This window comes from Flavobacterium frigidimaris (assembly GCF_002217275.1).
Taxonomy (GTDB): domain Bacteria; phylum Bacteroidota; class Bacteroidia; order Flavobacteriales; family Flavobacteriaceae; genus Flavobacterium; species Flavobacterium aquidurense.
The window spans coordinates 1-57671 of sequence record NZ_MUGV01000039.1 but is presented as its reverse complement, the minus strand read 5'-3'; the positions used below and the strand labels follow the sequence as shown (position 1 = coordinate 57671).

Below are 57671 nucleotides of genomic sequence, written 5' to 3'. Positions count from 1 at the left end.
AAACAATTTTATCTGCAAGAGCATTAAATTTCACTCTGTCAGAAAAATAGTCTGTGTTTGTTACTACTTCAATTCCGTTTAGCAATCCTTCAATTAATTTATTGTATCCTCCAATTGGTATTCCCTGATAGGTATCATTAAAATAATTATTATCAAAAGTGAATCGCACGGGAAGTCTTTTTATAATAAAAGCAGGTAATTCAGTTGCTTTTCGTCCCCATTGCTTTTCCGTATATTCTTTAATAAAATTGTCGTAAATGTCCTTTCCGACAAGATTCAAAGCTTGTTCTTCAAGATTTTTCGGGTTTTCAACTCCATAAATAGCCACTTGTTCTTCAATTTTGGCCTTAGCTTCCTGAGGTGTTATTGTGCCCCAAAGCTGATAAAAGGTATTCATATTAAAGGGTAAATTGTATAATTTTCCTTTTGACAATGACAACGGTGAATTGATATAATGATTAAATTCTACAAATTGATTGACATAATCCCATAAACCTTTATCGTTAGTATGGAAAATGTGCGCGCCATATTTATGAACGTTGATTCCTTCTACATTTTCACAATAGACATTTCCTCCAGTATGTTCTCTTTTGTCAATAACAAGGCACTTTTTTCCCGCCTTTGTTGCTTCATGAGCGAACACACTTCCGAAGAGCCCGGAGCCGATAATTAAATAGTCATATTGCTTTTTCATGGGGTAAAAATAGATATTAATTACTAAATTGCAACAAAATTTATATAAGCTTCAATGAAAGGAAAAATACAAGTTGGTTATCTTGTTTCATATGATTATGAATTGTTAAAAAATGCATTACCAACAACTTATAAAGATGCTGATACCATTTTCCTGGCTATTGATATCAATAGGAATACCTGGAACGGCGGCTCATTTACTATTGACGACTCTTTTTTTGAGTGGTTAAATGCTTTTGATGTCGATAAAAAAGTGGTCATTTATGAAGATGATTTTTACGTTCCGTCATTGACTACAATGGAATGTGAAATCAGAGAGCGTAAAATGCTTTCTGAAAAAATGGGAATCGGAAACTGGCTCATTCAAATTGATTGTGATGAATATTTCGTCGACTTTAAAAAATTTGTTTCAGATTTAAGAAAATATGATTCTTATTTAGAAAGCCCACTTAAAAAGACCATTCAGGTTGCAGCATATTGGATTATTTTATATAAATATACTCCAAATGGAATTTTATATGTCGACAAACCTGCGAAAGCGATTTTTGCTACAAATAACCCTGAATATATTGTAGGGCGAAGAGTTAAAGGACAAGTGATTTATACCAATAATATAGTTCTGCATGAATCACTTTCACGATCAGAAGAAGAACTACGTTTTAAGTTTGAAAATTGGGGACATAATAAAGAAACCAATAAAGAGTTCTTAAACAAATGGATTGCAATAAATGAAAACAACTATAAAGAATATAAAGATTTATATTATATAGAACCAGAACGTTGGAAGAAACTGGGTTATTTTCCAACTAAGGATATGACGGCGATTAAAAATATCGTAGAAAAATCCAGAAGGTTAAATATGTCAGAAGCTAAATTGGCTTATAAAAACTCTGAACAATGGTTTAAGTTTTTGCTAAAGTAAAATAGTTGCATTTTATACAAAAGATTCATTAAAATTAAAAAATTGAAAAAAAACATCATTTTTAATACGTCATTTATCGCTGATCACAAGGAGTTACTTACAGCAATTGAAAACTTTGATTCAAGCGGAACTCTTTTTGGGAATGGCGATCGCAATCAAATTAAACTTTTTGAAATCGACGGAAAAACGGTCAATATTAAGTCTTTTAAAGTGCCGCATTTTATCAATAAAATTGCCTACAAATACTTTAGAAAATCAAAAGCGAGACGTTCTTATGAATATGCAAATGCATTGTTGAAAGCCGGAATTGGTACACCAGCTCCGATTGCTTTTTCTGAATCTTTTTCTTTTGTTGGATTAGGAAAAAGTTATTATGCCAGCGAGCACCTTACTTGTGATTTAACTTATAGAGAATTGGTTGAAGTTCCGGATTATCCGGATCACGAGAGGATTTTAAGACAGTTTAGTAAATTTACTTTTGACTTACACGAAAAAGGAATTGAGTTTCTGGATCATTCTCCTGGAAATACGTTGATTAGAAAAATATCTGAAAATCAATATGAATTCTTTTTGGTTGATTTGAACAGAATGAATTTTCATGAAAGCATGGATTTTGAGCAACGCATGAATAATTTTAGCCGTCTGACGCCTTACAAAGCAATGACTGATGTAATGAGCAACGAATATTCAAAATTTTACAAGGAAAAAACAGAAGCTGAAATTGCCACAAAAATGTGGCAGGTAACCTCTCAATTTCAAGAAGAATTTTTCAGAAAGAAAAGATTAAAAAAGAAACTTAAGTTCTGGAAATCTTAATTTTTTGATCTGATTTTTTTGAGTTCCTGAAAACGCACCGCAACACTTAAGGCGTTTAAATAGCAAATAACAAATCCTTTTTTGCCATCTAAAATGCCAAGTCTAAGCAAATATTGATTTAAGAACTGGTAGCCAGGGCGAATGTAAAAATGAAAAAAGTTTGGGCGCGTATTTTTTAATAATTCTTCCTGCGCTTTTAATTTTCCATACAAAATCATTTTTTGCTTGTAATCTTCATAAGTCGAGTACGAATGATGTATAAGCCTGTTTTTCAATTTTCCGATTTTTCCGGAAACAACTAATTTTTCATGAACAATTTTCCTAATGTTATAATGAGCATTTTCTTTCTTAAAAAGACGGATAATTTTGTCTGTCTGCCATCCGCTAAAACGTAATTTTTGGTTTTCAAACATAAAACTACGACGCATATAATATGCCGAAGCAGCATTTCTTTGATGGATAATGATGCTAATTTCTTGTTGCAATTCTGGTGTTAATCTTTCATCGGCATCGATAAAAAGAATCCATGAGTTTGAAGCTAAACTCAAGGCATAATTACGTTGGGAAGCAAAATTGTCAAAAGAGCGTTGTGCTACTTTTACATTTTGGTATGAAGAAGCTATTTTGAAAGTTTTGTCCAGACTAAAAGAATCAATCACAATAATTTCATCGGCGAAAGCCAAATCAGCGAGAACTTTTTTTATATTTTGTTCTTCATTATAAGTAATAACCAACGCGGTTAAAAGTTGTTTCTCCTGTAAAATCATTTGGCAATCGTGGTGAGATTTTGTGCTAAAAATAAACTGATTTTATCTTTAAAATATTCAGGCTTAAATTCTTCGTACAAAGCTAAAGACTCTTTTTTTAGTTTCTTTTCTGTTTTATTTTCGATTAAATCAGGGCGATAATCTTTTAAATGTACCGAAAGATGATGAATTCCGTCTTCGAAAGTGGCCCAAATTTTCTTTTCGATCCAGGGCGAAAATATAATAAACGAAGGTTTATTTAATGCTTTTGCCATATTGATTGCACCGCCATCGTTTCCAATAATCAAATCACATTGATTGACTAAACCAATAAAAGAACGTAAATCACCTCCCAGTAAATCAAAGTAAATCTTTTTTTGAGTAGACGGTTTGCAGGCGTTAAAAACGGTTTTGGCTTCCGCAATTTGTTTTGGAAAATAATTAAAAAGGATATTTACATCTCCATTATCGGCAACATAATCTACTACTTTAGCCATAAATCCTAAGGGATATGTTTTTAATTTCTCACTTCCTAAAAGACTAATCATAACGGTTTTTCGATCCTTTTGAACGTTATGTTTTTCAAAAAGAGCGATAGCGTCCTGATTTTCTTTTTCAGAAACATATAATTTAGGAATCGGGTCTATTGGTGTTTTTAAAGCAAGAGGTTCTAATAAAGAAAGACGTCTTTCGATAGCCAAACCTAAATTGGTCTTCGGGAAAGGTTCAAACGGAACATTATCTGTATATAAAAAGTTTCTTCCGGGTTTTTTATAGGATATTTTTCGTTTAGCATTACTCATAAAAACCAGGATCCAACTTTCGAGTTTAGAATAAGCATCAATTAAGAGATCATATTTTTCGTTTCTTAACTGGACGCCTAGATTCAGCAATTCGATTTTGTTTTTGCGATGTTTTTCTTCAAACAATATGATATTATCAATACTGGAATTACCTTCCAAAACCGAAGTTGTCGAATTACTAACTAAATAATCGATTTGAGCCGCCGGATAAGCAGCGCGCAAATTTTCGCAGATTATGCTACTTACTAAAACGTCGCCAATCATCTTTTTTTGAATAACAAGTATCTTCATACCTGATTAGATAATGAAAATTGGATAAGGTTTAATGACTAATCTAAAAATTTATCAAATGTATTGTCGATTAGTGTAGAAAGAACAATTGATTTTTTTTCCGCAGTAAAAGCGTACAAAATTAGCCGTCAGTTTTAGTGTCTTTATTTAGTTGAAAAGAATACAATTTTGTTATAGATGTTGGTCTACAAAAAATAGAATTTGATCTCTAAATAAATCAGGAGTGAACTCGTTGTATAAAGTAGCTGAATTTGATTTTATTTCTTTGCTCGGTAAGTTGTCGATTAATTCAGGTTTGTAATCATTTAAATGTACAGAAATATTTTTTACACCATCCTCAAAAGTTGCCCAATCATTTTTTTCGACATGCGCAGAAAAAATGGTAAACGAAGGTTTATTGAGAGCCTTTGCCATATTTATAGCACCTCCGTCATTTCCGATAATAACATCACAAAGCTCCATAATAGCAATAAAAGAGCGTAAGTCGTTAGCTAATAAGTCAAAATGTATTTTTTCCTGCGTTTTTTCAGAGCATAAATTATATACTATTTTGGCATCTTCAATTTGACTTGGAAAGTAGTTAAATAGTATTGTAACATCTTTATGATTACTTATATATTCTACAACTTCAGCCATATATTTTAGCGGATATGTTTTTGATTTCTCGCTTCCTAAAAGGCTAAACATGACAATTTTCTTATCCTTATTTATCTTATTTTGGGCAAATAAAGCTAAAGCATCCTGATTGTCTTTTGGGGCAACATATAATTTAGGATAAGGATTAATTTTATCGAGCTTTAGGGGCTCTAATAATAATAGTCTGTTATCTATAGCCTGACCATATACTGATATCTTATCTTTTGATAATCTTGTAATATTATGATTGTAAAACAAGGAAGAATACCATTTATAATACGATATTTTTGTATTTGCTCCTGAAAATAACGTTATCAAATTAGTTTCTAATTTACCATACGCGTCTATTAAAACATCATATTTTTTAGCCTTAATTTCAAAAATAAATTTGAACAATGATAAATATGATTTTCTTATTTCAGTTGGCAGTACTATTACAGAGTCGATATTTGGATTACCTAATAAAACATCGGTGCAATTAGGATAACACATAAAGTCTATAGTGGCGTTTGGGTTTGTCATTTTTATGCTGTTGCAAAGGATAGAACTTAGCAAGACATCTCCAATTCTTTTTTGCTGTATAATTAATATTTTCATTTTAAAATTGAATTTGTGGACTTAAAAATTTCGTTCCTATTTTGAATTTTCAACAAAACAGGATGAATTACTCCATATTACGGTATAATAGCCATAAAATAAAATAACGTTTTAAAACTGAAAAAGCGCATATGTAAGCTAGAATAAATCCTTCTCGTCCATTTAAAAAGCCTAATTTTAGAAAAAATTGATCTATAAAAATAAAAAATGGTTTGAAGAAAAAATGATAGATATTTGGTTTTTTATTTTTTTGAAATAAAACTAAGGCTTCTTCTTTTCTAATTATATTTAGCCTGCTGTTAAAGTCTTCGAAGTTTTTATAAGAAAAAGAAGTTATCTTATTTTTAAAGACTTTTGGCCTGTTAAATCGTTCGCCATTAAATCCCTCAGAATAAGAATGTCTTGTTTTGTCAAGAAGTAAAAGTTTTTTTTTATTTAAAAACACGCCATATTTTATTGTTTTTCCGAAGAAAAATAAAGTTTGTCCGGCAAAATAACATTCGGCAGACTTTGGCTTGGAAATTTCTGCAGTTATTTCATTTATAAGGTCTTCAGAAAAATGATCTGTAGACTTCACTACTAATATCCAGTTATTTTTTGCAGTTTCAATGGTTGATTTTAAGATATCGGCCTTATTGCTATCTTTTTGATGAATGATGGTTACACCTAATTCTTCGGCAATTTCAACAGTCTTATCTGTGCTGTTATTATCTATCAAAATGACTTCATCAACAAATGATAAATTGTCAATGTGTTTTTTTATATAGATATCATCGTTATAGGAAAGTGAGATAACACTTATATTTTTAGCGGACACGATTTCTTATTTTTTGGGCAAAAATAATGTTAAAAAGTATAACTTTGACGAAAATAAATTAAAATGTCAAAACTACCAATTTTAATGTACCACAATATTTGTCAATCTGATTCTGATAGAAGTAAGTTGACCGTTTCGGTACAAAATTTAGAAAGACAATTTCAATATTTAATTGATAAAGGCTACAAAACATTTCATTTTGGAGAATTAGCTACAATGGATAAAATTCCTAAAAAAAGCATTGTTCTTACTTTTGATGACGTAACCGAAAATCAATTAATTTACGCTGTGCCTTTATTGGAAAAATTTAAATTAAAAGCCAGTTTTTTTATTCCATTTCAATACATTGGAAAAACAGATTTATGGAACAATGGTACGGGAGAAGCGGCACAAAAAATAATGACAATTGAGCAATTAAAACAATTGCCTTCTGAAATAGTTGAACTGGGTTATCATTCTTATAAACACGACAGATACCAATCGTTAAATCTTTCTGAGATACAAGATGATTTTTTGAAATGTGAAGAAGAAATAAAAAACCACAGCCTGAATGTTTATCCGGCACTTGCTTATCCGTACGGAAATTATCCAAAAGAAAGTAAAGAAAAAGCAGGTTTCAAGGGCTTACTTAGGGAAAACAAGATAAAATTCGGACTAAAAATAGGTAATCGACCTAATAGATTTCCGTTTAAGGATGTTTATGAAATTAAACGAATAGATATTAAAGGTTTGGATAGTTTTATGGTCTTCCGATTAAAAATAAAATTTGGTAAATTAAAATTATTCTAGATTTTTTTCCAGCAATATCATTTTAGCATATCGTGAAAAAACACCATAAGCATCGATTGATGCCGCTGCTAGTCCTGGTACACCGTCGAGACAAACTCTTTTTATAAAATAAGTATGAAAAAAGCGATATAAAGGTTTGAAAAATAGTAAAAATAGCGTTGCATTTTTTCCTTTTTTAACTGATATTTTTGCCTGAAACCATGCATATTTGTCTTTTTTACTTATAAAATGAGATAAGTCTTTATAAGTGTAATGGATCATGTAGTTTTTTAATACAGGAGGTTTAGATTTTAGAACTAATTTTTCATGTACTTCATTTTCAAAACGAATATTATCATTTTTTATTAAACGTGTTACTTTGTCAGTATAATGAAATAAAAAACGATCCATAAAAAAGTGAGGAAACCAGATTCTGTATGCATCAGATTTATTTAAATTGATAGTTTCCAGAATCTCATTTTTTAGTTTATCAGAAACTCTTTCGTCGGCATCCAGAAAAAGAACCCAATCTCCGGTTGCAGATCCAATGGCATGATTTCTTTGATTACAATAGTTGTCAAATTTTCTAAAAATAATTTTAGCTCCCAGATCTAAAACAATTTTAGCAGTCAAATCAGTACTGTGTGAATCTAAAACAATTATTTCATCAGCAAATGCAACAGATTGAATTGCATCACCAATATAGGATTCTTCATTAAATGTTAATATAATTACAGATAATTTTCTACTTCTTATAAGCATGGCCAGTAATTTAGATTCTTAGTTTTCCCTTTTTTAGGAGGGTTAGGTTTCTGCTTACAAAAAGCGCTGCAATAATATCATTTTTTTTTATGATTTTACAAAAAAAAATCATTCTTCCTCTAAATATTAGGAAAGAATGATTTTCTATTTTTTTTATGTAAGATTATATCACATTACACCGCAACATCGTATTCACGAAGTGCATTATTTAATGACGTTTTTAAATCTGTAGATGGTTTACGAGTACCAATAATCAAGGCACATGGAACCTGAAATTCACCAGCAGCGAATTTTTTAGTGTAACTTCCAGGAATTACAACAGAACGGGCAGGAACAAAACCTTTCATTTCAACAGGCTCATCTCCAGTAACGTCAATAATTTTTGTTGAAGCAGTCAAACAAACGTTAGCACCAAGAACAGCTTCTTTACCAACGTGAACTCCTTCTACAACAATACAACGAGAACCAATAAAAGCACCATCTTCAATGATAACCGGAGCAGCTTGTAATGGCTCTAATACACCACCAATTCCAACACCACCACTTAAGTGAACATTTTTACCAATTTGAGCACAGCTTCCAACAGTTGCCCAGGTATCAACCATAGTTCCTTCGTCAACATAAGCACCAATATTTACATAACTTGGCATCAAGATAACACCGCTCGAAATGTAAGCTCCGTAACGGGCAACAGCGTTTGGTACCACACGAATTCCTTTTTCAGCATAACCTCTTTTTAGCAACATTTTGTCGTGATATTCGAAGATACCAGATTCCCATGTTTCCATTTTTTGAATTGGGAAATACATTACAACCGCTTTCTTAACCCATTCGTTTACTTGCCATTTGTCGCCAACTGGTTCAGCACAACGTAATTTTCCTGCATCAACTAGTTCGATAACTTCTCTAATAGCATCAGTTGTAGTAGTTTCTTGTAATAAAGCTCTGTTTTCCCAAGCTTGTTCAATTATAGTCTGTAAAGAATTCATAAGTTTTAATTTTTGGCAAAGATAACGTATTTGTACAAAAGCAGAAAAGTAAAGCCTTTTGAAAATGTTATATATCTAACATTTTGTTTTGAATTTGATAAATATTTTTTCTTGTCATTATGGTTTAATATTTAAAAAATGTCTGTTAAAAGTTTTTTTACTATCAGAATATGACAAAAGTCAGATTTTGAGTTTTTTCTTCGTTTTACTTTCGCGGTATAATTTCAAAAGCAAATCGGAATTATACTATACCATTCCAAAACTAAACTATATAAGCAGTAAAACATGAATCAGGAAAATCAGCTTCAGAATCGAATGACAGTAATTGACAAAGAAGTTACTTGGGACAAAACACAAGTAATTATGAGTAAAACAAATGCTTTTGGTATCATTGAATATGCCAATGAAGTATTTGTTGATGTTTCCGGTTATGAAGATTACGAATTAATGGGGCAGCCGCATAATATTATTCGTCATCCGGATATGCCGAAAGTCATTTTTAAAGTGCTTTGGGAAAATTTAAAACAAGGCAAAAACTTTCATGCTATAGTAAAGAATTTAGCAAAATCAGGTAGATATTATTGGGTAATAACTGATTTTGAAATTGCAAAAGATGGAAATGGTGTTATTGTGAATTATTTTGGAAGAAGACAAGCTGTTCCTCAGGAAGTGATTTCGTTATATATAGAACCATTGTATAAAAAGCTTTTACAGATTGAAGCAGCAAGCGGAGTTGAATTTAGTGAAAAATATTTGATCGGATTTCTGGAAGAAAAAAAGAGATCTTATGTTGAATATATTAAGGAGTTAATTTATGAGCATGAAAAGGCACAATCTAAGTTTGCGCAGTATGAAGAGCGAGAGGAAGAAGAAGAGGAAGGAGGCTTTTTTAGACGTTTATTTAAGAGATAATATTTGATTTTTTTAGGTTTTAAATATTTGGAGTTGAAATCCGTTTTGAATTTTCGAAGCGGATTTTTTATTGCTAAGAATTGGAAAATTAAAATAGTTATCTTTGTCGAAAATTAAAAAATGCCAAGAATTCTCTCTATAGACTACGGACAAAAGCGTACCGGAATTGCGGTTACTGATGAAATGCAAATTATTGCTTCAGGTTTAACGACGATCCCGACAAACACTTTAATTGATTTTCTGAAAGATTATTTCGCAAAAGAAAAAGTAGAAACGGTTTTAATTGGCGAACCAAAGCAAATGAATGGGCAGCCTTCAGAAAGTGCGTCAATTATTAAAGGTTTTGTAACACATTTTTCAAATATTTTCCCAGATATGAAAGTCGTTCGAGTAGACGAGCGTTTTACTTCAAAAATGGCATTTCAAACTATGATTGATAGTGGTTTGAGTAAAAAGCAACGTCAAAATAAGGGATTAATAGATGAAATCTCGGCTACAATTATGCTTCAGGATTATCTTTCTTCCAAAAGATTTTAAAAGTATTGTATTATTGATTGCATTTCATTTTCTTTTTTAGAAAAACATAACTTTTATCATAGAAAATTAGTTTTTTTTTGCAATTATAAAAAGTACCTTTGCGTTTTAAATAAAATACTGTTATGCCTGACGAAACAATACGTTCAAATAGTGAAGTAGTACTCATTGGAGCTGGAATTATGAGTGCCACTCTTGGAGTAATTTTGAAAGAATTACAACCTGATATTAAAATTGAAATTTACGAAAGACTGGATGTTGCTGCAGCTGAAAGCTCAGATGCCTGGAATAACGCCGGCACAGGGCACTCCGCTTTTTGTGAATTAAATTACACTCCCGAGAAGGCAGACGGTAGTATTGATCCTAAAAAAGCGATAAGTATTGCAGAATCATTCGAGGTTTCTCGTCAGTTTTGGTCGTACTTAGTACAACAAAACAAAGTTCCGTCTCCGGATAATTTTATTAAAAGTGTTCCTCATATGAGTTTTGTTTGGGGAGATAAAAACGTTAAATATCTTAAAAAACGTTTTGAAGCTTTGCAAAGCAATCCAATTTTTTCTCAAATGGAATTTAGTACTGATTTTGAGCAATTAAAAAAATGGATGCCGCTTGTAATGGAAGGCAGAGAAGTCAGCGATAAACTGGCAGCAACTCATATGGAAATTGGTACCGATGTAAATTTCGGAGCTTTGACCAGAAGCATGTTTAATTATTTAGAAAAACTAGATGGGGTTTCTTTATATTTTAATCATGAAGTGACAAAGTTAAAACAGCGTGATGATAAAACCTGGAGAATTAAAATCACTGATTTGGCTACAGGTCAAAAAAGAAAAGCATATACTAAATTTGTTTTTATTGGTGCCGGAGGTGGTTCATTACCTTTATTGGAAAAAGCAAATGTACCTGAAGGAAATGGTTACGGCGGTTTCCCGGTTAGTGGTCAATGGTTAAAATGTACAAATCCGGAAGTTATTGCAAAACATGCAGCAAAAGTATACGGAAAGGCCAGTGTTGGAGCGCCTCCAATGTCTGTTCCTCATATTGATACCCGTGTAATTGATGGTGAAAAAGCATTGCTTTTTGGACCATTCGCAGGATTTTCAACTCGTTTCCTGAAAAATGGTTCTTATTTAGATTTACCATTATCGATAAAAGCTAATAATTTAATTCCGATGTTATCAGCAGGATTTCACAATATTCCATTAACAAAATATTTAATAGAGCAAGTTCGTCAAAAACCAAAAGACAGAATGGCTGCTTTACGAGAATATTTACCATCTGCACGTTCTAAGGATTGGAAATTAGAAAAAGCCGGACAACGTGTTCAGGTGATTAAAAAAGATGAAAAAGAAGGTGGGGTTTTAGAATTTGGAACAGAAGTAATTAATACGCATGACGGAACTTTGGCGGTTTTATTAGGAGCTTCTCCCGGAGCATCAACTGCTGTTTCAATTATGGTTGACTTAATTAGCAGATGTTTTACAAGTCAGATTAAAACACCGGAATGGGAAGCAAAAATGAAAAATATGATTCCTTCTTACGGTCAGACTTTAAATGATAAACCGGAGCTTTTGGCAGAACTCAGAAAGCATACTTCTGAAGTTTTAAAGTTAAATAATTAAAGATTTCTATCTCAGATATATAAGGACTAAGTTTTACTACTTGGTCCTTTTTTAATTAAAATGAATAATATGACAATTTCTAAAAAAGATAAACCAGCATTAATTTTAATTGATATTCAAAAAGGATTTGATGATATTGCCTACTGGGGCGGGCAAAGAAATAATAGTAAAGCAGAGGAAAATGCAAGTGAAATCTTAAAATTTTGGAGAGAAAACAATTTGCCAGTTTTTCATATCAAACATTGTTCTTCTAATCCAAATTCATTGCTAAATGAAAACAATCCTGGTAATGAATTCAAGGATTTAGTCAAGCCAATAGATGGAGAAGTTATAATTAAGAAGCATGTGAATAGCGCCTTTATAGGTACAGATCTAAAAGAGCAATTAGATCATGCGGGAATTACAAAACTTGTAATTGTGGGCTTAACAACAGATCATTGTGTTTCTACAACAACCAGAATGGCTGGAAATTTTCATTACGAAACGTTTTTAATATCTGATGCTACAGCAACCTTTAATAAAAAAGGCTTAGAAGGACAAAATTACGCTGCCGAACTTATTCATGAAACAGCACTTGCAAGCTTAAACGGAGAGTTCGCAACAGTTATTTCTACAGATTTTCTTTTACAAAATATTTCATAATAGTATTAAAATTCAGAAAATGAAATGATTATTCTGGATTTGTTGCTTTTAGTTCTTTTGTAATTTTCAAAATCTTTTCAGCGAGATTACTCATCCATATCAATTGTTCAATAACCATTTGAGCTTCCTGCATTTTTGCCTGACGGGTCTCTTTGTCCAGATCTTCATCTGTAGCTAAACGAGTAAAGTTTTTTCGTTTAAGCTCTTCAAATTGTAGTGTCACGTCTTCCTTGTCAAAAAAAGTATCTTTTATAATTGTTTCGTTTTTTAAAATAGAAATTGACTGATCTAAATTAGATAAAATGGTTTTTATGATGTAATTAAATGATTCTGAGGCTGATGTTGTTTGGTGTGATTGAATATAAGTAGACAATGAAGCTAAAGCAGAAAGTATCGAATGATTTAAAACGACCAATTTATTGACTAATGGTAATGTTTTTTGCTTCGATTTTGGTTCTTGCATCATTCGCTGAAAAGAAGTCATCAAATTGCCAATTTCAACAAAAGCATTTTTTCGTGCAAGTCTGTACGATGTCGGAATTTCTCCTTTTTTATTATAAAAATCTGCAATTTCTTTCAGATAATTTCTGTTGGCCCGAACGGCGTTTTCAATGTGTATTGGGGTATTGATAAATTCCCAGGCCGGCCATAAAAACTGATTCGCTAAAAACGCTAAAATAGCGCCTGCAAGCGAATCTAAAATTCTAAACTGAATTACTTCTACAACATCTGGTGTGAGAATTCCGTAAATAAAAACCACATACATCGTTACAAAAGTCGCACTGATTTTGTAATTGATTTGCGTGAACGAGATTCCAAGCAGCATACAAATAATGGAGAAAATGCTCAATGCAACATGATTTTGGACAACCGATACGATTCCAAAAGCAAATAATCCTCCTAAAATAGTTCCAAAAATTCTGTTATAAGAACGTTCTTTTGTAAGTCCGTAACCTGGTCGCATGATTACGACAATTGTCAATAAAATCCAGTAGACGTTTTGAAAGGGAAGAATTTTTCCAATAAGAAAACCAATCAAAATGGTAATGGTTAATCGTAAAGAATGTCTGAAAATAGAAGAAGAAAAACTCAAATTTTCAATTAAAGTACGTAAGGGATAATATTGTGGTGTAAGGAATTTTTCCAGCTCTTTATCTTTGTCTTTCAATTTAAAGGATTGCATTGCCAATGAAAAAGCACGTTGTATAATTTTAATTTTTCCAACTTGATTTTTGGCATATTTTAGCATATTGGTCAGCATCAAAACGCCTTCTGAAGCTTCTTCTTTTCCTAATTTTTTTTCATAGTCAAATATGGCAAATTCCAGCGCATCCAATTCATTTTTCAAATCATTCTTATCTACATAGACGGCAATATGATGGACGTTTTTAGAAAGTTTCTTTAAAGTTGAAGCCAGTTTATAAGCTACATTCTGATACGTTCGAAGCACTTCAGGATGTTTGGCAAATTTTTCATGAAGTTTGCTGTGATCAAATGACGTATACAAAGCAAGTTCCTGAATTTCAACTAATGTAATAAAAACCAGCAGCATTTTTCGGTTTTGAGCAGTAGTTCCGGAAGTGTTTTGGTTGCCTATCAGCATTTTTCTTAGATCTTCATGAATCAAATTCAATTCAACCTGAACGGCTAATTGTTTTTCTATAATTGTTTCTCTATTAGCTTCAGGGTTCCATAAATCACCTCTTAATTTTAGGTATTTCGCGGTTAGTTTTATGCCTTCCGCAATCTGTAACTCTACATATTTATAAGGTTGAATAAAATGGAAAACAAGGGAAACAATCAAATATAAAATTCCTCCAATAAAAATAAAACCGGAATATTCAAAAGCTTCCACGCCTGTATGTAAATGGCCAAATGATAAGGAAATAGATAATAAGGCAGAAAATGATACTAATGTGGCACGTTGTCCATACACCGAAATCATAGAACATAAAAACAGTAAAAAACCTAAAAAAGGATAAAATAAAAAAGGATAAGGGTAGGCTAGATTTACTAGTAAATTGACTCCGGAAACTATTATTGATGCTACAATCAGCCCTTTTATTTTGTGACTTAATGAACTTGGAATATCACTAGGGTAAGTATAAAAAGCCCCAAGAGCGATAGTGAAACCGATTTCAAAATGGCCTAAAAAGTTTAAAATCAAGACAGGAACTACAGAAGCGATGGTTACTTTTGAGGCGTTTAAAAAGGAAGTGCTGTTCGTGAATTTCGAGATGCGATCAAACATATAGTGAGGTTTACTAACAAAGGTAAGAATTGTACGAATTAATTTGGCATAATTATAGCTGAGATTTTAACAGACAGGTAAAAAATACGATTTAATATGTTGTTTAGAATTATTCCTTGACTATTTTTTACTATTTTTGCCAGCTGAATTAGGGGAACTAAATTCAGGGTTTTCAGTAGATAATACATAAATTAATACAAATGATTTTACCAATTGTAGGATATGGTGATCCTGTTTTAAGAAAAGTTGGTGAGGCGATTACGCCTGATTATCCAAACTTAAAAGAAACAATAGCAAACATGTATGAAACGATGTACAATGCTTATGGTGTTGGGCTTGCTGCACCACAGGTAGGTATGGCAATTCGTTTGTTTGTAATTGATACGACTCCTTTTAGCGATGATGACGATTTACCGTCTGAAGAGCAGAAAGATTTAAAAGGTTTCAAAAAGACTTTTATCAATGCTAAAATTGTGAAAGAAGAAGGAGAAGAGTGGAGTTTTAACGAAGGATGCTTAAGTATTCCTGATGTTCGTGAAGATGTATACAGAAAACCTACGGTGACAATTGAATATTGTGAAGAAGATTTTGTAATGAAAACAGAGGTTTTCGATGGTTTAATAGCAAGAGTTATTCAACATGAATACGATCATATTGAAGGTGTTTTGTTTACAGATAAAATATCTTCATTGAAAAAACGTTTGATTCAAAAGAAATTGAAAAACATTACAGAAGGTAAAACTTTTCAAGAGTACCGAATGAAATTTGCTGCCGCAAAAAAAGGAAGATAATTGTTCTTAAGAATATTAGAACATAATAAAATATAAAAAGAAATTCTTAATACTAATTTTAATAAACATGAATTTAGATAAAATTTTAGCCATTTCTGGTAAACCAGGTTTATATGTATTGAAAGTGCAAACTCGTACAGGTTTTGTGGCAGAATCATTAACAGACGGAAAAAAAATCACAGTAAACTTAAAAAGCAATGTAAGTTTATTATCAGAGATTTCAATTTATACATATGAAGGTGAAAAACCTTTAACAGAAGTAATGCAACGTATTGCTGTTAAAGAAAACAAAGGTCAGGCTATTTCTCATAAAGAAGATAATGCAACATTGACAGCTTACTTCAAAGAGATTTTACCGGAATATGATGAAGAAAGAGTTTATCCTTCAGATATTAAAAAAGTATTAAACTGGTATAATACCCTTGAAGCTAAAGGTTTGGTTACGGATTTGGCTCCGGCTCCGACTGAAACTGCTGAAGAGGCTCCAGTAACGGAAGAAAAACCTAAAAAAGCTCCTGCTGCTAAAAAAGCAAAAGCGAAAAAAGAAGAATAGTAGTTTTTCTACCCTTAAATATATTGATCCTGTTAAGATGTTTTCTTAGCAGGATTTTTTACTTTTACATCATTCGGTTTCAATCAAAAAAACTTCAAAAATGAGCAAAGAACTTCAACTAAAAGCCTTCGAAAGATTATTAATTATCATGGATGAACTTCGTGAGCAATGTCCATGGGATAAAAAACAAACTTTGCAAACACTCAGACATCTGACAATTGAAGAAACTTACGAGTTAGGAGATGCTATTTTGGATAATGATCTAAATGAAGTGAAGAAAGAATTGGGAGATTTGCTCCTGCACATTGTTTTTTATGCTAAAATAGGCTCTGAAACTAATGATTTTGATATGGCTGATGTTTGTAATGAAATCTGTGATAAGTTGATTCATCGCCATCCGCATATCTACAGTGACACAGTTGTTAAAGATGAAGAAGAAGTCAAACAAAATTGGGAGAAGTTAAAACTGAAGGAAGGTAAAAAATCGGTTTTGGAAGGCGTTCCAAGAAGTTTACCCGCTCTGGTTAAAGCAAGCCGAATTCAGGATAAGGTAAAAGGTGTTGGTTTTGATTGGGAAGAACCACATCAGGTTTGGGATAAAGTTCAGGAAGAACTGGAAGAATTGCAAGACGAAGTTAAAGCTGGTGATCAGGATAAAATTGAAGCAGAATTTGGAGATGTTTTGTTCTCCATGATTAATTATGCCCGATTTCTAAATGTAAATCCAGAAGATGCTTTAGAGCGTACGAATAAAAAATTCATTAAGCGTTTTCAGTATTTAGAAAGTAAAGCCGGCGAGTTAGGAAAGCCATTAATGGATATGACTTTAGCAGAAATGGATGTATTTTGGAATGAAGCTAAAAAACTATAATTAATCAGCTATTTTTTTCAATGTTTTTACATCCTTAAGTACAATCTTTTTACCAATCAATTCAATAACTCCTAATTTATTAAAGTCGGATAGTAGGCGTATACAACTTTCTGTCGCAGTTCCAATTATTCCTGCCAATTCTTCTCGGGTTAGTTGTACCTTTAATGTCTTATCTTCGTTTTCTCCAAAAAAGTCATGTAAGTAAAGTAAAGTTTCGGCTAATCGTTGTTTTACTGTTTTTTGAACTAATGCAATTTTGTCATTTTCAGATTCTTTTAAATCTTCGCAAACAGTTTGCATTAATTTCATTGAAAACTGATTGTTGGTGTTAAAAAAACCAATGATTTCAGATTTCGGAATAAAGCAAACTTCCATATCAGCTACTGCTTTTGCCGTTAAATTGGCTGGCTCGTTACTAATCATAGAACGCTGTCCTAAAAGTTCTCCGGACTTAACCAGTTTTACAATCTGATCTTTTCCATTGGCACTTAGTTTAGAAAGTTTTCCAACCCCGTCTTTTACGCAAAAAACGCCATTAGTTACTTCGCCTTCTTCAAAAATAGCTTCGCCTTTTTTTATTTTATAAGTGGTTTTACTATTAGCTAGTTTTATTACTTCTTCTTTATTTAGGGCTTGCAAAGAAGTTAGTTGGCGTACGATACACTGGTCACATTTATTCATGACAAAAAATTTTAAGCAAAATTAACCAATATTCATGTCTTAAGCTGCAATAAATACATAAAAAAAGATAAGAAATGATGTACGTCTGTAATTTGCCTTTTTTTATTTCTTAAATTAGAATCGTAATTAATTAAAACGTGATAAATGTCATATTTATAGTCTTTTTCAATTTATAAACTTTGCATAAGTTAAAAAAAACAAATTATGAGTGAGCAAGGTTGTTTTCATTGTGGGTTAACCATTGCCAAAAATGAAGAAATCAATTTTGATGGAAAAAAGTTTTGCTGTAACGGATGTAAAACGGTTTACGAAATTTTCAGTCTTCATGATTTGACTTGTTATTATGATTTTGAAAAATCTCCTGGTGCCACTCCTCAAGACATTCAGGGTAAATATGATTTTTTAGATAACGAAGCTATTCTCTCAAAATTATTAGAATTTCAGGAAGGAAATACTGCTATAGTTTCTTTAAATATCCCACACATACACTGTAGTTCTTGTATCTGGATACTTGAAAATCTAAACAGAATCCAAAAAGGGATCAGTATCTCACAAGTTAATTTTCCAGAAAAAAGAGTTCGTGTAACCTTTAATTCTGATGTAGTTTCACTTAAATCTATTGCTTATTTGTTAAGTTCCATTGGATACGAACCTTATATAAGTTTAGAGAACTATGAAGCAGGGAAAAATAATGTAGACAGAAGTTTAACATATAAACTTGGTGTTGCCTTTTTTTGTTTTGGAAATATAATGTTATTGTCGTTTCCGGAATATTTCGAAATCAAGGAATTTTGGTTGGACAACTACAAGCCTTTTTTTAGAATTTTAATTTTTCTATTAGCGCTACCAAGTTTTTTGTATTCTGCTAGCGGTTATTATGTTTCGGCTTATAAAAGTATTAAATCACGAATGCTGAATATCGATATTCCAATTGCACTGGGAATCATCGTAATGTTTGTCAGAAGTACTTTTGATATTGTAATGAATTACGGATCAGGTTTTTTTGACAGCTTAACAGGCTTGGTTTTTTTCATGCTGCTGGGAAAAATGTTTCAAATTAAAACCTATAGTTTCTTAAGTTTCGAAAGAGATTTTAAATCTTACTTTCCTATTGCAGTTACTAAAATTAATATGGATACTTCAGAAGAGAGTGTTGCAATTTATGATGTCGTAAAAGGGGATAGATTATTGATTCGAAATCAGGAATTAATTCCGGTTGATGGTATTTTAATTAGTGAAAAGGCTGAAATTGATTATAGTTTTGTTACTGGGGAAGCAGTTCCGATAACTAAAAAATCGGGAGACAAAGTATTCGCCGGAGGAAAACAGATTGGAAAAGTGGTCGAAATGGAAGTTTTGCATTCTGTTTCACAAAGTTATCTGACACAGTTGTGGAGTAATGAAATTTTTCAAAAAAATGTGGAGCAAAAACACAAAACAATTACCGATAAAATTAGCCGCTATTTTACTCCAATATTACTATTAATTGCTTTTGCTGGATTTGGTTACTGGATTTTTATTGATACCAATACAGCTTTTAATGTTTTTACAGCAGTATTAATTGTTGCCTGTCCATGTGCTCTTGCACTGACAGCGCCGTTTACCTTCGGTAATATTTTGAGAATTATGGGCAGGCAGAAAATGTATCTTAAAAATGCACTGGTGATTGAACAACTTGCAAAAGTTGATACTATAGTTTTTGATAAAACCGGAACCATAACAACAAATAAAAAATCGAATATTGTTTATGAAGGAAGCCCAATTTCTGATGAGAATTATTTACTTATAAAAAATGTACTCCGTGCTTCCAATCACCCATTAAGCCGAATGTTATATGATTTTTTACCAGATTCAAAGCGACTAAAAGTTGATAATTTTGAAGAGATAACAGGAAAAGGAATTTTAGCTTCAATTGAAAATAAAACGATTCAAATTGGTTCAGCAGCATTTATTGGTATTTCAGATTTAGAAGCTGGTGAAATAGAAAAAACGGCGCTCCATATCAAAATTGATACTGAATATTATGGGCAGTTTAATTTTCAAAACCAATATAGAGATGGCCTTGCAGCGTTATTTTTAACTCTTAGTAAAAAGTATCAACTGAAAGTACTTTCCGGAGATAATGATGGAGAACGAAGTAATCTCGAAACAATATTGCCAAAGGGTACTGAACTCATCTTTAATCAGAAACCGGAACAGAAACTGGAATATATTAAAAAATTACAGGAAAAAGGTTGTAGTGTAATGATGGTTGGCGATGGGTTAAATGATGCAGGTGCCTTGGCGCAAAGCAATGCTGGGATATCTATTTCTGAAAATGTCAATGTTTTTTCTCCGGCGTGTGATGCAATACTAGATGCCCATGAATTTTCCCGATTAGATTATTTTTTAAAATTATCTCAAAAATCTATCTTGATCATCAAAATGAGTTTTGTTTTATCACTTTTGTATAATGTGATTGGCTTATCCTTCGCAGTAACTGGTAATTTGCTCCCTTTGGTAGCGGCTATTATTATGCCACTAAGTACAATTACCATCGTAAGTTTTGTGACTTTAATGTCTAACTATTTCAGCAGCAGTAATTTAAAATCATTATAAATAATTTGTAGATAAATTTTTATTAAATTTAACTTAAGTCTTTGACTATGATAATTATCATATTTTAAATGCCTGCAACCTACTAATTTTGTTAACATAAATTTAAGGTATGAGTGTAATTTATCTATTAATTTCAGTTAGTATTTTCGTAGCAATTGGCTTCTTCATAGCCTTTATCATCGCTGTCAAATCTGGACAATACGATGATGATTATACGCCTTCAGTCAGAATGCTTTTTGACGATGAAACCAAAATTACTCCTCAGAATAATAATTCAACAATCGAAGAAAAACAAGTATAATTATGGAAATGGAACAGTTTTATTACGACAACAAAATTGTAAAAAAATTCATTTATGCCACTATCCTTTTTGGAGTAGTAGGTATGCTAGTGGGGCTAACCCTTGCGGTTATGTACCTTTTTCCCAACATGACTGATGGGATTTCATGGCTAAGTTACGGACGATTAAGACCGTTACACACAAATGCCGTTATTTTTGCCTTTGTAGGTAATGCTTTTTTTGCCGGTTTGTATTACTCACTTCAGCGATTGCTGAAGGCCAGGATGTTTAGTGACTTTCTAAGTAACTTACATTTTTGGGGTTGGCAGCTTATTATAGTTGCTGCTGCAATCACACTGCCTTTAGGATATACTTCTTCAAAAGAATATGCTGAATTAGAGTGGCCAATTGATATTGCTATTGCCATAATCTGGGTAGTTATGGGTATCAATATGATTGGTACAATGTTGAAAAGAAGAGAAAGACACTTATATGTTGCAATATGGTTTTATCTTGCCACTTTCGTTACGGTTGCTGTGTTGCATATTTTTAATAACATTGAATTACCAGTGTCAGCTTTAAAAAGTTATTCGGTTTATGCTGGTGTTCAGGATGCCTTGGTACAATGGTGGTACGGACATAATGCAGTTGCATTTTTCTTAACTACTCCGTTTTTGGGTTTGATGTATTATTTTATTCCTAAGGTAGCAAATCGCCCTATCTATTCTTATAGATTATCTATTATTCACTTTTGGTCACTAATATTTATTTATATCTGGGCAGGTCCACACCACTTATTATATTCAGCTCTGCCAAACTGGGCTCAGAATTTGGGGGTTGTATTCTCAATAATGCTTATTGCTCCATCTTGGGGAGGTATGATTAATGGACTTTTAACGTTAAGAGGTGCGTGGGATAAAGTTCGTGAAGAACCCGTTTTGAAATTCTTTGTTGTGGCGATTACGGGTTACGGAATGGCAACTTTTGAAGGACCAATGCTTTCTTTAAAAAATGTAAATGCTATAGCGCATTATACAGATTGGATTATCGCACACGTACACGTTGGAGCACTAGCGTGGAACGGATTTATGTCTTTTGGTATTATTTACTGGTTGATTCCAAGAATGACAAAAAGTAATTTGTTCTCTAAAAAATTAGCCAATTTCCATTTTTGGATTGGCACTTTAGGAATCATTTTATATGCGCTACCAATGTACGTTGCAGGTTTTCAACAAGCTTCTATGTGGAAACAATTTAATCCGGACGGCACCTTAACTTATGGAAACTTCCTTGAAACGGTTACAGCAATCATGCCTTTGTATTGGATGAGAGCAATAGGAGGTACTTTATATTTGGTTGGAATGCTGACATTGGTGTACAATATTATAATGACTGTAAAAGCAGGTGAAACTATTGAAGATGAGTTAGCTCAGGCTCCAGCTTTACAAAGAATAAGCAGCAATAGACTGAATGGTGAAAAATTTCATACCTGGTTAGAAAGAAAACCAATTCAATTGACCATTTTGGCAACTATCGCGATCTTAATTGGAGGTATTATTCAAATTGTACCAACAATTATGGTGAAATCAAATATTCCAACTATTTCAAGTGTAAAACCTTATTCGCCCCTTGAACTTGAAGGACGTGATTTATATATAAGAGAAGGCTGTGTAGGTTGTCACTCACAATCTGTTCGTCCATTTAGAAGCGAGGTAGAACGTTATGGACCACAATCTAAGGCTGGCGAGTTTGTGTATGATCATCCATTTTTATGGGGATCAAAGCGTACTGGTCCAGATTTACTAAGAGTTGGAGGAAAATATAATGATAACTGGCATTTTAACCACTTTTGGAATCCACAAAGTACTTCTGCAGGTTCTATAATGCCAGGTTATAAGTGGTTGTTTGATAATAAAGCAATGGATTTATCATTGACGCAAAAGAAAATGCAGGCCATGGTTTCGCTTGGTGTTCCTTATACTGCAGATGAAATTGCAAATGCTCAAAAAACATTGAGAACACAGGCTTTATCAATAGAGAAAAGTTTAGAAAATGATCCTGATTTTGTAAAAAGTTACCAAGACAGTAAAAACAAAGCAGCTGCAAAAGGGGAAAAATTTGTCCCAATGAATGAAAGAGAAATCGTCGCTCTAATTGCTTATATACAAAGACTTGGGACTGATATTAAAGTAAAAGAAACTGCTAAAAAATAAAGTCATGTTCGAACAGATAAAACACAATATGGAGAATATATCGGGTATAGAAATTTACCCGATTTTATCTCTCTTAATTTTCTTTATCTTCTTTGTAGGATTAGGTTTTTGGGTATTCTCCTATCAAAAAGATAAAATTAAAGAAATGAGTGAAATTCCTTTAAATGAAGGACTTGGTGTAACTTCAAAAGATAAATAAGATGAAAAAGTTTTTCCCGGCATATATAAGAGTACCACTGTTTTTTTTCATTGGTTTTGCTTTGATGGAATATTGTATAGATTCTGGAGATAAGCCAGCTTTTATAAAATATCCAATGGTTTCTGTTTTTTTGTTTGTATTTCTATTTATTCTGATTGCTATCGAAATTACATTGAATGCTGTTAATCGTGTCATGTATCAGCTGATGACACCTGAAGAAAAAGCAAAATTAGATTATGAAAATAGTTTGAGTTTACAAGAAAGTACCTGGTATAAAGACTTAATGCATAAACTTACTAAAACAGAGCCAATTGAAAAGGAAGGGGATTTGTTACTGCATCATGATTATGATGGAATTAAAGAATTAGATAACAATTTGCCGCCATGGTGGGTCTATCTATTTTATATCACTATAATATTTGGTGTTGTATATCTTGCGCGCTTCGAAATTTTTGGAGCTGATAACCAAGAGATGGAGCTTAAAAAAGAAATGGCGCAGGCAAAAATTGATGTAGAAGAGTATTTAAAAACCGCTCCGGATTTAATGGATGAAAAAACGGTTGTTTTGTTAACGGATAAAGAAAGTTTAGAAGCTGGTAAAGAAATTTTCACCACTAATTGTGCTGCTTGTCACAGAGCAGATGCAGGAGGACAAATTGGTCCAAATTTAACAGATGACCATTGGATTCTAGGTGGCGGAATTAAAAATGTTTTTCATACTATTACCAACGGAGGACGTGATGGCAAAGGAATGGTTTCCTGGAAAACTAATGGTATGAAACCAAAAGAAATTCAAAAAGTGGCCAGTTATATCTTGTCTTTGCAAGGAAGTAAACCTAAAGACCCAAAAGATCCGGAAGGAGAAATTTGGGTAGATGAAAGTGCTTCTCAAAAAGATGCCGCAATTAAAACAAAAGATAGTACAGAAGTTAAAAAATAAGAATCATGTCAAATTTACCAGACGAAGCTTTTAGAGATACCATTGGAACTATTGATGAAGTTGGTAATCGAAAATTTATTTTCCCTAAAAAACCGTCTGGTAAATTCTATGATTATAGAAAAATTGTAAGTTATATTTTATTGGCAATTTTAGTTGCTAATCCGTTCATAAAAATAAATGGTAACCAATTTATGATGTTCAATGTTTTAGAACGTCGCTTTAATATTTTTGGATTCCCTTTTTGGCCTCAGGATTTTTATCTTTTTGTAATATCGATGCTTGTTGGTGTTGTTTTTGTGATTTTGTTTACTGTTGTCTTTGGGAGAATATTTTGCGGTTGGATTTGCCCGCAAACTATTTTTTTAGAAATGGTTTTCCGCAGAATTGAATATTGGATTGATGGTGACCGTGGTGCACAATCGCGTTTAGCACGCCAGGAATGGAATGCTGAGAAAATCCGAAAAAGACTTATTAAATGGACGATCTTTTTCTTAATTTCTTTTGGAATTGCTAATGTCTTTTTAGCTTATTTAGTTGGTAGTGATGCGTTATTTTTAATGATTGAAGAAGGTCCGGTTAAACAGTCCAGCAATTTTATAGCACTTCTAATTTTTACTAGTGTTTTCTATTTTGTTTTCGTTTGGTTTAGAGAACAGGTTTGTATAATTGCTTGTCCGTATGGTAGATTACAAGGTGTGCTTTTAGATAATAAATCTATTAATGTGGCGTATGATTTTGTCCGTGGAGAAAAAGAAGAAGGACGTGCTAAGTACAATAAAAAAGAAGATAGAGCCACAACTGGAAAAGGAGATTGTATCGATTGTCATCAATGTGTTCATGTTTGCCCAATGGGAATTGATATTAGAAACGGAACACAATTAGAGTGTACAAATTGTACAGCTTGTATTGATGAATGTGATGCAATAATGGAAACAGTAGGTTTGCCGAAAGGACTTATTCGCTATGCTTCGGAAGATGAAATAGCCAAGAAAGAACCTTTCAGATTTACAGCCAGAATGAAAGGTTATACAGCTGTTTTATTTATATTATTAAGTGTTTTTGTTGGAATGTTATTCTTGCGAACAAATGTCGAAGCAATCATCCTTCGTTTACCAGGTCAGTTATTTCAGCATAAAGGAGATAAGATAAGCAATGTTTATACGTATAAAATTGTAAACAAAACAATGAAAGATTACAATGATATCCATTTTGAATTGATTGATCAAAAAGGTGAAATTAAAAATGTTGGAAAAGAGCATTTCAAAATACAAAAAGAAGGCATTTCACAAGGAACTTTGTTTATAGAAATTAATGAAGTGCTTTTGGAAAGCGATAAAACCAAGGTTAAAATTGGCGTTTACAACGGCAAGGAATTGCTCGAAACTACCACAACAAACTTTTTAGGTCCGAGAAGTTTTAATTAAAAATAACACCACCATGACATCGCCACTATAAGACTTTGTGAAACAAAAACAAATAATTAAAAGGCGATACCATTTGACAACTAACAAATTAAATTTACAATATGAAAATAAATTGGGGAACAGGAATTGTCATTGCTTTTGCATTATTCATGACTTTTATATTGTATTTTGTTTTTGAAGTGCAATCCAACAGTAAATATGATAATGATTTAGTTGTTGAAGAATATTATAAACACGATTCGCATTTTCAGGAGGAAATGGCTCGTATTCAAAATGCACATGATTTGCAACAGAAACCTTCAATTGTATATAATGAAGAAGGTGTAAAAGTTGTTTTTCCTGCAAATTTTGAAAATGATAAAGTAAAGGGAAATATTCTTTTGTATCGCCCTTCAAATAAGAAGTTTGATTTTAATACTCAAATAACATTGACTAATTCCGTTATGTTAATTCCGAAAGTTAAATTGGTTAAAGGTCGTTGGGATGTTAATATGGAATGGCAATATAGTGGAACAAAGTACTTAACTAAAGAGGTTATTTACGTAAATTAAGACACATGTTATATTCTGCATTTATATTAGGCTTAATCAGTAGTTTGCATTGCATTGGAATGTGCGGTCCTATCGCTATGATGCTACCTGTAGATCATCAGAATGAAGCTAAAAAGGTTACTCAAATTGTTACTTATCATTTAGGCCGATTAACTGCTTATGCAACAATCGGAATGATTTTTGGATTATTAGGAAGAGGTTTTTTCCTGGCTGGACTGCAACAGAATTTATCAATTTTTATTGGTGTAGCAATGATAATTGCAGTTTTGATTCCGGAAAAAGTTTTTTCGAGATATAATTTTTCAAAACCTGTTTACAGAATTATTTCAAAAATTAAATCAAGTTTAGGAAGTCAATTTAAAAACAGAAGTTATAAATCTCTTTTTACAATTGGATTATTAAATGGATTTTTGCCATGCGGAATGGTTTACGTTGCCTTATTTGGTGCAATTGCTATGCAGAGTGCTGGTTTTGGTATTTTGTATATGTTATTATTTGGATTAGGAACTATACCATTAATGACTACTGTAGTTTACCTACATTCTTTGATAAAACTTCCCTTTCGAAATAAAATTCAAAAAGCAATTCCGTATGTTGCTTTTATTATTGGTGTTTTATTCATACTTAGAGGCTTGGGTTTAGGAATTCCTTACGTTTCTCCATCTAATATGAGTTTGTTTGTACAGGGAACTCCTAATTGTCATTAAACAGTCATCGAAAACAAATTCGTTTCCGGTGATTTTCTTTTTAAATGTAAATCAAAAGCCATACAAATATTTCGGACAAACGGTCTTCCGGCTTCTGTAATTTTTATTCTCTTTTCTTCAATTACAATTAACTGATCTTTTTCTATTTCTTCCAGGTCTTTTAATACACTTGGAAGTTCTTCAAAATAGCGCGCTTCATTATCCCAGGAAGTTTCAAAGTCACAAGTTAAATGCAATATGTGTTTTCTTATTTTCAGATCTTCATCGTTTAAAATATGTCCTTTAACAATAGGCAATTTATCCCATTCTAACAATTGGTAATAATCTTCTAAGTTTTTAGTATTTTGAGCAAAACTATACCAGCTATCACTGATAGAAGAAACTCCTAAACCAATCATTAATTGTGTTTTTGAAGCACTATACCCCATGAAATTTCTATGTAACCCTTTGTTTGCAGCTGCTTTGTATAAACTATCAGATTCTAAAGCAAAGTGGTCCATTCCAATTTCATGATAACCATTTTTTGAAAGTAATTGTTTTCCTATTTCGTATAGTTTTCGTTTTTGCGCGTCTTTTGGGAGGTTCTCCTCATTGAATCCACGTTGTCCATTTCCTTTAATCCAGGGTACATGGGCGTAACTGTAAAAGGCCAATCGATCTGGTTTTAAGGAATTTGTTTTTTCGATAGTATCGACAACATCTTCGATAGTTTGAAAAGGAAGGCCAAAAATTATATCATGACCAATAGAGGTATAGCCAATTTCTTTTGCCCAAAAAGTTACTTTGGCTACATTGTGAAAAGGTTGAATTCTATTAATTGCTTTTTGAACTTTTTCAGCATAGTCCTGAACTCCAAAACTTACTCGGCGAAAGCCTAAATCATATAACTTTTGAAGTTGCTCATAAGTTGTATTATTGGGATGTCCTTCAAAACTAAACTCATGCTGATCAGCTTTGTTGGCAAAGGTAAAAATGCCATTGATAAGATGTTCTAAATTGTTTTTTGAAAAAAACGTTGGAGTTCCACCACCTAAGTGTATTTCTTTTATAAGAGGTTTTTCAGGCAGTAGTTTACAATATAAACTCCATTCTTTTATGAGCGCTTTTATATAGTCTTCTTCGACAGTATGATTTTTGGTTATCCTTTTATTACAGCCGCAAAAAGTACACATACTTTCGCAGAAAGGCAAATGAATATATAAACTGATTCCGTTTTGAGAATTGCTTTCTGAAAAGGACTGTTGAAATGATGCTATCCATTTTTGTTCTGTAAATTCAACTTCATTCCAATATGGAACTGTGGGATAACTGGTATATCTTGGACCTGGAACATTGTACTTCTGAATCAGTGAGATTTTCATAAAAAAGTATTTTGGATTCATCAAAATTACTTCTTCCTATTAATATATAAAATGATAAATGTCATGCCGGTAACATAAAAAAAAGAGACTCAATTTTGAGTCTCTTCCCTGAATTAAATAACTAACATTAAATAGAATCCTGAATGATTTTGAGCCATTTTTTGGCAAACAGATGGTCTTGGTAAGCACTAATTTGTTTGATACGATCGTCGTCAAAATCATAGAATGGAATCGTAATTTTTTTAGAAGTTTCTCTTTCCTGAAATTCAAAATCAATTTTGAGAATAGTATCTGAATTTCCATCGGTAGTCAAAATTAATTTGCAGGATGAAACTGATTTTAAATCAACAAATGTTGATTCTTGTTGATTTGGATTAAAATTCATTAAAATGAATTTTCTATGTTTTTGGTCTATAGTCAGTGTTTTATTACTTTGTGACTCGGTTAAATCAAAATCTTCCGGATGACTCGGATTGAATTTCTTTTTAATATTTAAGATTCTTGATTTGTTTGCAGCGCTCGTTCGTGCAGAAAAATATATGGGAATGGCTACTATGATTGCGATCACAATACCAATAATGGTTACACTTGTTTCCATGTTTTTGAATTTGATAAATAATATGAAATGGCAAACTGTTTTCAGAAAGAAAACCGTTCGATTGTTTTTGAAGAAATGAATTCTTCTAACTAAATTTTCATGTATTTAACTACCAAAAAAAGTGGAAAGGGTAGAGCATAAGCAAGACTCTCTTGCTCTGAGTCGAGAATTGATTTGCAAAGTTTGATGCTGATTTTACGACTTGATGTTGCGGAATAACAACTAGTAAAGAATCAAACCATTTAATTATACCAGGATTGTGTGTTTTAATATTTGCTGCAAATTGATAACTTGCTTGTGGCTGTATAAAAGCTAATGAATCTGTATAATCTTTAGAGAAATTGGTATCTGTTTTGTGACCTTCTATTTCTTGTATAGCAGCATTGCTTTCTTGCGATGCAAAAAAGGCAAGAATCAAAAGTGATATAAAAATAACGGTTTTACGAATCCAATTCATGTTTGCGAATTTAGTTCATAAAACACAATTAATGAAATTTTAAAATGCTAATTACTTCTTAAAAACTGCTTTATTATTTTATCCTCAACTTTTATTGAAATAAGCTGAGGATAAAATATATTTTATTGCTGCATTTTGAAGTAATAATCAGCTGAGTGTTTTCCTCCTCCATAAAATAAGAAGAAGATGCAAAGTAATAGTATAACTACTGCTAAGATTAGGCTTTCAGAATGCATGTGCCCCATGAAATTTACAAGGACCGCACCAAAAAGGATAGGTAATTGGGCAGCAATTGCCCAGCGGGTGAGTAACCCAAAAACAATCATTATTCCTCCAATCATGTGGGCTGGGGCGATATAATGCAAAAGAAACATTCCGCCTCCATACTGATCAATAGGAGAAATTAAATCATGTAAATATTGCGCATTTGTTACAAATGAAATTCCTTTCATAAATAAAAAAACACCCAATACAATACGTACCAAATCTACTGGTAAATAAGTGTGCGAATTTGCCCATTTATTCAAACTTTTTACATTTTCCATGATACTACGTGATTAAAAATAATATACTAAGTTACTACTTTTTAGTGATATATTTATTTTTAAGTAGTTGGAAATAAGTTTTTTACTTTTTATTTAACTTATTTTGAGAATTCATAAAATGATATTAAACCTGAATAACGCCTAAATTAAATGCTTTTTGAATTGGAGCGTGATTTGCAGCTTCAATACCCATAGAAATCCAGGTTCGGGTATCTAAAGGATCAATAATGGCATCTGTCCATAATCTTGAAGCAGCATAATAGGGTGAAGTCTGTTCGTCGTAACGTGCTTTGATTTTATTAAACAGTTCGGTTTCTTTTGTTTCATCTATAATTTCACCTTTCGCTTTAAGCGAAGAAGCTTCAATTTGAGCTAATACTTTAGCAGCCTGTGTTCCTCCCATTACTGCAAGTTCTGCACTCGGCCATGCAAAAATCAATCTTGGATCATATGCTTTTCCGCACATTGCATAGTTTCCTGCTCCATAAGAATTACCAACAATTACAGTAAATTTTGGCACTACTGAATTACTAACTGCATTTACCATTTTAGCACCATCTTTAATAATTCCTCCATGTTCAGACTTTGATCCAACCATAAACCCGGTAACATCTTGTAAAAAAACTAAAGGGATTTTCTTTTGATTGCAATTTGCAATAAAACGTGTCGCTTTATCAGCGCTGTCCGAATAAATAACACCGCCAAATTGCATCTCGCCTTTTTTGGTTTTAACTACTTTTCGCTGATTAGCAATAATTCCAACTGCCCAACCATCAATTCTGGCATATCCTGTAATAATGGTTTGACCGTAACCCTCTTTATAAGCTTCAAACTCCGAATTATCAACCAAACGATTGATGATTTCCATCATATCGTATTGCTCGTTTCTGGCTTTTGGCAAGATTCCGTAAATATCTTTAGGTTCCAGAGTAGGTTTTTCGGCTTTAATTCGGCTATAGCCAGCTTTATCAAAATCACCAATCTTATCTACTATGTTTTTTATTTTATCTAAAGCATCTTTGTCATCTTTAGCTTTATAATCAGTAACTCCGGAAATTTCGCAATGCGTTGTCGCACCACCTAAAGTTTCATTATCTATAGTTTCGCCAATGGCAGCTTTTACCAAATAACTTCCGGCAAGGAAAATACTTCCGGTTTTATCTACAATTAAAGCTTCGTCACTCATAATAGGTAAATACGCCCCTCCGGCAACACAGCTTCCCATAACAGCTGCAATTTGGGTGATTCCCATACTGCTCATTTGGGCATTATTTCTAAAGATTCTTCCGAAGTGTTCTTTATCTGGAAAAATTTCATCTTGTAATGGCAAATAAACACCGGCACTATCTACCAGATAGATAATAGGAAGTCTGTTTTCCATAGCAATTTCTTGAGCACGCAGGTTTTTCTTTCCTGTAATTGGAAACCAGGCCCCTGCTTTAACGGTGGCATCATTAGCAACAACAATACATTGCTTGCCTTTTATATATCCTATTTTTATCACAACTCCTCCCGAAGGACATCCACCGTGCTCTGCATACATTCCTTCACCAACAAAACCTCCAATTTCTATACTTTTAGAATTTTCATCCAATAAATAATCGATACGCTCGCGGGCTGTCATTTTACCTTCAGCATGGAGTTTTTGGATACGTTTTTCGCCTCCCCCTAATTTTACTTTGGCAAATTTTTGTTTTAATTCAGAAAGTAAGAGCTTATTGTGATCTTCGTTTTTATTGAAGTTTAAATCCATAAGATATTGATGTTTTTACAAAATACTGTTGGCTAATTTACAAAATCAATTGAAACTCACATAATAAATATGATTCTGCAATGAAATAAAACCAGGTGTCTGAAAACTCCACTGTAAATAATTTTCGGTAGAAAGAAGTATATTATTACGAACTTGTATTAAACAAAAAAACAGAAGCGAGCTTCTGTTTTTCTTATACTTATTGAGTTTGATTATTTTTTAGAATCGCAAACCATTCTTTTTAAAATGGCCCATTGTTTTAAGGCATCACGAGCTTCAACAGCAGGATATCCTAACATTGTTTTTCCTGCGGGAACATCTCCAGTTACTCCAGAACCCGCTCCAACAATAGCTCCATCACCAATTGTTGTGTGATCTTTTATAGAGGCACTTCCGCCAATTATAACGCCATTTCCCAGCGTAACAGAACCTGCTAAACCACTGTTTCCGGCCATAATACAAAATTTACCTAATTTACTGTTATGTCCAATTTGAACTAAATTATCAATTTTACAACCATCCCCAAGAACAGTCGAACTGAATTTTCCACGGTCTACACAAGTGTTTGCACCAATTTCAACTCCGTTTCCAATAATTACATTTCCGATTTGTGGAATTTTAACCAAACCTTTTTCTTTGCAGGGACGAAATCCAAAACCATCAGCACCAATAGTAGCATTTGGATGGATGATACAGTCATTACCAATATGACAACGCTCACGAACCACCGTTCCTGACCATATAATAGTATTTTTTCCGATAGTACATTCGTCTAAAATTGTCACATTTGGATATATAGTGGCATTAGCGCCGATTTCAACTTTTGGGCCTATATAACATCCAGCGCCAATTCTGGCTCCTTCACCAATAATTGCAGTTTCATCAACCGTTGCGGTTTTGTGAATATTGTTATGGAAAATTGGAGTAGGAGGTGCAAAAAGAGCTAAAATTTGAGACATTGCCAAATCGGCATTTTTTACTTTAATAAAAGCACGATTTTCTCCAGGCTCTATTGAAATATCTTCGTTAACTACTGCAATAGATGCATTTGAAGCCGACCAGTATTTTTCATATTTTTTGTTTCCTATAAATGAAATTTCTGAAGTTGTTGCTTTTTCTAATTGCTCTGTTGCAGTTATACTTTGAGAAGTAGTGCCGTAAATTACGCCATTGATCACTTCGTTAATTTCTTGAATTGAATAGGATTTCATTTACTGAATTTAATTGATTTAGGGGTTTATTTTTACCAAATAAAATCAATTAGATCCTAATTACCTAATGTTTTTTTTGTGTTTATTGAAATATGTTTAAAATAACAGTTTAAATATTACAAAATTAACACTTTAGATGTTGATTTATTAATTGTTTTCTAATTTATGCACGCATAGTTAATGCTGATTTTTCCTTAAAAACGCATAAGTTTCAGGGAATTTAAAAAAGAAAATTAAAGTTTACTTAATTGATAGGTAGTAACTTACAATTTTTAATTGCAGTAATTAAGTTGAGGAATAAAAAAAAGCGATTCACTTTTAAGAAAATCGCTTTTTGTAAATTTATTCTTTTATTTTAGATAATGAAATAGCATTAATGCAATATCTTAATCCACTTGGTTCGGGGCCGTCAGGAAAGACGTGTCCGAGATGAGCGTCGCAGGTACTACAAACTACTTCAACGCGAATCATTCCGTGTGATTTATCAGCATTATAAGCAATCGCATTTTCTTTGATTGGTTGTGTAAATGAAGGCCAGCCCGTTCCTGATTCAAATTTTTCAGAAGCATCAAAAAGTAAAGTGCCGCAGCATTTACATTCGTAGATTCCCGGATCAAATAAACTGCAAAGTTCAGAACTAAAAGATCTTTCGGTCCCTTTTAAGCGAGTTACCTGATATTCTTCAGGAGTTAAGATCTGTTTCCATTCCTCTTCCGTTTTCTCCACTTTTTTCTCTGGAGTCGGATTTCCTTTATTTGTAAAACGAATTACATCTGCCCATTTTATCATAACTTTTTTATTTAGTTTTCAGTCTCAGTTTTCAGTTTTGAACTGCGACTGAAAACTGCGACTGAATACTGTTACTATTCCTCTTCCTTTTGGCCCATCATCATTAAAAATGCTTTTAAGAATGGGTCAATATTTCCGTTCATTACGCCATCAACATCGCTGGTTTCATAGCCGGTACGAACATCTTTTACTAATTTATAAGGTTGCATAACATAATTACGTATTTGCGAACCCCATTCAATTTTCATTTTTCCGGCTTCAATATCAGCACGTTGTGCTTGCTGTTTTTTCAATTCAATTTCGTACAATTGAGAACGTAACATTTGCATGGCACGCTGTCTGTTGTCTTGTTGAGATCGCGTTTCTGAACACTGAATCTGAATTCCCGTTGGTTTGTGTACCAATTGAACTTTAGTTTCTACCTTATTTACGTTTTGTCCTCCGGCACCACTAGAGCGGGAAGTTGTAATTTCGATATCAGCAGGATTAATGTCAATTTCGATACTGTCATCAACAAGCGGGTAAACATAAACCGACACAAACGAGGTATGGCGTTTTGCATTACTATCAAAAGGTGAAATTCGAACCAAACGATGCACGCCGTTTTCTCCTTTTAAATAGCCAAAAGAATAATCTCCTTCAAACTCTAAAGTTACGGTTTTAATACCGGCAACCTCACCTTCCTGAAAGTTCAGTTCTTTTATTTTGTAGCCATAACTCTCTCCCCACATCATGTACATACGCATTAACATTCCGGCCCAGTCACAACTTTCGGTTCCACCGGCTCCGGCAGTAATCTGAATAACAGCACTCAGGCTGTCACCTTCGTCAGAAAGCATGTTTTTAAACTCAATGTTTTCAATGTGATCTTGCGTTGTTTTATAATGCTCGTCTAATTCTTCTGCAGAAAGTTCTCCTTCTTTATAAAAATCATACGCCAGCTGAAGCTCGTCAGTAAGTTCGATGGCTTTGTTATAATCTTCGATCCATTTTTTCTTGTTTCGAAGGTTTTTTACAATGACTTCGGCTTCTTTTGCATTGTTCCAAAAGTCGGGAGCGAAGGTCTTTTCTTCTTCGTTGGCAATTTCGATTAGTTTGGCATCAACGTCAAAGATACCTCCTCAACGCACCAAGGCGCTCCACAATACCTTTTATTTGTTCGGTAGTTGTCATAAATTAATAGTAGTTTTATATGTTTTTTATAAATATTACGTTAATTTGGTTGTATGGTAATTTGCTAGTTAAAATTTACTAAAACTTGCCGAGATTAACAAACAGTAATACGTAATTTTGTTGCACAAAAATAAGATATAGTTTTTAGAATATGGAAATAAATTTAATTAGCGATACCATAACCAAGCCTACGCACGAAATGTTGCAGTATATGTTCAATGCCCAGGTTGGGGATGATGTATATAAACAAGATCCAACAGTTATCGAATTAGAGGCGAGAGTAGCTGAATTTTTTGGTATGGAAGCGGGACTGTTTTTTCCTTCTGGAACTATGGCAAACCAAACTGCAATTAAATTACATACACAACCCGGAGAACAATTAATAGCTGATAAATACGCACATGTCTACCATTATGAGGGAGGAGGAGTATCTTTTAACAGTGGTGTTTCTTGTTGTTTATTAGATGGAGACAGAGGGATGATAAATGCAACTCAGGTTGCTGCAGCAATAAATGATCCTGAATTCTACCATAGTCCGTTAACTAGTTTGGTGTGTGTAGAAAATACAACAAATAAAGGTGGAGGTGCTTGTTACGAATTAGAAGATTTAAGAGAAATAAAAAAAGTTTGTGATGCTAATAATCTGAAATTCCATTTAGATGGTGCAAGAATTTGGAATGCCTTAGTGGCAAAAAGACAAAATCCGAAGGAATTTGGAGCAATTTTCGATACCATTTCTGTTTGTTTGTCAAAAGGATTAGGAGCTCCAATAGGTTCTATATTACTTGGTAGTAAAGCTGATATTCGCAGAGCGTTGAGAATCAGGAAGATATTGGGTGGAGGGATGCGTCAGGTTGGTTATTTGGCGGCAGCCGGATTATATGCTTTAGCACATAATATTGAAAGATTAGCAGAAGATCACCGAAGAGCCAAAGAGATTGCAGCAGTTTTAAGTACAAAATCATGGATTGCAGCAATTGAGCCTGTAGAAACTAATATTTTAATTTTTTCATTAGCTGAAGGATATAGCGACCAGCTTTTGATTGAAAAATTAAAGCAGAAAAATATTTTAATTAGTGCACTCGGACATAACAAACTCCGAATTGTAACACATTTAGATTATAAAGAAGTAATGCATACTTATGTGATTGAGACACTTCAAAAGTTTTAAAAAAAAGGCACTAAGAAGCTAAGGNNCCTTAGCTTCTTAGTGCCTTAGAATCTTATTTAAATAAATTATCCATTCCCGGAATCATCGGCATATCCATTTTGGCAACAGCATCCAATTCTCTTTCGTTTACGTTTGTTGCTTTTTCAATAGCTTTATTTAAAGTTACAATTAAGTAATCTTCCAGTTGTTCTTTATCTTCTAATAAAGAGTCATCAATAGAGATTGAGGTTACTTTTCTATTAGCTGTTAATGTTACTTTCAATAATCCATCAGCGCTTTGTTCATCAATTAAAACAGTATCTAAACGCTTTTTTGTATCTTCAATTTTTTGTTGGGTTTCTTTAAGTTTACCCATCATTCCCATTAAATCCATTTTGTTGATTTTTAAATTATTTCAGACAAAATTAGTATATTGCTGTCTTATATCAATACAATATTTTATGAAAAAATTAATTCTGTTCTATTGTGTTTATAGTATTTTTGCTGTGTCTTATATAAAAATTAATGCTCAATCAATGCAAAACGATATATCAGCCCCACAGGCCAAAGTAATTCCAAAATCATTAAAAAAACATAAAGAAACCCGAATCGATAATTATTTTTGGCTTAATGACAGAGAAAATTCGGAGGTTCTTGATTATCTAAACCAAGAGAATGCCTATTATCAAAGTATGACCTCGCATACAAAAGGGCTACAAGAATCTTTGTATGAAGAGATGAAAGGTAGGATTAAAGAAGATGATTCATCTGTTCCTTATTTTTATAATGGTTATTATTATATTACCCGATTTGAAACGGGTCAGGATTATCCTATTTTTTCAAGAAAAAAAGGGAGTCTATCTGCAGAAGAAGAAATTATGTTTAACTGCAATGAAATGGCAAAAGGACATGCGTATTTTAAGCTTGGAGGCTTAAGTATTAGTCCTGATAATAAATTTGCAAGTTTTGGGCTTGATCTTGTTGGAAGAAGAATTTATACCATTCAGATAAAAAACTTAGAGACGAACGAAATTTTGAGTGACAAAATAGAAAACGCAACCGGCGGATCTGTTTGGGCAAATGACAATAAAACCATTTTTTATGTCAAACAAGACGAAGTTACATTAAGATCTGATAAAGTTTTCAGACATAAAATTAATAGCGATTCTGCTGCTGATGTTTTGGTTTTTGACGAAACCGACGACACTTTTAATGTTTCAATCAGTAAAGAGAAATCAAGAAAATATATTGTAATTGGTTCAGGAAGTACTTTGACAACAGAGTACAGAATTTTGAATTCTGATAATCCAGATGGAGAATTTGAAGTATTCCAACCTCGAGTTCGTGGTTTAGAATACAGTATTTCTCATTTTGAAGATTCATTTTATATTTTAACGAATAAAGATAAGGCAACCAACTTTAAGTTGATGAAAACGCCTGAAAATAAAACAGCAAAAAAATATTGGGTAGATCTTATTCCGCATCGCGATGATGTTTTACTGGAAGATATCGAAATCTTTAAAAACTATCTGGTTGTAGAAGAACGCTCAAACGGATTGAATCATATTCGTATTATGCCCTGGAATGGTGAACCGGATTATTATTTACCTTTTGGAAGCGAAACATATAACGCTTATACCACTACGAATATTGATTTTGATACCGATGTTTTGCGTTACAGCTACCAATCTTTAGCAACGCCATCGTCTGTAATTGATTTCAATATGAAAACTAAAGCCAAAGAAATTTTAAAAGAACAACAGGTTTTAGGAGGAAAATTTGATAAAGAAAATTACGTCGAAGAAAGAGTTTGGGCAACAGCCAGAGATGGTGTAAAAGTGCCCATTTCGATAATCTATCGTAAAGGATTAGAAAAAAACGGTAAAAATCCGTTATTACTTTATGCTTATGGTTCTTATGGAATCACTATGGATACGTATTTTTCCTCAACAAGATTATCTTTATTAGATCGCGGCTTTGTGTATGCAATCGCCCATATTAGAGGAGGGGAGGACTTAGGAAGACAATGGTACGAAGATGGAAAACTGTTAAAAAAGAAAAATACCTTTACAGATTTCATCGATTGCTCTAAATTTGTAATTAACGAAAAATTTACTTCTGCTGAACATTTGTATGCAGAAGGAGGATCTGCAGGAGGACTTTTGATGGGTGTTATTGTAAATGAAGCCCCACAATTGTACAACGGAGTGATAGCTCAGGTTCCTTTTGTAGACGTAATAACAACAATGCTAGACGATAGTATTCCGTTGACAACCGGAGAATATGATGAATGGGGAAACCCAAACAATAAGAAATATTATGATTATATGTTATCGTATTCACCATATGATAATGTAAAAGCACAAAAATACCCTAACATGTATGTTTCCACAGGATTACACGATTCACAAGTGCAATATTGGGAACCTGCGAAATGGGTCGCCAAGTTAAGAACTATGAAAACAAATGATAATCTTTTGTTTTTAGATACCAATATGGATGCTGGACATGGCGGCGCTTCGGGAAGATTTGAAGCTTTAAAAGACTTAGCAAAAGAATTTAGTTTTTTATTAGATTTAGAAAAAATTAAAAGCTAATTAGAAAATTTTTGTTAAATTTGCAACCTATCAAGGTTATTTTAAAATGCCTTTGATTAACTATTTTTTTATGAAAGAAGAAATAAATGCTTATAATAATGTTTTAGAATTAATAGGTAACACCCCACTTATTAAGCTAAATAAAATCACCGAAGACTTAGAAGGAAATTTCTACGCAAAGGTAGAAGCTTTTAATCCAGGACATTCCTCAAAAGATAGAATAGCGTTATATATTATTGAAGAAGCTGAGAAAAGAGGGATTCTGTCGCCAGGTGATACCATCATCGAAACTACATCTGGTAACACAGGTTTTAGTTTGGCAATGGTTAGCATTATTAAAGGTTATAACTGTATTCTGGCGGTAAGTTCAAAATCATCAAAAGACAAAATTGACATGTTGAGAAGTTTAGGTGCAAAAGTTTATGTTTGCCCAGCTCACGTGTCAGCAGATGATGAAAGATCTTATTATAATGTTGCCAAACGTTTACACGAAGAAACAAAAGGGTCTGTGTATATTAATCAATACTTTAATCAATTAAATATTGATGCTCATTACAACAGTACTGGACCAGAAATCTGGGAACAAACAAAAGGAAGAATTACGCACCTTATTGCTTGCAGCGGAACCGGAGGAACAATCTCAGGAACAGCTAAATTCTTAAAAGAACAAAACCCTAATATTAGAATTCTTGGAGTTGATGCTTTTGGATCAGTGTTAAAAAAATACCATGAAACAAGAGAATTTGATAACAAGGAAATTTATCCTTACCGTATTGAAGGTTTAGGTAAAAACTTAATTCCATCTGCTACAGATTTTGATATTATTGATAAATTCATGAAAGTAACAGACGAAGAAAGTGCCCACTCTGCAAGAGAAATCACTCGTAAAGAAGGTTTATTTGTAGGGTATACTTCAGGAGCAGTAATGCAAGCCATCAAGCAATATGCTGAAGAAGGGGAGTTTACAAAAGATAGTAATATTATTGCTATTTTCCCTGATCACGGTTCTCGTTATATGAGTAAGGTATTTAGTGATGACTGGATGAACGAACAAGGATTCTTTGATAGTATTAATGAAGAAGAAGTTCAGAAAATTGAATTTGTAAAATAAAAAGGATTATTCCTAAATATATAAAACTCCAGATATTTTAATTTCTGGAGTTTTTTTTTGTAAATAAGTAAGTTTTCCCAAATAAATAGGAATTGCTAATAATAGTTTTAATGATATTAAATATGTAAATACCGTATTTATACGTAAGAAATTTTTATTTTGATTGAATTAAATTTATAAATTTAATAATGTTACTGAAACTATAAATAAATACAATTGAACGTTTATAATTATCAATTTTGGTTATTTTAACGATTATTTAGGTTAGTTGTCGAAAAAATTTCTGACCAAATACATAATAATATAGATTAGCAGTGTTAAAATGACACAATGTTGTTTTATAACCCTAAATCTACTATTATGAAAAAATTACTACTTACTTTATTGTTTGTAAGTTTTTTGAATGCGAGTGCTCAGAATCCGATTCAGGAATTTACTTTTAATGGAACTTTAGTTAATACTAAAAATACAACCTCATTTATGGGAACAAATAATTTTGTTGCTGATAGAAATGGAGTTGAAAATGGAGCTCAAAGACTTGTTAATAAAGGTATGGAGGCTATTATCACTGATCTTCCTCAAGATAATAAAGCCAGAACAGTTACTATTTGGGTAAAACTGAATGATATTGCAAAGGCAAACTATATTTGGGGTTATGGAACCGCATATAATGCCCAATATTGTGGTTTGCTACAACAAGGCACAACCTCTTCTAATTCTGACTTAAGTATGGCTGGTTGGGGTGCTTCGAATGACGTTATTGTTTCTGCATCTTTAACGAAAAACATTTGGTACCAATATAGTATTACTTACGATGGAACAGTATCTAAAATATACCGTGATGGACAATTATTGAAATCTGTTAGTGGAATTAATCGTTCTACAAAAGGTAACATTTTTAGATTAGGAGAAATAAATACAACAATAGGTATAAATGCTGATATTGATGATTTAAAGATTTACAATGTTGCCATGACAGATGAGCAAATTATGTCAGATTATAATAACTCTAAACCGGTAATTGTAGTTTCAGAACCAGTTGTGGCTTCAAAAGCTGCAAAAACTGCAGGAAAAGGAAAAGTGGCTGCAAAAGCCACAGCACCGTCAAATACAATTATTGCGACCGGCGATTTAAATGGAAATACTAAAAATGTTGAGGTATACTCACAAGGGCAGAAAATAGTTGGCGATAATGCAATGAGTATTAATGATCTGCCGGAAGGAACTTATTTATTGAAAATAACAAATAAACCTTCAAATAAAATAACATCAAAATAGAAGTAAAAATTTGGTTTATAAAAATAGTTAGTTAGTTTTTTTGTGTTAGTAGGAATTAAATTTTTTGAATAGTGAAAAAAGCCTTTTAAATTTGGATTTTAAAAGGCTTTTTTGTTTTTATTAATGTTTTTTCTGTTGTCCTGGCGCATAAGCTTTGGCGCTTTTACTTCCCGACATCTTTTTTGCTTGTCCTGGAGGAATTTTTCCAGAAGAGGTATGAGTGTGGGTACTGCAGCTTATTACGCTAAGTGCTACAAATAAAATAACCATAATGATTACGGCAACTTTTGTGTATTTTGATGTTTTCATAAAATTAATTTTTTTTTGAGGTCGCACAAATATAATGGTTAATATGATTTTTCATAATCTCTAATCTTAGTTTAAAATCATTACAAACAAAGCTAAAATTGGAACACTTTAGTATTATTTGTTTGATGCATTTGAGGTGATAAATTAAAATATAAAAGAAAGCTGTTTTATAATGATAAATCCATTCGCGAAGTAAATTGATTTTTTGTAAATATGTTTTTACAAATGTGATTTGATAAAACCTTAAAATGTTAATATTTTCTAATTCAATAAGAATGCTGTATTTATGTCTGATAAATATTTGTAAAATTGAATTAAATTCATAGTTTTAACAAAATTTGCAAAAGTATAAGTAAACTTAATAAAGAGTTTTTATTTATCAATTTTGATTATTTTAAAGAGATTAAATACATAACAAAGAACGCTTTTTATATACCCCAAAATTCTATAATATGAAGAAACTATTACTCACTTTAATGTTTGTAAGCTTTTTTAATAGTAACGCCCAAAATCCGGTCCAGGAGTTTAATTTCAATGGAAATTTAAATAATAAAGATAATACCATTTCGCTTTTAGGATCACCTAATTTTGTAAATGACAGAGCGGGAATTGCTAAAGCAGCTCAGCGACTTACTAATAAAGTTTTACAAGGTGTAGTAGGAGATCTTCCGCAAGATAACAAACCAAGATCAATTTCTGTCTGGGTAAAATTTAATACTATTACTGCAGTTAATTATATTTTTGGTTACGGTACAACAGTCAATTCGCAGTATTTTGGTTTGTTACAGCAAGCTATAGCAGCAGGTACTTCAGACTTAAGTTTGGTTGGATGGGGAGATACAAATAATATTGTAGTTTCAATTCCTCTTCAGAAAGAGGTTTGGTACCAATATAGTGTTACTTATGACGGTACCAATTCTAAAATATACCGTAATGGCGAATTGTTAAAATCAGTAGAAGGGATAACACGTTTAACAAAAGGTTATATTCTTAGATTGGGACAATTAAACGCTGCAGTTGGCATCAATGCAGATATTGATGATCTAAAGATATATAATGTTGCTATGACAGATGAGCAGGTTATGGAATCTTATAATAGTTCAAAGCCAGCTATAACTGAAGCTATTTCAGTTTCAAATACAGTGAAAAAAGTTTCTACTGTATCTTCTAAGGCGATTGCAGCAAAAACAACAACTGGAGCAACTTCTGAGGTAAATACTGTTACTAAAACTGTTGAGGTTTTCTCGCAAGGAAGAAAAATAACAGGAACTAATGCTTCAAATATTGGTGATTTACCAGAAGGAACTTATTTGATTAAGGTGACAAATAATGCTGCAAAAAAGTAATTTGCAATTAAAAAGTTAAAGGTAAAAGTAGGTATTGTTTACTTACAATAAATTAATGTTTTTACCGGATAATGTTCTGTTTTTGAGTGATTTATTTTAAGTCTTGTTTCTGTAGATACAATATATTTTATAAAGAAGATAACCTGTAATGCTGAACAATAGGATAATGGTAAGCCACATTCCTAAAATATCTGTAAATTTATTTTTTGGATTTATTTTGATTTTTTTCCACTCTACTATTTTTGCAGTTTTGTTACTTAATAATTTTACTTTAACCTGATCTCCGTTTTTTACTTCCTTAATTAGATTTTGTTCTTCATGAGATAACATGAAATCTTGTTCGGCATTTTGAATCTCAAAAGTATAATTTTTTGTTCCAACGCTTATTATGCAATAAAAGAGAGAAGTAGGCGGACTATCACCTGAACTTACCCAATATGTATCTACTACTTTTCCTGTCATAATTTGTCCATAACGTACGTGTTCATCATATTCTAATTTGATAAAATATGATGCTATAAAAAATAAAATTAGTGCGATAACCAGTAAAAATGGACCAAAAAATATTTTTTTTATTTGGTTAAGTTGCGCTTCATGGTTTGAATCCATAATTAATTTAATTTTTTTTATAATTGTGCTTTATAAGATTTTTATTGAAGGGAATATTTCTTAAATAATGAATAGAAGATTGAAAAATAGTATTCAATAGATAGGATCACTCGTTTATCAAGGAATTGTCTACTTTCAAACATAAAAATTCTAATATTTTAATCCTTACGGTTTTCCTCATTGGGTAAAAAAAAAACTCCAGATTGCTCTGGAGTTTAGTTTAAGTAAAAAAGAAAATATTATTCTTCTTTCATCGTATGATAAACGTTCATTACGTCATCATCTTCTTCAATTTTTTCGATTAATTTCTCAACATCAGCTATTTGTGCTTCTGTTAATTCTTTAGTGATTTGAGGAATACGCTCAAAACCAGAAGATAAAATTTCAAGTCCTCTGTTTTCTAATTCTTTTTGCAAAGCTCCAAAGCTTCCAAAAGGAGCGTAGATTAAGATTCCGTCTTCGTCTTCAAAAACTTCTTCCGCACCAAAATCAATAAGTTCTAATTCTAATTCTTCAGGATCAAGATTTCCTTTTGCAATTCGGAAATTACAAGTATGGTCGAACATAAACTCTACTGAACCCTGAGTTCCCATAGTTCCGTTGCATTTGTTGAAATAACTACGAATGTTTGCTACTGTTCTGTTATTATTATCAGATGCTGTTTCAATCAAAATAGCAATTCCATGAGGAGCATATCCTTCAAACAAAATTTCTTTATAGTTGGCAGTATCTTTATTACTTGCATTTTTTATCGCGCGCTCCACATTGTCCTTAGGCATGTTGGCTGCTTTCGCATTTTGTATAACAGCTCTTAATCTAGAATTGGCATCTGGGTTAGGTCCGCCTTCTTTAACAGCCATAACGATATCTTTACCAATTCTGGTAAATGTTTTGGCCATCGCTGACCAACGTTTCATTTTTCTTCCTTTTCTAAATTCGAACGCTCTTCCCATTTCTAATTTTTAGTTTTGTGATGCAAAAATACGGTTATTCCTTATTTTTCCAAAATCAATTGTATTCTTTTTTAAATTATGTTCTTATGAAATTTTAACTTTGATTTTAAAGACATTCATGCCGAATTTAACCGCAAGGTTCGCAAGGTTTTTACGCAAAAGCTTTACGAACTTAATAAACATATGCTGCAAACGTAAAGAAAAAAGACTTTGCGAACTTTACGGTTAAAATGTATGTTCAAAGTGAGACAACCTGAAACCTATTTTGAAGCATTAAATTCCGTAATAATATTTACAGCCTCATTCAGGTAAGGATTTTTTTTCAGACTATCAATCTGATATTGGTTTATTGTTTTTTCGGTTGGATAAACGCCCAGTAAAAATTGATTTACAGTTGAATTATAAACGTCTAATGGATTGTTTTCGTCATTAAAGGTGTTGATCTCTTTCCAAAGTGAATTCACTAATTTTTTCTGATTAAAAACAGCATCAATTGTCATGGGAATTTCGGATTTTGGAGTGTTAACCAATTGGTCTATTTTTAAATTTATCTTTTTTACATCGTTAAAATAATAATTGTCAGCCAGTCGTGCTCTGCTACTTTGTGCAAGTTTATCAATTAAAGGTCGCTTTACAAATGGTTTGTATTTTAAAAAGGGTTGTATACTGTCGTTTTTAATGGCAGTCGGAAAATCGCTTTCTTTTTGATAAACACCTTCATAAAATTCAGGTACTACAACATCTGGTTTAACTCCTATATATTGGTGGCTTTTTCCTGTTACTCTGTAAAATTTATTAATAGTGATTTTTAAATAATCGGTATTTTTTTCCTCGTCAAGCGAAAGAATGGTTTGCATGGTTGCTTTTCCAAGTGTAGTACTACCAAGAATTAAAGCGCGATTGTAATCTTGCAATATTGAAGAAAAAAACTCACTGGCTGAAGCCGTATTACTATTCACCAACACGACGATCGGACCTTTATAAATCATTCCTCTGTAAGGATCATTAATGACTGATGTACCTTGTTTGTTATCTATTACAATTGAAAGCGGACCATAATCTACAAACATTCCGGCCAGTTTGATGGCTTCTTCCATAGATCCGCCGCCGTTGTCAATTAAATCTATTACAAGGCCTTTTATATTATCACGGTCTAATTTTATTACTTCCCTGGCCACATCATCAGCACAACCTTTTCGGCTGTTCCCATCTAAATCGGCATAAAAACTCGGAATCTTGATGTAGCCAATTTTACTCTCTTTACCCACAATAAAACTGAAAACCGAATTTTCTTCATCTTTCATGACTTGTTTTTCGATATAAACGTCGAAACTTTTACCTGAATTCCTTTTTAGAGTTAATGTAATACTTTTATTAGATTCTGATAAAATCATGGTAGAAATGGATTCTAATGATGCACAAGAAACCTTTAATGTATCTTTATGGTTGGATATCGAAACAATCTGATCGCCTTTTTTTATTTGTCCTGTCTTAAAAGCCGGACCATTGGGATCTATTTCATCAATAATAATTTCGTTTTTCTCGTTCAAATTAACAGTCATTCCAAGCGATAAATGTTCTTTTGACAGAGAAGCTACAAAACTCGATTTTGAATCATCACTAAAATAAGCTGTATGCGGATCAAAGTACGTACAAAAGAAGTTGTATATCTTCTCTTCCAGTTTTGTATTCGTTTCTAAAAGGGTATTGAAACGACAAATTTCATTAGTTAAAATAGTAGTTCTGGAAGCCAGTTCAATCGATTTGAAGTTGGTTTTAATAGAATCTAAATTATCACTGGTTTCAGCTATATCATCTAAAATCTGATAACGTAATTTTTTAAGCCAGACTTTCTCTACATCTTCTTTTTTTAAATAAAACGGAAAAGATTTTTTATAAAACCGAATCGTATCTTTCTTAGTATAATCAATAGTTCCACTTTGAATCTTTTCTAAAACGGCTTTTGTTCTGATTAGTCCGTCTTTATATTTATTTGAAATATCATCCACAAAATTACAATCACCTTCCATGATCATATCATCCAGGCTAACACGATATTTTTTTGATAATTCATCGTATTCTGACTTAAAAAAGATGTTTCTGGAAGGATCTAATTCGTTAATTAGATTATCAAATACAAAAATGGACAAACTGTCATCAACTGGTTTTGGCCTGATATGTTCGCTTTGAATAAGTCTGTTTATCTTACTTAAGATTTCGCAAGTGTTTGCGCTATTTTGACTAAATAGAACGCTGGTAGTCATCAAAAAAAATAATAGTATTTTTTTCATAAATCGAAGATCTTCGTTTACCCTAAAATTACACTTATTTTTTTGATTAAAAGTTATATTTTTTCTAAAATATCTTACATTTAAACGATTTGTTTTCGATGAAATACATAATCGATTAAAAAAAATGCATCACTTTCACAAGCAATGCATTTTTCAATTTATATAAGTTTTAAAAATTATTTCTTGTAAAAAGGTAATTTTACCACTTTAGCCAGAACGTCATTTTTTCTGATTCTGATAAAAATATCGTTATCAACAGCACTATTACTGACTGTAACATATCCTAAACCAATTCCCTTATTCATAGAAGGCGACATTGTCCCAGAAGTTACAACACCAATTACAGCACCAGAAGCATCAACAATTTCGTAGTCATGTCTTGGTACAGCGCGCTCCTGCATTTCAAAAGCAACTAGTTTTTTAGAAACACCTTCTTCCTTTTGTTTTTTCAAACTTTCAGAATTAGTAAAATCTTTGTTGAATTTCGTAATCCATCCTAAACCGGCTTCAAGCGGAGAAGTAGTATCATTAATATCATTTCCGTACAAACAGAATCCCATTTCTAAACGTAAAGTATCACGGGCTGCCAATCCAATTGGTTTTATTCCGTACGCTGCACCAGCTTCAAAAACCTTATTCCAGATTGCTTCAGCATCAGCATTTTTGCAGTAAATTTCAAATCCACCTGAACCTGTATAACCGGTTGCAGAAATAATTACATTATTAAAACCAGCAAAATCAGCTACTTCAAAATGATAATAAGCAATTTCAGCTAAATCTATAGAAGACAAAGGCTGCATAGCCTCAACCGCTTTTGGTCCCTGAATGGCTAATAAAGAATAGTCATCAGAAAGGTTTTTCATCTCAACACCCAAATCATTGTGCGAAGAAATCCAGTTCCAGTCTTTTTCAATATTCGAAGCATTTACAACAAGCAAATACTCTTCCTCTTTCATTTTATAAACAATCAAATCATCAACGATTCCGCCGTCATTGTTTGGCAAACAAGAATATTGTGCTCTTCCAATTGTCAAAGTCGAAGCATCATTCGAAGTCACTTTCTGAATCAAAGCCAAAGCATTTGGTCCGGTAAGTAAAAATTCTCCCATATGCGAAACGTCAAAAACGCCCACACTGTTACGAACTGTTTCGTGTTCAGCATTTATACCTTCATAAGTAATAGGCATGTTATAACCGGCAAAAGGCAGCATTTTCGCTCCCAAACTTTCATGTATGTGCGTAAGCGCAGTATTTTTCATTGTGTGTTGTTTATAAAAGTGAGTCGCAAATTTATTCAAAAAATATCGGAAATTAATAGTCTAAATTATAAATTTCGCAATATTTAGTAGCTATTTCCTGCTATCCGCTATATCTTTTTGTTTTTAAAGAAAAAACAAAAAGGATACCGCTTCTATCAGGGCTAGGGAACTCAGTTATCGAGAAGAATTTTTCTTCAAATTTTATGTAACTTTAGATAACAATTTTGATTTATTTAGTTTCCCAGCCAGCTAATGTGTTTTTCAGAAAAAGTGAAATGCCTTTTTGCGTAAAGAAAAACTATGTTTCTATGTGTTTAAATAATCAGTCCAACAAAATTATCAAATGAAAACTCCATTTTTAATCACAAAAGAAGAAATTCTAAAGTTTTATAAACCTGTAAATCCTCATACACATAAAGGACTTCAAGGCCATGCCGTAATAATTGCAGGAAGTTACGGCAAAATAGGAGCAGCCGTTTTAGCATCAAAAGCCTGTCTAAAATCAGGTTGCGGACTTGTAACGACGTTTACACCAAAATGCGGTTACCAAATCCTGCAAATCTCCATTCCGGAAGTTATGGTGGTCACCGATGAAAATTCGAATTTCATAACCAATATCCATCTTCCATTAATTCCACAAGCGATCGGAATTGGCCCGGGAATCGGGCAGGAGCTGGCGACCCAAAAAGCTTTATTTGAGTTTTTAAGAAGCAACAAAACACCTTTAGCTCTCGATGCTGATGCACTTAATATTTTGGCAGAAAATCAATCCTGGTTAGAACTAGTTCCGGAAAATACCATCCTGACGCCACATCCAAAAGAGTTGGAACGCTTAATTGGAAAATGGAATTCGGAATCTGAGAAGTTTCAAAAAACACTTGCTTTTTCGGAGAAATACAAAGTGATTATTGTAATGAAAGGAGCCCCAACCTACATCATCAACAAACAAGAAATCTACGAAAACACAACCGGAAACGCCGCACTCGCAACCGCCGGAAGCGGCGACACCCTAACCGGAATCATAACAAGTTTTCTGGCACAAGGCTACGAACCCAAACATGCCGCAAAACTAGGTGTGTTTATTCACGGCTTAACAGCAGATATTGCTTTGCCACAAGCGGGTTATCAGTCTTTTATAGCTTCTGATATTATAGAGAATTTGGGAAAAGCTTTTTTGGAATTAGAAAATTAGGAAATTAGATAATGTGTCAATTTGATAATTAGATAATTTTCATTACCATGAGAAGTCTTTTTTCTATGTTCTATACTCTTTTTTCTAAATCTAAATTCTACAATCAGAAATCTAAATTCGTAAGTTTGTATCTATGAAAAACAATTTCGATCTCAGAACGGTAAATGTTACCCGTTACATCACGCCTTTGCGCGAAGGCGGTTCTTTACCCGCTTTGGCTGAAGCCGATGACGATTTTAAATATGTCTTAAAATTCAAAGGAGCCGGTCACGGCATAAAAGCTTTGATAGCCGAATTAATTGGCGGACAAATTGCAAAAGCCTTAAAATTACAGCTTCCCGAATTGGTTTTCGCCAATCTTGATGAAGCTTTTGGAAGATCTGAGGGCGATGAAGAAATTCAGGATTTATTACAGGGAAGTCAGGGATTAAACCTGGCTCTTCATTTTTTATCAGGCGCTATTACTTTTGATCCGGTTGTAACGACTGTTGATGCAAAATTAGCGTCGCAAATTGTTTGGTTGGATGCTTATATCACTAATGTAGACCGAACTTTCAGAAATACTAATATGTTGATTTGGCATAAAGAATTATGGCTGATTGATCACGGTGCCTGTTTGTATTTTCATCATTCCTGGAACAATTGGGAACAACATGCCAAAAGTCCGTTTGCACTGATAAAAGATCACGTTTTACTTCCGCAGGCTTCACTTTTACAAGAAGTTGATGCTGAATTCAAAGCACTTTTAACAAACGAAATATTAGAAGAAGTTGTTAATACAATTCCTGAAGAATGGCTAGTTTGGGAAGATACCGATGAAACACCGGAAGCTTTGCGAAATGTATACTTACAATTTTTGCAGACAAGATTAAATAATTCCGAAATCTTTGTAAATCAGGCTCAAAATGCAAGATAGTCACTTATATGAGTATGCCGTAATTCGTGTGGTACCCAGAGTAGAACGCGAAGAATTCCTGAATATCGGAATCATTTTGTTTTGCAAAAAAGCCAAATTTATAAAAGTACTGTCTCACATCGATGATGCTAAAGTTGAAACTCTTTCCAACGATTTTGATATCGAGCAATTGCATTGCAACATAACGGCCCTTAAAAAAATTGCCGCCGGAGAAAAAGACGGTGGACCAATTGGACAAATGGAAATTCCGGAGCGTTTTCGATGGTTAACAGCAATAAGAAGTTCAGCGATTCAAACTTCAAGACCACATACGGGTTTGTGTGAGGATTTAGAAAAAACAATTCAGCGTTTGTTTGAAGAACTTGTTTTGTAACTGTTTTTAAACCATATAAGTTATATAAGGAATTTAAGTTTGAACTTAAAATATTCACACAGTCACAAGGACATATAAGAAAAGAAACTTTGTGACTTCGCTCCCGATAACTAACGGGATTGCGAGATTAAAAAAAATTTGTGCCTTAGTGCCTTCGTGGCAAAAAAAACTCTGCGAATCTCTGTGCATCCCGATAGCTATCGGGATTGTGTATCTCTGTGGTATAACCTTTTTATTAAAAATCCAGTATTCCAAACAGGCATTCATTAGAAAAATCAAGTATTATATTTTCCTTTTTATGATTTTCGATAATTAACAGATCATAAGGTTTTAGATCAAATGATTTCTCATCAATTTTAATAACTGTTGTATCTAAAGAAAACAAAATGATTATTTGAGCATTACAATTCTGACTATTAGTCGTTATTTTTAGTTTGTGATGGGGTATTTTTTCAGAAACCATCCAATTAAAATCAATGCCTTTTGTATAAGAAGTCACTTCATCATCCGAATTAAATTCCATGATTTCATATTTTTTATATACTTTTTTTTCTTTGTTTACCTCAATATCTAAGCTGTTATCAAGCATAACCAAATAGCGGTAATAGCCTTTAAATTTGGTAAACTCTGAAGGCTCTTGCGCTATTGTAGCACTGCTTATTCTGAAGACAAAATCTCTATCGGCGTAGTTTGCTGTTTCCGGATATATGATATATTGATATGTCAATCCACCACTCCAGATAGAGGCTTTAGAATCTTTTTTGGACAAAAGGCGTATGTTCATTTTTTATTTTTTACAAAAGGTTCAAAGTTGCAAAGTTACAAAGAGGCAAAGGTTTTTTTGTAGAGGTGTATAGCAGCGTGTTACTTAAAAAGGTTCAAAGGGACAAAGCAACAAAGATGCAGAGGTTTAAAAAAAGAATCACAAAGTCGCAAAGAAAATATAAAAAAGAAACTTCGCGACTCTGCGACTTTATTTCACTCCAACAATAAAAAAGCTTAGCGAATCTCCGTGCAAAATCTCTGTGAATCTCTGTGAAATAGCAATCTCAAAGAAGCTTCTCCAAATAAATAAACTCCAAAGGCGCATCAGAAATCGTAATATGAATTTCGCTTTCAGGAAAAGCTTCTCTTTCGCCTGTATCAACATAACCATGACGTTTGTACCACGCGATAAGCTCTTCACGAACTGAAATAACCGTCATAATTATACTTGACAATCCCAAAGCTTTAGCATGATTTTCGGCTTCGGCCAACATTTTTTTTCCGATTCCGCTATTTTGCAATTCAGGAGAAACGGTTAACATTCCCAAATACAATTGGTTTTCTTTTTCGACCAATAAAACTGAACCAATAATTTTATCGTTCTCTGTATATTTCAAAATGGTATTCTTCGGATTCAGAATTGTTTCTGTCAATTCATCTTCGTTGGTTCTTTTTCCTTCTAAAATAGTAGCTTCCGTTGTCCAGCCTTTTTTAGAAGTTTCGCCTCTGTAAGCTGAATTAATTAAAATGTTTAAAGCCGGGATATCTTGTAATGTTGCTTTTGTAATCATGATACTATTTATGCTGTAATTTATTTTTTATTATGAATAGCCTCCTGCTTTAGCTGGAGGAACGAAATTACAATATGAAACTGGCTTTAGCCGAAATTATTGTATTTTTTGGCTAAAGCCAGTTTGAGATTCATTGAATTACCTCCATCTAAAGCAGTAGATAATTCAATATTTTTATTGTGCCTAAGGTAAAATTACATTTCTATCCAATTAATATTTTGGCGTAATGTTTTTTGTCTTTTCAAGCAATTGATTTTCTTTCTCAATTACTTTCTCAAAAGGAGATTTGTTTGGCAAATGTTGCTTTTGATATTGCTCAATAAGCGGAATCGTTAAAATAATCTTTAAAGCAGTATGATAATTAGTGATCTCACTTCGTTTTTTATTGATAGTATTTACTAAATTTTCAATATCAGCTTTTTGTGTGACATATTTATCTTGACTTTTCTTAATTAAATTTATCATTTTTTGTTTCATTACGCTATCCCTTATACCACTAATATGACTTTCGACAGAATTGTAATAATCATCAGATTTTTGATCATAAGTATAAAAAAGATTTGTTGTATCCCTTGGATTAATTTCACTTAGCTCGTTTTCCAAAGCTTTTAATTCAGGAGATTTATCTACAAGTTCCTGATACAAGTCATCGACTAAATCGCCTCCTTTTCTAAATCTCCCTATCTCAATACTTGTTTCTTCAAAAGCTTTTGGTTCCTCATTACTTCTGCGAGAGGTTTCATTTTCTCGACAAGATATCAGGAGAATTAATGAAAGGATAGCGATTTTTTTTAGCATAGTTTTATTTTTAAATTATTTAATAATCATAAACATGTTCAACAATAACATTTTCACTCTCAGCCTTCTTAATAAATGGTAATAATTTCTCAACCGGCATAAAGTAAACATTCCTTTTTAAACCATCATCCGTAACAATACTGGATTGATACAATAACTTTATACCATCCAAATTTACATCTTGTGATTTACTCATAATGGTCGAAACCGCAATTTCATCATTTCCTGAAATTTCATAAATTTTCACATCCTGATTGGCCAATTTTTTCATTTCAGTTGTAAAAATTGCCCATCTTGTAACGGCAATAATCATTTTGTCGCCATTGCCTTTTTTAATGATTTTTAAGTCTTTACTTTCTTTAATAGCATCCGTATTAGAAACGACTAAATAAATAAGATTAGACGGCGTTTCGTAACTTGATTTCGCGCCCCATTCAATAAGTTTGGAATAAAAAGCTTTAAAAGAAAATTCAGCCGTAAACAACATCGTTCTTTCCCATTTTCGTAAAGTACTGCAATCCGAATTATCAGAAGCGGACCAAACTTTTTTAACCCAAGGCAGAAATTCAAATTCATACCAGGCCGTTTGATAAACAAAGTCGCTGTAAGCTTTTTGAGCATCAATTATGATTTCTTCTTGTTTGGATATTTTGTCTTCTGCAAACAAAGAAAAGAATCGTCCTGTAGTATTTTCATAAATAATTTTCAAACCATATTCCATCGTCATACTTACGCCAATGACTTGTAACATCGTTTTGTATTCGCCGTTTTCAGGATAAGCTTTTGATGTCAGTTTTATAGAACGTTCATATAATTTCCAATATTCATCAATGGATTTGTAAAAAGGAAAATCAGACGGATTTTTGCCACTTTTCAAGTAATCAGCATACTCTTTCGGATTGTAAACCAAATACCATTCTGGAACCGTCAGAACCGTTTGTTCTTCGGCTCTGAAGTATTCTTTTATTTTCTTTTTTTGATGCGCTAAATTGTTCTCAGTATACGGATTATACTTGTCCAGTAACTTGTTTGTAAAGCGCTGGTCCGGATCTAATTTATTTTTTAAGGCGAAATATTTAGCACTGTTTGGATATCCTTTTTGAAACTGTTCAATAGTCGCGTGAGGCTGATAGGGAAGGTACCAGGTTCCGTTTTCGCTTAAAATAGCGTCCGTCATTTCAAGTGTCCATTTTTTCACATGGTCTTTTGCTTCGGGATTGGTTCCTTGTTTGTAATAAATTACAAAAGCAAAAACCTCTCTGTTGGCCCACGAAAGATAACTTTCATGATCCGGCAAAGCATGTCTCAGCGAAACATTGATGACATTCACTTTATTATTCTGAAAAATGGCACTCATTTTCGGAATAAATGATTTTATATGCTCCACCGGAATAAAGTATTCCTGCAATACATACGTTGACTTTTCGCGGGAAGAAGGTTCTAATTCCTTCACATCATAACTCGCTTCTTTATTGCGCCATCGAACCGTTTTCGGAATAAAATACAAAGGGTCAATCGTGTATTCGCGAATCCATTTTCCTGAATTTCCCCAGGAAACCACTCCGGATAAATTCGATTCCAGCCAATAATTTTCATTTTCATCAATTAAGCGATCAGTATCGGTTAAGGGCTTTGTGGTTTTCTCCCATGAAATACTCATTATTTTGTCGTATTTCGGAGGATACAAATTCCCATTCTGAAAAACGACTTTGTCATTATTTCGAATATTTTTATCAAAATAAGCTTTATACTCTTCAATTGGCATGACTTGGTGGAACCGTTCTACTTTTTCGTTATCAACCAATTGCAAAGTAGCTTCGGCGATAACGCCAATTCCGCCATAACCCCCAATTGTGGCATAAAAAACATCCTGATTTACTTTTCGGTTTGCAATGATAATAGCGCCATTTGACGTAATAATTTTCAATTCTAAAACAGATGAAATAATTGGACCATAACCCACATATCTTCCGTGGCAATTTACCGAAATCGCACCGCCAACCGTAAAATTAGAATACGTCTGCATGATTTTGATCGACAAATTCAAAGGATCAATTACCTTCTGAATATCTCTCCATCGAATTCCGGCTTGTACCGTAATCTGCTTTTTAGTGGTATCAATACGGACGATTTTATTGAAAGACCGCATATCAATATGCAAACTGTTTTCGAAGGCAGTTTGTCCGCCCATACTGTATTTTCCTCCTCCAATCGAAATGGGTTCGGTAGTATTTTTTATGGCGTAAACAATTTCGTTTACCGTTTTGGGTTTGATTATTTGATTGACCTGGATCGGGTTGATTTGCGTAATATCATTCAGGGTTTTATTATCAATTGTCGTATCGAATTTTGAATCTCCAGAGAATTGTATTAATAAGAAAATGTATAAAACAAATAAAAGGAAACCGTAAAACGGAATTGCCCTGCGCTTTTTTCTATTGATAAACCGAATCGCTTTTTTGATTCCGGCGTAAATCAATTGTATAATTTTGAGTAACCAGGCGAATAGCAATAGAATAAAACGGTAGATTTTCTTCATAAAGGCGTATAGAAAGTGATTATATTTTGGTAAAAACCATTAATGCATTTTTAGTAGGATCGCCTTTTTGATACAATGTTTTTTTGTTGAATTTAAATCCGATGTTTTCAACAAAAGCACAAATAAAGTCTAAAGAATAAAAGTTTCGAACCTCTTTGGCATTGTATTCCCAGGTTTCGTTTACGCCCAAATTAAAGACATCGTGCGCCAATGCCACTAATACTTTTTGATCTTCGGTATCGCAATTATGATCTCTCAAAATCAATTTTCCGCCCACACGCATTGTATCTCTAATGGAAGAAATGTATTGCGTTCGCAATTCTAAGGGACAATGATGAAAACCGATATAAACAGTAACCAAATCAACACTATTGTGCGGAACATGATTCCCAAATTTGGTTTCGTAATTGGTAAAGGGAATGTATGCTGCGCCAACGGCAATTTGCCCGCGCTCGACCATTTCGGTAAAAGAATATTTTGGTTTTCGGCCATCAGCATAATATCTTTTTCCTTTGATAGAAATACTTTCTTCCAGATAATCCAGATAACGGCCCGAAGAACCAATTTCTAAATATCCATTATAAGAAGTGCCTTCTCCCAATAACGCAACCGTTTCTACCGACATCTCATTTTTTTGATGCATCAAAGCAGGAAGCTGATAACGAACGCTTGATAACATTGGCGTAATGTCGTCTAACTGCGATTGTGTTGTGGTATAAATCTCTTTATCAGTACTTTTTGAAATCGTGTTGTCATAAATTAATTTATGGAATTCGGCCTCCGGATATAAATTAAACACGTTTTTCAAAAACAAAAAGAACTGGTTTTTAAGTTTAGAATTCGTATAAATGTATTTAAAATTACTTCTAAGAATTGAAGTGGATTCAAGCAATTTGTTAGGAAACAATTGTACCGATGTTACAAAAAGTAATGTTGTTTTAACGAAGTCCCTTCTTTTCATAGTTGGTTTTTGGTGAAGTAATTTGGTTTTTGGTTTGCGTAAATATATAATTTAATTCATATTGTAAATTACTTTTTATGAATAAAAAACAATAAAATACCTACATTAGCGAAGTATATAAAACCATAATTCATGAATAGTTTAGAAGTAAAGTTAAAAGAATTAAACCCAAATTTATTTGGAAAATTAAATGATACTAAAGACGAAGTAAAATTACTATTGACACAATACATAAAAAACTTTCCAGATTATACTGATCATTCTATTAATCACACTGAAGAAGTGTTTAAAATAGTCAGTATGGTTTTAACTGACGAAGAGATTCAAAATCTAAATGATGATGAAATCTATATTTTATCAATGGCCAGCTATTTACATGATATTGGAATGTGCATACCTGAAGATAAGATAAAAAAAATTGCAGATACAGAAGAACTAGTTAAAGAACGAGAGTTGCATCCCGAAATTAGTAGAGAAAAATATTTGCGAGATAATCATCACACATTAAGTAAAAAATTCATTTTAGAAGAATGGGAGAATTTAAAAATTCCAAATGAAAAATATGCTGAAGCAATTGCTCTTGTCTCAGAAGGTCATAGAGTTGTTGATATTGGAAATCCAGAGATATATCAACCAAAATATACTGTTAAAACGGGAAGAAGTTTCGTTTGTTTACCATATTTAGCAGCAGTTTTAAGAATTGCTGACGAACTCGATATAACAAATATTAGGACTCCAGGTTTGCTTACGAAATATTATATGCCGGATAATGATAAAAGTGTATTAGAATGGAATAAACATATCGCAAATACTTTAATGTTTATAACGGAAAATTATGTTGAATTTGAAATAAAATGCTCAAATCATAGCATGTTAGCTGCACTTGAAGATCAATTTAATAAAATTGCAGATGTAATAAATTACTGCCAAAAGGTTATTAGGAATATTAGTAACACTGAAAATCGTTTTTTTTCATTAAGATTAGATCAGATAAAAAATAAAATAAAATATGAGAATTTTGATCCAAAAGGTATAAAATATTCATTTGATGTTGACAATGTTATTAATGCTTTTGTTGGGGAAAATCTATACAACGATAAATTGACATCATTACGAGAGTTAATTCAAAACTCAATAGATACATGTAGATATAAAAAAATTTTAAATCCCAATTATATTCCTGAAATAAAGCTTTTTATTGGAAAAGATAAAATAAAGATAGAAGATAATGGTTTAGGGATGGACGAGTTTATCATTAAAAATTATTTTGGGAAGTTATGTAGTAGTTTCTATCAACAAGAAAGTGTAAAAAAAGATTATGACTCCATTGGTCAATTTGGAGTAGGAGTTTTTTCTTATTTTTTGATGGCAGATTATATTGATATTGAAACAAAAACTCAAAAATCAGAAACTCTGCATTTTAGATTAGATAAAGATCCAAAGAATTATTTCCATTTCTTTAAAAAATCTGAAAGAATATATCCAGGAACTTCTATAACATTAAATTTAAAAAATGATTATGACATATTCACGTCAAGTGATTATGTAACTTATATTAAAGATAAATTTAGGTATATTGAATTTCCCATAATTGTTGATTGCGATCAAGAAATTATAGAAATTTTTGCCCAAGATTATGAAGAGAAAAAATTAAAAGAAAAAATTAATAACTCATTAAAACATCAATACAAATCCTCTTCAGATAAAATTGATGTTTTTACACATAATTTTGAAAATCAAAGATATGAGGGATCAATTTCATTATTTTATTTTAAGAACTTTTCCTTTGATAGAGCTTCCTATTGGTTAAATGATGACTTTTTTAAAAAAGGTTCTCGAAGAAAGGCAAATATGATAAATGTAAGTCAAAAAGGTGTTTTAATTAGTAATGAAGAAAGTATAGATTATACAGATGTTTATTGTAATCTTAATTTAAA

At 32.5% G+C, this 57671-nt stretch carries 55 protein-coding genes (1 of these 55 running past the window's edge); 27 read left to right on the top strand and 28 right to left on the bottom strand.

The genetic code is table 11. From position 1 onward, the window contains the following. Nucleotides 1–694 carry the 5' portion of a UDP-galactopyranose mutase gene (gene glf, locus B0A65_RS19715; RefSeq protein WP_074657108.1) on the bottom strand. It extends 419 nt beyond the left edge of the window, so the window shows 694 of its 1113 coding nt (coding positions 1–694); its start codon is at nucleotides 692–694; the stop codon falls past the left edge of the window. Nucleotides 695–748: 54 nt separating this feature from the next. Between glf and B0A65_RS19710 the strand changes: the two genes are divergently transcribed. Next, nucleotides 749–1615 (top strand): hypothetical protein, encoded by an 867-nt coding sequence (locus B0A65_RS19710; RefSeq protein ID WP_074657111.1) that lies wholly within the window; start codon nucleotides 749–751, stop codon nucleotides 1613–1615. A gap of 42 nt (nucleotides 1616–1657) precedes the next feature. Next, nucleotides 1658–2431 carry a PhoP regulatory network YrbL family protein gene (locus B0A65_RS19705; protein ID WP_242670316.1) on the top strand — a complete coding sequence of 258 codons (774 nt, stop codon included), beginning with the start codon at nucleotides 1658–1660 and terminating at the stop codon, nucleotides 2429–2431. On the opposite strand, the gene B0A65_RS19700 is transcribed toward B0A65_RS19705, so the two are convergent. The 4 genes from B0A65_RS19700 to B0A65_RS19685 form a co-directional block, all read right to left on the bottom strand. Next, nucleotides 2428–3198 carry a glycosyltransferase family 2 protein gene (locus B0A65_RS19700; protein ID WP_074657113.1) on the bottom strand — a complete coding sequence of 257 codons (771 nt, stop codon included), beginning with the start codon at nucleotides 3196–3198 and terminating at the stop codon, nucleotides 2428–2430. The two genes, B0A65_RS19705 and B0A65_RS19700, sit on opposite strands and share 4 nt — an antisense overlap. Beyond that, complete coding sequence (locus B0A65_RS19695) at nucleotides 3195–4271, bottom strand: glycosyltransferase family 9 protein (RefSeq protein ID WP_074657116.1); 1077 nt, start codon at nucleotides 4269–4271, stop codon at nucleotides 3195–3197. The genes B0A65_RS19700 and B0A65_RS19695 overlap by 4 nt, the downstream gene beginning before the upstream one ends. Before the next feature lie 171 nt (nucleotides 4272–4442). After that, nucleotides 4443–5504, bottom strand: coding sequence for a glycosyltransferase family 9 protein (locus B0A65_RS19690; protein ID WP_074657120.1), 1062 nt, complete (start codon nucleotides 5502–5504; stop codon nucleotides 4443–4445). 67 nt (nucleotides 5505–5571) lie between these two features. After that, complete coding sequence (locus tag B0A65_RS19685; RefSeq protein ID WP_074657123.1) at nucleotides 5572–6321, bottom strand: glycosyltransferase; 750 nt, start codon at nucleotides 6319–6321, stop codon at nucleotides 5572–5574. Nucleotides 6322–6384: 63 nt separating this feature from the next. Between B0A65_RS19685 and B0A65_RS19680 the strand changes: the two genes are divergently transcribed. Then, nucleotides 6385–7110 (top strand): polysaccharide deacetylase family protein, encoded by a 726-nt coding sequence (locus B0A65_RS19680; RefSeq protein ID WP_074657126.1) that lies wholly within the window; start codon nucleotides 6385–6387, stop codon nucleotides 7108–7110. On the opposite strand, the gene B0A65_RS19675 is transcribed toward B0A65_RS19680, so the two are convergent. Together B0A65_RS19675 and B0A65_RS19670 are read right to left on the bottom strand one after the other, a co-directional pair. After that, complete coding sequence (locus tag B0A65_RS19675; protein WP_074657128.1) at nucleotides 7102–7851, bottom strand: glycosyltransferase family 2 protein; 750 nt, start codon at nucleotides 7849–7851, stop codon at nucleotides 7102–7104. The two genes, B0A65_RS19680 and B0A65_RS19675, sit on opposite strands and share 9 nt — an antisense overlap. A gap of 173 nt (nucleotides 7852–8024) precedes the next feature. Then, a complete protein-coding gene (locus tag B0A65_RS19670; protein ID WP_026982140.1) occupies nucleotides 8025–8840 on the bottom strand; it encodes a 2,3,4,5-tetrahydropyridine-2,6-dicarboxylate N-succinyltransferase in 816 nt (271 codons plus the stop codon). 285 nt (nucleotides 8841–9125) lie between these two features. Here B0A65_RS19670 and B0A65_RS19665 point away from each other — a divergent pair, with 285 nt between their 5' ends. The 4 genes from B0A65_RS19665 (at nucleotide 9126) to B0A65_RS19650 (ending at nucleotide 12550) form a co-directional block, all read left to right on the top strand. Further along, nucleotides 9126–9752 (top strand): PAS domain-containing protein, encoded by a 627-nt coding sequence (locus tag B0A65_RS19665; RefSeq protein WP_074657131.1) that lies wholly within the window; start codon nucleotides 9126–9128, stop codon nucleotides 9750–9752. 120 nt (nucleotides 9753–9872) lie between these two features. Continuing rightward, the gene (gene ruvX, locus B0A65_RS19660; protein WP_074657132.1) at nucleotides 9873–10289 is read left to right on the top strand and encodes a Holliday junction resolvase RuvX; all 417 of its coding nucleotides are present in this window, start codon (nucleotides 9873–9875) and stop codon (nucleotides 10287–10289) included. Nucleotides 10290–10411: 122 nt separating this feature from the next. Next, nucleotides 10412–11908, top strand: coding sequence for a malate:quinone oxidoreductase (locus B0A65_RS19655; RefSeq protein WP_074657136.1), 1497 nt, complete (start codon nucleotides 10412–10414; stop codon nucleotides 11906–11908). 60 nt (nucleotides 11909–11968) lie between these two features. Next, entirely contained in the window at nucleotides 11969–12550 is a 582-nt protein-coding gene (locus B0A65_RS19650; protein ID WP_394335686.1) for a cysteine hydrolase family protein, read from the top strand. A 28-nt stretch (nucleotides 12551–12578) separates the two neighbouring features. On the opposite strand, the gene B0A65_RS19645 is transcribed toward B0A65_RS19650, so the two are convergent. Then, nucleotides 12579–14801 carry an FUSC family protein gene (locus tag B0A65_RS19645; protein WP_074657142.1) on the bottom strand — a complete coding sequence of 741 codons (2223 nt, stop codon included), beginning with the start codon at nucleotides 14799–14801 and terminating at the stop codon, nucleotides 12579–12581. Between the two features lie 200 nt (nucleotides 14802–15001). On the opposite strand from B0A65_RS19645, the gene def reads away from it, so the two are divergent. The 3 genes from def (at nucleotide 15002) to mazG (ending at nucleotide 17016) form a co-directional block, all read left to right on the top strand. Next, nucleotides 15002–15592: a peptide deformylase gene (gene def / locus B0A65_RS19640; RefSeq protein WP_074657145.1), complete on the top strand. Its 591-nt coding sequence runs from the start codon at nucleotides 15002–15004 to the stop codon at nucleotides 15590–15592. A gap of 67 nt (nucleotides 15593–15659) precedes the next feature. Then, the gene (locus B0A65_RS19635) at nucleotides 15660–16145 is read left to right on the top strand and encodes a DUF5606 family protein (RefSeq protein ID WP_074657149.1); all 486 of its coding nucleotides are present in this window, start codon (nucleotides 15660–15662) and stop codon (nucleotides 16143–16145) included. Between the two features lie 100 nt (nucleotides 16146–16245). Then, nucleotides 16246–17016 carry a nucleoside triphosphate pyrophosphohydrolase gene (mazG, locus tag B0A65_RS19630; RefSeq protein WP_074657153.1) on the top strand — a complete coding sequence of 257 codons (771 nt, stop codon included), beginning with the start codon at nucleotides 16246–16248 and terminating at the stop codon, nucleotides 17014–17016. On the opposite strand, the gene B0A65_RS19625 is transcribed toward mazG, so the two are convergent. Further along, the gene (locus B0A65_RS19625; protein ID WP_074657156.1) at nucleotides 17017–17697 is read right to left on the bottom strand and encodes a Crp/Fnr family transcriptional regulator; all 681 of its coding nucleotides are present in this window, start codon (nucleotides 17695–17697) and stop codon (nucleotides 17017–17019) included. 204 nt (nucleotides 17698–17901) lie between these two features. Here B0A65_RS19625 and B0A65_RS19620 point away from each other — a divergent pair, with 204 nt between their 5' ends. From B0A65_RS19620 to B0A65_RS19585, 8 genes are all read left to right on the top strand, one after another. Next, complete coding sequence (locus tag B0A65_RS19620; RefSeq protein ID WP_074657159.1) at nucleotides 17902–20295, top strand: heavy metal translocating P-type ATPase; 2394 nt, start codon at nucleotides 17902–17904, stop codon at nucleotides 20293–20295. A gap of 109 nt (nucleotides 20296–20404) precedes the next feature. Next, nucleotides 20405–20596: a cbb3-type cytochrome oxidase assembly protein CcoS gene (ccoS, locus tag B0A65_RS19615; RefSeq protein ID WP_074657163.1), complete on the top strand. Its 192-nt coding sequence runs from the start codon at nucleotides 20405–20407 to the stop codon at nucleotides 20594–20596. 2 nt (nucleotides 20597–20598) lie between these two features. Next, a complete protein-coding gene (ccoN, locus tag B0A65_RS19610; RefSeq protein WP_074657166.1) occupies nucleotides 20599–22788 on the top strand; it encodes a cytochrome-c oxidase, cbb3-type subunit I in 2190 nt (729 codons plus the stop codon). A 4-nt stretch (nucleotides 22789–22792) separates the two neighbouring features. Further along, nucleotides 22793–22987 (top strand): cytochrome C oxidase subunit IV, encoded by a 195-nt coding sequence (locus B0A65_RS19605; RefSeq protein ID WP_074657169.1) that lies wholly within the window; start codon nucleotides 22793–22795, stop codon nucleotides 22985–22987. Between the two features lies 1 nt (nucleotide 22988). After that, nucleotides 22989–23927 (top strand): cbb3-type cytochrome c oxidase N-terminal domain-containing protein, encoded by a 939-nt coding sequence (locus tag B0A65_RS19600; protein ID WP_074657172.1) that lies wholly within the window; start codon nucleotides 22989–22991, stop codon nucleotides 23925–23927. A 5-nt stretch (nucleotides 23928–23932) separates the two neighbouring features. Beyond that, complete coding sequence (gene ccoG, locus B0A65_RS19595) at nucleotides 23933–25351, top strand: cytochrome c oxidase accessory protein CcoG (RefSeq protein WP_074657175.1); 1419 nt, start codon at nucleotides 23933–23935, stop codon at nucleotides 25349–25351. Between the two features lie 101 nt (nucleotides 25352–25452). Beyond that, nucleotides 25453–25902 carry a FixH family protein gene (locus B0A65_RS19590; RefSeq protein WP_074657178.1) on the top strand — a complete coding sequence of 150 codons (450 nt, stop codon included), beginning with the start codon at nucleotides 25453–25455 and terminating at the stop codon, nucleotides 25900–25902. Nucleotides 25903–25907: 5 nt separating this feature from the next. After that, entirely contained in the window at nucleotides 25908–26609 is a 702-nt protein-coding gene (locus B0A65_RS19585; RefSeq protein ID WP_074657181.1) for a sulfite exporter TauE/SafE family protein, read from the top strand. On the opposite strand, the gene hemN is transcribed toward B0A65_RS19585, so the two are convergent. The 8 genes from hemN to prfB all read right to left on the bottom strand — a co-directional run bounded on the left by hemN (nucleotide 26606) and on the right by prfB (nucleotide 34496). After that, a complete protein-coding gene (gene hemN / locus B0A65_RS19580; protein WP_074658296.1) occupies nucleotides 26606–27970 on the bottom strand; it encodes an oxygen-independent coproporphyrinogen III oxidase in 1365 nt (454 codons plus the stop codon). The genes B0A65_RS19585 and hemN overlap by 4 nt on opposite strands. Nucleotides 27971–28097: 127 nt before the next feature. After that, the gene (locus B0A65_RS19575) at nucleotides 28098–28568 is read right to left on the bottom strand and encodes a hypothetical protein (protein ID WP_074657184.1); all 471 of its coding nucleotides are present in this window, start codon (nucleotides 28566–28568) and stop codon (nucleotides 28098–28100) included. A gap of 109 nt (nucleotides 28569–28677) precedes the next feature. Beyond that, entirely contained in the window at nucleotides 28678–29025 is a 348-nt protein-coding gene (locus tag B0A65_RS19570; RefSeq protein WP_074657187.1) for a hypothetical protein, read from the bottom strand. Between the two features lie 122 nt (nucleotides 29026–29147). Beyond that, complete coding sequence (locus B0A65_RS19565; protein WP_074657190.1) at nucleotides 29148–29570, bottom strand: DoxX family protein; 423 nt, start codon at nucleotides 29568–29570, stop codon at nucleotides 29148–29150. 124 nt (nucleotides 29571–29694) lie between these two features. Beyond that, a complete protein-coding gene (locus B0A65_RS19560; protein ID WP_074657192.1) occupies nucleotides 29695–31323 on the bottom strand; it encodes an acyl-CoA carboxylase subunit beta in 1629 nt (542 codons plus the stop codon). Between the two features lie 212 nt (nucleotides 31324–31535). Beyond that, entirely contained in the window at nucleotides 31536–32534 is a 999-nt protein-coding gene (gene lpxD / locus B0A65_RS19555) for a UDP-3-O-(3-hydroxymyristoyl)glucosamine N-acyltransferase (protein WP_074657195.1), read from the bottom strand. A gap of 342 nt (nucleotides 32535–32876) precedes the next feature. After that, a complete protein-coding gene (msrB, locus tag B0A65_RS19550) occupies nucleotides 32877–33323 on the bottom strand; it encodes a peptide-methionine (R)-S-oxide reductase MsrB (RefSeq protein WP_074657197.1) in 447 nt (148 codons plus the stop codon). A gap of 74 nt (nucleotides 33324–33397) precedes the next feature. Beyond that, nucleotides 33398–34496, bottom strand: a protein-coding gene (gene prfB / locus B0A65_RS19545; RefSeq protein ID WP_123890388.1) for a peptide chain release factor 2 whose coding sequence is annotated in 2 segments (ribosomal slippage) — nucleotides 33398–34432 and nucleotides 34434–34496 — 1098 coding nt in all. Because the reading frame shifts where the segments join, the coding sequence is not laid out codon by codon here. 151 nt (nucleotides 34497–34647) lie between these two features. On the opposite strand from prfB, the gene B0A65_RS19540 reads away from it, so the two are divergent. Then, nucleotides 34648–35667, top strand: a complete 1020-nt coding sequence (locus B0A65_RS19540; RefSeq protein WP_072971246.1) for a threonine aldolase family protein — start codon at nucleotides 34648–34650, stop codon at nucleotides 35665–35667. Nucleotides 35668–35719: 52 nt separating this feature from the next. Here B0A65_RS19540 and B0A65_RS19535 read toward each other — a convergent pair whose 3' ends face one another. Next, nucleotides 35720–36040 (bottom strand): YbaB/EbfC family nucleoid-associated protein, encoded by a 321-nt coding sequence (locus B0A65_RS19535; protein WP_026982166.1) that lies wholly within the window; start codon nucleotides 36038–36040, stop codon nucleotides 35720–35722. Between the two features lie 67 nt (nucleotides 36041–36107). Here B0A65_RS19535 and B0A65_RS19530 point away from each other — a divergent pair, with 67 nt between their 5' ends. The 3 genes from B0A65_RS19530 to B0A65_RS19520 all read left to right on the top strand — a co-directional run bounded on the left by B0A65_RS19530 (nucleotide 36108) and on the right by B0A65_RS19520 (nucleotide 40632). Continuing rightward, complete coding sequence (locus B0A65_RS19530) at nucleotides 36108–38243, top strand: S9 family peptidase (protein WP_074657200.1); 2136 nt, start codon at nucleotides 36108–36110, stop codon at nucleotides 38241–38243. A gap of 70 nt (nucleotides 38244–38313) precedes the next feature. Further along, a complete protein-coding gene (locus B0A65_RS19525; RefSeq protein ID WP_074658298.1) occupies nucleotides 38314–39354 on the top strand; it encodes a PLP-dependent cysteine synthase family protein in 1041 nt (346 codons plus the stop codon). Between the two features lie 360 nt (nucleotides 39355–39714). Beyond that, complete coding sequence (locus tag B0A65_RS19520) at nucleotides 39715–40632, top strand: LamG domain-containing protein (protein WP_074657203.1); 918 nt, start codon at nucleotides 39715–39717, stop codon at nucleotides 40630–40632. A 120-nt stretch (nucleotides 40633–40752) separates the two neighbouring features. On the opposite strand, the gene B0A65_RS19515 is transcribed toward B0A65_RS19520, so the two are convergent. Beyond that, nucleotides 40753–40941 (bottom strand): hypothetical protein, encoded by a 189-nt coding sequence (locus tag B0A65_RS19515; RefSeq protein WP_074657206.1) that lies wholly within the window; start codon nucleotides 40939–40941, stop codon nucleotides 40753–40755. Between the two features lie 452 nt (nucleotides 40942–41393). Between B0A65_RS19515 and B0A65_RS19510 the strand changes: the two genes are divergently transcribed. Next, the gene (locus B0A65_RS19510) at nucleotides 41394–42287 is read left to right on the top strand and encodes a LamG domain-containing protein (protein WP_074657209.1); all 894 of its coding nucleotides are present in this window, start codon (nucleotides 41394–41396) and stop codon (nucleotides 42285–42287) included. A gap of 96 nt (nucleotides 42288–42383) precedes the next feature. Here the strand turns inward: B0A65_RS19510 and B0A65_RS19505 are convergent, their stop codons facing one another. From B0A65_RS19505 to gcvT, 4 genes are all read right to left on the bottom strand, one after another. Then, nucleotides 42384–42896: a hypothetical protein gene (locus B0A65_RS19505; RefSeq protein WP_074657212.1), complete on the bottom strand. Its 513-nt coding sequence runs from the start codon at nucleotides 42894–42896 to the stop codon at nucleotides 42384–42386. Between the two features lie 239 nt (nucleotides 42897–43135). Then, entirely contained in the window at nucleotides 43136–43849 is a 714-nt protein-coding gene (locus B0A65_RS19500) for a YebC/PmpR family DNA-binding transcriptional regulator (RefSeq protein WP_007811539.1), read from the bottom strand. Nucleotides 43850–44109: 260 nt separating this feature from the next. Beyond that, entirely contained in the window at nucleotides 44110–46140 is a 2031-nt protein-coding gene (locus B0A65_RS19495) for a S41 family peptidase (RefSeq protein WP_074657214.1), read from the bottom strand. Between the two features lie 176 nt (nucleotides 46141–46316). After that, entirely contained in the window at nucleotides 46317–47399 is a 1083-nt protein-coding gene (gene gcvT / locus B0A65_RS19490) for a glycine cleavage system aminomethyltransferase GcvT (RefSeq protein ID WP_074657218.1), read from the bottom strand. A 343-nt stretch (nucleotides 47400–47742) separates the two neighbouring features. Here gcvT and B0A65_RS19485 point away from each other — a divergent pair, with 343 nt between their 5' ends. From B0A65_RS19485 to B0A65_RS19475, 3 genes are all read left to right on the top strand, one after another. Beyond that, the gene (locus B0A65_RS19485) at nucleotides 47743–48591 is read left to right on the top strand and encodes an NAD(P)H-hydrate dehydratase (RefSeq protein WP_074657221.1); all 849 of its coding nucleotides are present in this window, start codon (nucleotides 47743–47745) and stop codon (nucleotides 48589–48591) included. Nucleotides 48592–48724: 133 nt separating this feature from the next. Beyond that, the gene (locus B0A65_RS19480; RefSeq protein WP_074657225.1) at nucleotides 48725–49507 is read left to right on the top strand and encodes a HipA family kinase; all 783 of its coding nucleotides are present in this window, start codon (nucleotides 48725–48727) and stop codon (nucleotides 49505–49507) included. Continuing rightward, nucleotides 49497–49880 carry a DUF3037 domain-containing protein gene (locus tag B0A65_RS19475; RefSeq protein WP_074657229.1) on the top strand — a complete coding sequence of 128 codons (384 nt, stop codon included), beginning with the start codon at nucleotides 49497–49499 and terminating at the stop codon, nucleotides 49878–49880. Before B0A65_RS19480 ends, B0A65_RS19475 begins: the two co-directional genes overlap by 11 nt. Before the next feature lie 235 nt (nucleotides 49881–50115). Here the strand turns inward: B0A65_RS19475 and B0A65_RS19470 are convergent, their stop codons facing one another. The 5 genes from B0A65_RS19470 to B0A65_RS19450 all read right to left on the bottom strand — a co-directional run bounded on the left by B0A65_RS19470 (nucleotide 50116) and on the right by B0A65_RS19450 (nucleotide 55734). After that, nucleotides 50116–50664 carry a HutD family protein gene (locus B0A65_RS19470; RefSeq protein WP_074657232.1) on the bottom strand — a complete coding sequence of 183 codons (549 nt, stop codon included), beginning with the start codon at nucleotides 50662–50664 and terminating at the stop codon, nucleotides 50116–50118. A gap of 265 nt (nucleotides 50665–50929) precedes the next feature. Further along, nucleotides 50930–51436, bottom strand: coding sequence for a GNAT family N-acetyltransferase (locus B0A65_RS19465; RefSeq protein WP_074657234.1), 507 nt, complete (start codon nucleotides 51434–51436; stop codon nucleotides 50930–50932). A gap of 210 nt (nucleotides 51437–51646) precedes the next feature. Then, nucleotides 51647–52234, bottom strand: a complete 588-nt coding sequence (locus tag B0A65_RS19460; protein WP_074657237.1) for a hypothetical protein — start codon at nucleotides 52232–52234, stop codon at nucleotides 51647–51649. A gap of 19 nt (nucleotides 52235–52253) precedes the next feature. Then, nucleotides 52254–54773, bottom strand: a complete 2520-nt coding sequence (locus B0A65_RS19455) for an FAD-binding oxidoreductase (protein ID WP_083370365.1) — start codon at nucleotides 54771–54773, stop codon at nucleotides 52254–52256. Between the two features lie 19 nt (nucleotides 54774–54792). Then, entirely contained in the window at nucleotides 54793–55734 is a 942-nt protein-coding gene (locus B0A65_RS19450; protein WP_074657240.1) for a hypothetical protein, read from the bottom strand. Between the two features lie 132 nt (nucleotides 55735–55866). Between B0A65_RS19450 and B0A65_RS19445 the strand changes: the two genes are divergently transcribed. Further along, nucleotides 55867–57671, top strand: a 1805-nt coding sequence (locus B0A65_RS19445) for an HD domain-containing protein (RefSeq protein ID WP_207556465.1), incomplete at its 3' end; no start/stop codon positions are given.

Bases quoted from the DNA above. Each gene is read 5' to 3' on its own strand.
- B0A65_RS19710 (WP_074657111.1), top strand. From the start codon at position 749: ATGAAAGGAAAAATACAAGTTGGTTATCTTGTTTCATATGATTATGAA.
- B0A65_RS19700 (WP_074657113.1), bottom strand. From the start codon at position 3,198: ATGATTTTACAGGAGAAACAACTTTTAACCGCGTTGGTTATTACTTAT.
- B0A65_RS19695 (WP_074657116.1), bottom strand. From the start codon at position 4,271: ATGAAGATACTTGTTATTCAAAAAAAGATGATTGGCGACGTTTTAGTA.
- B0A65_RS19690 (WP_074657120.1), bottom strand. From the start codon at position 5,504: ATGAAAATATTAATTATACAGCAAAAAAGAATTGGAGATGTCTTGCTA.
- B0A65_RS19680 (WP_074657126.1), top strand. From the start codon at position 6,385: ATGTCAAAACTACCAATTTTAATGTACCACAATATTTGTCAATCTGAT.
- B0A65_RS19675 (WP_074657128.1), bottom strand. From the start codon at position 7,851: ATGCTTATAAGAAGTAGAAAATTATCTGTAATTATATTAACATTTAAT.
- B0A65_RS19670 (WP_026982140.1), bottom strand. From the start codon at position 8,840: ATGAATTCTTTACAGACTATAATTGAACAAGCTTGGGAAAACAGAGCT.
- B0A65_RS19665 (WP_074657131.1), top strand. From the start codon at position 9,126: ATGAATCAGGAAAATCAGCTTCAGAATCGAATGACAGTAATTGACAAA.
- ruvX (WP_074657132.1), top strand. From the start codon at position 9,873: ATGCCAAGAATTCTCTCTATAGACTACGGACAAAAGCGTACCGGAATT.
- B0A65_RS19655 (WP_074657136.1), top strand. From the start codon at position 10,412: ATGCCTGACGAAACAATACGTTCAAATAGTGAAGTAGTACTCATTGGA.
- B0A65_RS19650 (WP_394335686.1), top strand. From the start codon at position 11,969: ATGAATAATATGACAATTTCTAAAAAAGATAAACCAGCATTAATTTTA.
- B0A65_RS19645 (WP_074657142.1), bottom strand. From the start codon at position 14,801: ATGTTTGATCGCATCTCGAAATTCACGAACAGCACTTCCTTTTTAAAC.
- def (WP_074657145.1), top strand. From the start codon at position 15,002: ATGATTTTACCAATTGTAGGATATGGTGATCCTGTTTTAAGAAAAGTT.
- B0A65_RS19635 (WP_074657149.1), top strand. From the start codon at position 15,660: ATGAATTTAGATAAAATTTTAGCCATTTCTGGTAAACCAGGTTTATAT.
- mazG (WP_074657153.1), top strand. From the start codon at position 16,246: ATGAGCAAAGAACTTCAACTAAAAGCCTTCGAAAGATTATTAATTATC.
- B0A65_RS19625 (WP_074657156.1), bottom strand. From the start codon at position 17,697: ATGAATAAATGTGACCAGTGTATCGTACGCCAACTAACTTCTTTGCAA.
- B0A65_RS19620 (WP_074657159.1), top strand. From the start codon at position 17,902: ATGAGTGAGCAAGGTTGTTTTCATTGTGGGTTAACCATTGCCAAAAAT.
- ccoS (WP_074657163.1), top strand. From the start codon at position 20,405: ATGAGTGTAATTTATCTATTAATTTCAGTTAGTATTTTCGTAGCAATT.
- ccoN (WP_074657166.1), top strand. From the start codon at position 20,599: ATGGAAATGGAACAGTTTTATTACGACAACAAAATTGTAAAAAAATTC.
- B0A65_RS19605 (WP_074657169.1), top strand. From the start codon at position 22,793: ATGTTCGAACAGATAAAACACAATATGGAGAATATATCGGGTATAGAA.
- B0A65_RS19600 (WP_074657172.1), top strand. From the start codon at position 22,989: ATGAAAAAGTTTTTCCCGGCATATATAAGAGTACCACTGTTTTTTTTC.
- ccoG (WP_074657175.1), top strand. From the start codon at position 23,933: ATGTCAAATTTACCAGACGAAGCTTTTAGAGATACCATTGGAACTATT.
- B0A65_RS19590 (WP_074657178.1), top strand. From the start codon at position 25,453: ATGAAAATAAATTGGGGAACAGGAATTGTCATTGCTTTTGCATTATTC.
- B0A65_RS19585 (WP_074657181.1), top strand. From the start codon at position 25,908: ATGTTATATTCTGCATTTATATTAGGCTTAATCAGTAGTTTGCATTGC.
- hemN (WP_074658296.1), bottom strand. From the start codon at position 27,970: ATGAAAATCTCACTGATTCAGAAGTACAATGTTCCAGGTCCAAGATAT.
- B0A65_RS19575 (WP_074657184.1), bottom strand. From the start codon at position 28,568: ATGGAAACAAGTGTAACCATTATTGGTATTGTGATCGCAATCATAGTA.
- B0A65_RS19570 (WP_074657187.1), bottom strand. From the start codon at position 29,025: ATGAATTGGATTCGTAAAACCGTTATTTTTATATCACTTTTGATTCTT.
- B0A65_RS19565 (WP_074657190.1), bottom strand. From the start codon at position 29,570: ATGGAAAATGTAAAAAGTTTGAATAAATGGGCAAATTCGCACACTTAT.
- B0A65_RS19560 (WP_074657192.1), bottom strand. From the start codon at position 31,323: ATGGATTTAAACTTCAATAAAAACGAAGATCACAATAAGCTCTTACTT.
- lpxD (WP_074657195.1), bottom strand. From the start codon at position 32,534: ATGAAATCCTATTCAATTCAAGAAATTAACGAAGTGATCAATGGCGTA.
- msrB (WP_074657197.1), bottom strand. From the start codon at position 33,323: ATGATAAAATGGGCAGATGTAATTCGTTTTACAAATAAAGGAAATCCG.
- B0A65_RS19540 (WP_072971246.1), top strand. From the start codon at position 34,648: ATGGAAATAAATTTAATTAGCGATACCATAACCAAGCCTACGCACGAA.
- B0A65_RS19535 (WP_026982166.1), bottom strand. From the start codon at position 36,040: ATGGATTTAATGGGAATGATGGGTAAACTTAAAGAAACCCAACAAAAA.
- B0A65_RS19530 (WP_074657200.1), top strand. From the start codon at position 36,108: ATGAAAAAATTAATTCTGTTCTATTGTGTTTATAGTATTTTTGCTGTG.
- B0A65_RS19525 (WP_074658298.1), top strand. From the start codon at position 38,314: ATGAAAGAAGAAATAAATGCTTATAATAATGTTTTAGAATTAATAGGT.
- B0A65_RS19520 (WP_074657203.1), top strand. From the start codon at position 39,715: ATGAAAAAATTACTACTTACTTTATTGTTTGTAAGTTTTTTGAATGCG.
- B0A65_RS19515 (WP_074657206.1), bottom strand. From the start codon at position 40,941: ATGAAAACATCAAAATACACAAAAGTTGCCGTAATCATTATGGTTATT.
- B0A65_RS19510 (WP_074657209.1), top strand. From the start codon at position 41,394: ATGAAGAAACTATTACTCACTTTAATGTTTGTAAGCTTTTTTAATAGT.
- B0A65_RS19505 (WP_074657212.1), bottom strand. From the start codon at position 42,896: ATGGATTCAAACCATGAAGCGCAACTTAACCAAATAAAAAAAATATTT.
- B0A65_RS19500 (WP_007811539.1), bottom strand. From the start codon at position 43,849: ATGGGAAGAGCGTTCGAATTTAGAAAAGGAAGAAAAATGAAACGTTGG.
- B0A65_RS19495 (WP_074657214.1), bottom strand. From the start codon at position 46,140: ATGAAAAAAATACTATTATTTTTTTTGATGACTACCAGCGTTCTATTT.
- gcvT (WP_074657218.1), bottom strand. From the start codon at position 47,399: ATGAAAAATACTGCGCTTACGCACATACATGAAAGTTTGGGAGCGAAA.
- B0A65_RS19485 (WP_074657221.1), top strand. From the start codon at position 47,743: ATGAAAACTCCATTTTTAATCACAAAAGAAGAAATTCTAAAGTTTTAT.
- B0A65_RS19480 (WP_074657225.1), top strand. From the start codon at position 48,725: ATGAAAAACAATTTCGATCTCAGAACGGTAAATGTTACCCGTTACATC.
- B0A65_RS19475 (WP_074657229.1), top strand. From the start codon at position 49,497: ATGCAAGATAGTCACTTATATGAGTATGCCGTAATTCGTGTGGTACCC.
- B0A65_RS19470 (WP_074657232.1), bottom strand. From the start codon at position 50,664: ATGAACATACGCCTTTTGTCCAAAAAAGATTCTAAAGCCTCTATCTGG.
- B0A65_RS19465 (WP_074657234.1), bottom strand. From the start codon at position 51,436: ATGATTACAAAAGCAACATTACAAGATATCCCGGCTTTAAACATTTTA.
- B0A65_RS19460 (WP_074657237.1), bottom strand. From the start codon at position 52,234: ATGCTAAAAAAAATCGCTATCCTTTCATTAATTCTCCTGATATCTTGT.
- B0A65_RS19455 (WP_083370365.1), bottom strand. From the start codon at position 54,773: ATGAAGAAAATCTACCGTTTTATTCTATTGCTATTCGCCTGGTTACTC.
- B0A65_RS19450 (WP_074657240.1), bottom strand. From the start codon at position 55,734: ATGAAAAGAAGGGACTTCGTTAAAACAACATTACTTTTTGTAACATCG.